The 46,063-nt window shown below is 55.6% G+C and carries 39 protein-coding genes and 1 tRNA gene; 29 read left to right on the forward strand and 11 right to left on the reverse strand.

All coding sequences use genetic code 11. The features are described from left to right. The first annotated feature begins 121 nt into the window (after nucleotides 1-121). The 16 genes from ACESTR_RS03175 to ACESTR_RS03250 all read left to right on the forward strand — a co-directional run bounded on the left by ACESTR_RS03175 (nucleotide 122) and on the right by ACESTR_RS03250 (nucleotide 16,118). Nucleotides 122-511 carry a DUF6908 domain-containing protein gene (locus ACESTR_RS03175; protein WP_373178805.1) on the forward strand — a complete coding sequence of 130 codons (390 nt, stop codon included), beginning with the start codon at nucleotides 122-124 and terminating at the stop codon, nucleotides 509-511. Beyond that, nucleotides 508-786 carry a hypothetical protein gene (locus tag ACESTR_RS03180; protein WP_373178806.1) on the forward strand — a complete coding sequence of 93 codons (279 nt, stop codon included), beginning with the start codon at nucleotides 508-510 and terminating at the stop codon, nucleotides 784-786. Before ACESTR_RS03175 ends, ACESTR_RS03180 begins: the two co-directional genes overlap by 4 nt. A 387-nt stretch (nucleotides 787-1,173) precedes the next feature. Further along, nucleotides 1,174-1,656 (forward strand): hypothetical protein, encoded by a 483-nt coding sequence (locus ACESTR_RS03185; protein WP_014776108.1) that lies wholly within the window; start codon nucleotides 1,174-1,176, stop codon nucleotides 1,654-1,656. Between the two features lie 35 nt (nucleotides 1,657-1,691). Further along, nucleotides 1,692-2,714: a TonB family protein gene (locus ACESTR_RS03190; protein ID WP_178062197.1), complete on the forward strand. Its 1,023-nt coding sequence runs from the start codon at nucleotides 1,692-1,694 to the stop codon at nucleotides 2,712-2,714. 4 nt (nucleotides 2,715-2,718) lie between these two features. Then, nucleotides 2,719-4,356: a trypsin-like peptidase domain-containing protein gene (locus tag ACESTR_RS03195; protein ID WP_014776106.1), complete on the forward strand. Its 1,638-nt coding sequence runs from the start codon at nucleotides 2,719-2,721 to the stop codon at nucleotides 4,354-4,356. A gap of 87 nt (nucleotides 4,357-4,443) precedes the next feature. Beyond that, nucleotides 4,444-4,929, forward strand: coding sequence for a hypothetical protein (locus ACESTR_RS03200; protein WP_373178808.1), 486 nt, complete (start codon nucleotides 4,444-4,446; stop codon nucleotides 4,927-4,929). 77 nt (nucleotides 4,930-5,006) lie between these two features. After that, the gene (locus ACESTR_RS03205; protein WP_373178809.1) at nucleotides 5,007-5,519 is read left to right on the forward strand and encodes a tetratricopeptide repeat protein; all 513 of its coding nucleotides are present in this window, start codon (nucleotides 5,007-5,009) and stop codon (nucleotides 5,517-5,519) included. Nucleotides 5,520-5,591: 72 nt separating this feature from the next. Then, on the forward strand, nucleotides 5,592-6,425 hold the full coding sequence (locus ACESTR_RS03210) for a hypothetical protein (protein ID WP_373178810.1): 834 nt from the start codon (nucleotides 5,592-5,594) through the stop codon (nucleotides 6,423-6,425). A 777-nt stretch (nucleotides 6,426-7,202) separates the two neighbouring features. Next, nucleotides 7,203-7,304 (forward strand) — tRNA-Gly (locus ACESTR_RS03215). A gap of 1,167 nt (nucleotides 7,305-8,471) precedes the next feature. Then, nucleotides 8,472-9,047 (forward strand): hypothetical protein, encoded by a 576-nt coding sequence (locus tag ACESTR_RS03220; RefSeq protein ID WP_014776545.1) that lies wholly within the window; start codon nucleotides 8,472-8,474, stop codon nucleotides 9,045-9,047. A gap of 331 nt (nucleotides 9,048-9,378) precedes the next feature. After that, nucleotides 9,379-10,533, forward strand: a complete 1,155-nt coding sequence (locus tag ACESTR_RS03225; protein WP_009598319.1) for an acyltransferase family protein — start codon at nucleotides 9,379-9,381, stop codon at nucleotides 10,531-10,533. A gap of 22 nt (nucleotides 10,534-10,555) precedes the next feature. Further along, the gene (locus tag ACESTR_RS03230; RefSeq protein ID WP_373178811.1) at nucleotides 10,556-12,169 is read left to right on the forward strand and encodes a hypothetical protein; all 1,614 of its coding nucleotides are present in this window, start codon (nucleotides 10,556-10,558) and stop codon (nucleotides 12,167-12,169) included. 215 nt (nucleotides 12,170-12,384) lie between these two features. Then, nucleotides 12,385-12,840, forward strand: coding sequence for a hypothetical protein (locus tag ACESTR_RS03235; protein ID WP_009598148.1), 456 nt, complete (start codon nucleotides 12,385-12,387; stop codon nucleotides 12,838-12,840). A 100-nt stretch (nucleotides 12,841-12,940) separates the two neighbouring features. Further along, nucleotides 12,941-13,585, forward strand: a complete 645-nt coding sequence (locus ACESTR_RS03240) for a hypothetical protein (RefSeq protein WP_349095554.1) — start codon at nucleotides 12,941-12,943, stop codon at nucleotides 13,583-13,585. Nucleotides 13,586-13,676: 91 nt separating this feature from the next. Then, nucleotides 13,677-15,008, forward strand: a complete 1,332-nt coding sequence (locus tag ACESTR_RS03245; protein WP_009598128.1) for a hypothetical protein — start codon at nucleotides 13,677-13,679, stop codon at nucleotides 15,006-15,008. A gap of 21 nt (nucleotides 15,009-15,029) precedes the next feature. Continuing rightward, nucleotides 15,030-16,118 carry a serine protease gene (locus ACESTR_RS03250; protein WP_022044721.1) on the forward strand — a complete coding sequence of 363 codons (1,089 nt, stop codon included), beginning with the start codon at nucleotides 15,030-15,032 and terminating at the stop codon, nucleotides 16,116-16,118. A 103-nt stretch (nucleotides 16,119-16,221) separates the two neighbouring features. Here the strand turns inward: ACESTR_RS03250 and ACESTR_RS03255 are convergent, their stop codons facing one another. After that, nucleotides 16,222-17,532 (reverse strand): hypothetical protein, encoded by a 1,311-nt coding sequence (locus ACESTR_RS03255; protein WP_279063508.1) that lies wholly within the window; start codon nucleotides 17,530-17,532, stop codon nucleotides 16,222-16,224. Between the two features lie 230 nt (nucleotides 17,533-17,762). Between ACESTR_RS03255 and ACESTR_RS03260 the strand changes: the two genes are divergently transcribed. From ACESTR_RS03260 to ACESTR_RS03295, 8 genes are all read left to right on the forward strand, one after another. Beyond that, a complete protein-coding gene (locus ACESTR_RS03260; RefSeq protein WP_373178814.1) occupies nucleotides 17,763-19,103 on the forward strand; it encodes a sigma-54-dependent transcriptional regulator in 1,341 nt (446 codons plus the stop codon). A gap of 385 nt (nucleotides 19,104-19,488) precedes the next feature. Further along, on the forward strand, nucleotides 19,489-19,569 hold the full coding sequence (kdpF, locus tag ACESTR_RS03265; RefSeq protein WP_278973635.1) for a K(+)-transporting ATPase subunit F: 81 nt from the start codon (nucleotides 19,489-19,491) through the stop codon (nucleotides 19,567-19,569). 27 nt (nucleotides 19,570-19,596) lie between these two features. Beyond that, complete coding sequence (gene kdpA / locus ACESTR_RS03270; RefSeq protein ID WP_302267453.1) at nucleotides 19,597-21,288, forward strand: potassium-transporting ATPase subunit KdpA; 1,692 nt, start codon at nucleotides 19,597-19,599, stop codon at nucleotides 21,286-21,288. A 13-nt stretch (nucleotides 21,289-21,301) separates the two neighbouring features. Continuing rightward, nucleotides 21,302-23,344 (forward strand): potassium-transporting ATPase subunit KdpB, encoded by a 2,043-nt coding sequence (gene kdpB / locus ACESTR_RS03275; RefSeq protein WP_244076710.1) that lies wholly within the window; start codon nucleotides 21,302-21,304, stop codon nucleotides 23,342-23,344. Nucleotides 23,345-23,359: 15 nt separating this feature from the next. Next, nucleotides 23,360-24,004: a potassium-transporting ATPase subunit KdpC gene (gene kdpC / locus ACESTR_RS03280; RefSeq protein WP_279063504.1), complete on the forward strand. Its 645-nt coding sequence runs from the start codon at nucleotides 23,360-23,362 to the stop codon at nucleotides 24,002-24,004. A 9-nt stretch (nucleotides 24,005-24,013) separates the two neighbouring features. Next, entirely contained in the window at nucleotides 24,014-24,787 is a 774-nt protein-coding gene (locus ACESTR_RS03285; RefSeq protein WP_302267449.1) for a hypothetical protein, read from the forward strand. A 1-nt stretch (nucleotide 24,788) separates the two neighbouring features. Beyond that, nucleotides 24,789-25,910 (forward strand): sensor protein KdpD, encoded by a 1,122-nt coding sequence (locus ACESTR_RS03290; RefSeq protein ID WP_195290860.1) that lies wholly within the window; start codon nucleotides 24,789-24,791, stop codon nucleotides 25,908-25,910. Between the two features lie 3 nt (nucleotides 25,911-25,913). Further along, a complete protein-coding gene (locus tag ACESTR_RS03295; RefSeq protein ID WP_279063500.1) occupies nucleotides 25,914-27,629 on the forward strand; it encodes a sensor histidine kinase in 1,716 nt (571 codons plus the stop codon). A 253-nt stretch (nucleotides 27,630-27,882) separates the two neighbouring features. Here ACESTR_RS03295 and ACESTR_RS03300 read toward each other — a convergent pair whose 3' ends face one another. Genes ACESTR_RS03300 through ACESTR_RS03325 form a run of 6 tightly spaced genes read right to left on the reverse strand, consistent with a single transcriptional unit; the run spans nucleotide 27,883 to nucleotide 34,428 of the window. Further along, nucleotides 27,883-29,277, reverse strand: a complete 1,395-nt coding sequence (locus ACESTR_RS03300) for an aldo/keto reductase (RefSeq protein ID WP_270389300.1) — start codon at nucleotides 29,275-29,277, stop codon at nucleotides 27,883-27,885. 11 nt (nucleotides 29,278-29,288) lie between these two features. Then, a complete protein-coding gene (locus ACESTR_RS03305; protein WP_279063497.1) occupies nucleotides 29,289-30,896 on the reverse strand; it encodes a 4Fe-4S binding protein in 1,608 nt (535 codons plus the stop codon). Nucleotides 30,897-30,906: 10 nt separating this feature from the next. Beyond that, on the reverse strand, nucleotides 30,907-31,464 hold the full coding sequence (locus tag ACESTR_RS03310; protein WP_009598160.1) for a flavodoxin: 558 nt from the start codon (nucleotides 31,462-31,464) through the stop codon (nucleotides 30,907-30,909). A gap of 19 nt (nucleotides 31,465-31,483) precedes the next feature. Then, nucleotides 31,484-32,023, reverse strand: a complete 540-nt coding sequence (locus ACESTR_RS03315; RefSeq protein ID WP_009598263.1) for a flavodoxin family protein — start codon at nucleotides 32,021-32,023, stop codon at nucleotides 31,484-31,486. Nucleotides 32,024-32,039: 16 nt separating this feature from the next. After that, a complete protein-coding gene (locus tag ACESTR_RS03320; RefSeq protein WP_373178816.1) occupies nucleotides 32,040-33,542 on the reverse strand; it encodes a cupin domain-containing carboxymuconolactone decarboxylase family protein in 1,503 nt (500 codons plus the stop codon). Between the two features lie 34 nt (nucleotides 33,543-33,576). Next, the gene (locus ACESTR_RS03325; RefSeq protein ID WP_130062647.1) at nucleotides 33,577-34,428 is read right to left on the reverse strand and encodes an aldo/keto reductase; all 852 of its coding nucleotides are present in this window, start codon (nucleotides 34,426-34,428) and stop codon (nucleotides 33,577-33,579) included. Nucleotides 34,429-34,660: 232 nt separating this feature from the next. Here ACESTR_RS03325 and ACESTR_RS03330 point away from each other — a divergent pair, with 232 nt between their 5' ends. Continuing rightward, on the forward strand, nucleotides 34,661-35,557 hold the full coding sequence (locus ACESTR_RS03330) for a helix-turn-helix domain-containing protein (RefSeq protein ID WP_009598129.1): 897 nt from the start codon (nucleotides 34,661-34,663) through the stop codon (nucleotides 35,555-35,557). A gap of 158 nt (nucleotides 35,558-35,715) precedes the next feature. Here ACESTR_RS03330 and gpmA read toward each other — a convergent pair whose 3' ends face one another. The 4 genes from gpmA to ACESTR_RS03350 all read right to left on the reverse strand — a co-directional run bounded on the left by gpmA (nucleotide 35,716) and on the right by ACESTR_RS03350 (nucleotide 39,528). Further along, the gene (gene gpmA / locus ACESTR_RS03335) at nucleotides 35,716-36,459 is read right to left on the reverse strand and encodes a 2,3-diphosphoglycerate-dependent phosphoglycerate mutase (RefSeq protein WP_009598232.1); all 744 of its coding nucleotides are present in this window, start codon (nucleotides 36,457-36,459) and stop codon (nucleotides 35,716-35,718) included. Nucleotides 36,460-36,462: 3 nt separating this feature from the next. Beyond that, nucleotides 36,463-37,479: a 2-hydroxyacid dehydrogenase gene (locus tag ACESTR_RS03340; RefSeq protein ID WP_195559739.1), complete on the reverse strand. Its 1,017-nt coding sequence runs from the start codon at nucleotides 37,477-37,479 to the stop codon at nucleotides 36,463-36,465. A 57-nt stretch (nucleotides 37,480-37,536) separates the two neighbouring features. Continuing rightward, complete coding sequence (locus tag ACESTR_RS03345) at nucleotides 37,537-38,589, reverse strand: class I fructose-bisphosphate aldolase (RefSeq protein ID WP_009598180.1); 1,053 nt, start codon at nucleotides 38,587-38,589, stop codon at nucleotides 37,537-37,539. A gap of 90 nt (nucleotides 38,590-38,679) precedes the next feature. Then, entirely contained in the window at nucleotides 38,680-39,528 is an 849-nt protein-coding gene (locus ACESTR_RS03350; protein ID WP_009598196.1) for an AraC family transcriptional regulator, read from the reverse strand. A 162-nt stretch (nucleotides 39,529-39,690) separates the two neighbouring features. Between ACESTR_RS03350 and ACESTR_RS03355 the strand changes: the two genes are divergently transcribed. The 4 genes from ACESTR_RS03355 to ACESTR_RS03370 are packed head-to-tail and all read left to right on the forward strand — an operon-like array spanning nucleotide 39,691 to nucleotide 45,990. Beyond that, nucleotides 39,691-40,848, forward strand: coding sequence for an efflux RND transporter periplasmic adaptor subunit (locus tag ACESTR_RS03355; protein ID WP_022044728.1), 1,158 nt, complete (start codon nucleotides 39,691-39,693; stop codon nucleotides 40,846-40,848). Between the two features lie 3 nt (nucleotides 40,849-40,851). Then, nucleotides 40,852-44,031 carry an efflux RND transporter permease subunit gene (locus tag ACESTR_RS03360; RefSeq protein WP_373178820.1) on the forward strand — a complete coding sequence of 1,060 codons (3,180 nt, stop codon included), beginning with the start codon at nucleotides 40,852-40,854 and terminating at the stop codon, nucleotides 44,029-44,031. A gap of 4 nt (nucleotides 44,032-44,035) precedes the next feature. Next, nucleotides 44,036-45,409, forward strand: coding sequence for a TolC family protein (locus ACESTR_RS03365; RefSeq protein ID WP_009598125.1), 1,374 nt, complete (start codon nucleotides 44,036-44,038; stop codon nucleotides 45,407-45,409). Beyond that, nucleotides 45,409-45,990 carry a TetR/AcrR family transcriptional regulator gene (locus tag ACESTR_RS03370; RefSeq protein WP_195290882.1) on the forward strand — a complete coding sequence of 194 codons (582 nt, stop codon included), beginning with the start codon at nucleotides 45,409-45,411 and terminating at the stop codon, nucleotides 45,988-45,990. The genes ACESTR_RS03365 and ACESTR_RS03370 overlap by 1 nt, the downstream gene beginning before the upstream one ends. Nucleotides 45,991-46,063 lie beyond the last annotated feature (73 nt).

A 46,063-nucleotide genomic window follows, 5' to 3' on the forward strand; every position in this document is an offset into this window, starting at 1 on the left:
ATCGGAATTATATAGAATCGGAAAGCTATTCTTACATGGAGATATGCCGCCCTGTTTAGTTGGTTATGAATGGAGTTATCTTTTTACAAGTAATGGGGAATAACTCTAAACTTTACAGACCATGAAAACATTAAATGAAAGGGCGACAGAAATTCTTCAAGCCTTGTTAGCCGTGCGGGCTTACAGAATCGACCACAGAAACGGAGTTTACACACGCTTACGTGCCGCAATGATTGGGCGCAATGGAAAGTACAACCTTATTTCGCTGGTAGAATACTACGAATCTAAAGGTAAACTTGCGCAGAATACAGAAATGAATTTTGCATTTGACACAAGTACAAAGCAGTTTATCCCGTACTATTACTGCAACAAAACTCTCCGCATTGAATCGCATAGTGCGTACCCGACAGAAAACGGAATGGAGAATTGCGCCGAGGAACGACAGGCTGACCACACAAATTTTGCAAACCGATGGCTAATACGCATGAACTCACAACAACCGATTATATGAATGCGCAACGAATAGTACAGAATTGTGTTTTGAAGAATCAAAGCACGGTTATCGAGGAAATGATACGGGCAAACCTTATTTCCGAAGAATATCTTTATCCGTTCGCGGATGATGTCATGGAATGGTGGCTGATTGATTCATGGCTGGCCGAACGACTGAAAGCGCAAGGCGAGGTTATCATCGAGGAATACGGTTGCTACTGGTGGGGCAGACAATCCAGCGGACAGGCTATTTACATGGATGGCGTAATACAAGAAATCTGCGGGAACGATTAACCCAACCTACAACTAACAAAGTTTCGATTCCATACTCCCCACTATTGGATAGAAACTTTGTTTTTCAGAAATTTGATACGGCAACAATCCCGAAAAGCGGGATAAGGTCATTGCGATTTCAGAATATGTTTTTTACCTTTGTGGATGACATATTGAAATTTACGGAAGCGTAAGTTTATTCTCGGATAGTGAACGTAGGAAATTCATTGAACATGAGAATAGGCAGACCTTATCTCCCGTCATATCCTTTACGGATACGGCGCGGGGTTGTTGCTTATTTGAATGTTCGGGCAATCCTACGGCCTACTATCCTCAAATGAGCTTTCAGCCCTGCGCTTTCTCTTTTAATTATTGCCGTTACGGGGGCTGGAACGGCGGGAAATTATAATGGAAACGCCTGTTAGCACCCAATGGATTGATCAATATTTGGGAATTTCGGATATTGATAATCCGAGTTTCGAGGAAGTTCGTAATTTCATGATCTTATGGAATCTATTCGAATCCTTATTATTTCAAGGGTCATATTCCAATCTAAAAGCGATTCACAAAAGCCAATCACTACAATTGGATAAACAGTTGATTACTGACACTATTACATATTTTAGAAATCGCTACATAGCCAATAATGCAACAACTCCTTACTATGCCAATTTACGATTGAGACACAATGATAATGAACCTTTGATTAAAGATGTACTATTGGGCAAAATAAATAATGAAAGTGAAACGGTTTTAGCTATCATTATTATTATTTATCGATACCGTAATAATTTGTTTCATGGGAACAAAGCAGTTGTTTCATGGATAGCTCAAAAAGATAATTTCATTCATGCAAATAGATTTCTTATAGCTTGTTTAGAATCAAAATAAAAGCACTAATAGCAACTAACATAAAACTACTTATCATGAAAAAGCTACTGACACTTTTATGGCTTGGCATTTTTTCTCATCTTGCAGCGTTTACTCAAATTCCTGATGACTTGGGAATATTCGATGGAAATAAGGCGTCCCTTGATGTTATGCCTTCTTTTCAAGGCGGAGATTTAGACACTTTCCGCAAATGGGTAAATGCCAATGTTGTCTATCCTCAATTAGCTTTAGAGAATGGCATATCGGGACGCGTAGTCACATCTTTTGTTATTGAGAAAGATGGCAGTCTAAGTAATATCGAGATTATTCAATCTCCAGATAAGATATTGTCGGCAGAAGTTATGCGAGTTTTGCTATTGGCGCCAGCGTGGACTCCTGGCACACAAAAAGGCAAAGTTGTACGAGTTAGATACACACTCCCATGTGATTTCTCTTTCTCCGATGATGCACCTTCAACCGAGAATGAACAAAAGACCCCAAAGACCCCAAACTTTGATAAAGGAATTGAAAACTACAAACAAGAAAAATATTCCGAAGCGATTGAATATTTCTTACATTCATTGGGGACTGAAAAACATGAAATAGGGCTTGTTTACATATATTTATCTTTTTCATATTATCATTTGAGCAAAATGGATGATGCTTATGGATTTGCGAATAGAGCAGTAAAATATTTCACCCCTATCTCCGAATATTTAGCAAATTATAAAGATGCGATATTAGACGCTCTTTATCTTAAAGCTAATTTTGATTTCGATTACAGCCAGCAACGGGAAAATTGGAAACCTTACGCTTTGTCAGCAGTAAATAATTATCAACTAATTATAGCAAATTTTACAGATAGTCTGGATGCCAAAGTTTTTCAAGAAATTAATATGCGTTGTGGTGGGCTCAAATACATACTTGGGCAATCTGACTATAGGAAATATCTTCAAAATGGCGGAGCCGAAGGCCAAGAAATGTTGCAGAAAATAATAAAAACACAACAAAATCCGACAAGTACCAACGCTAAAAAATCAACACAGCTCATTAAAGATAAAAGTTTTAAAATAGAATAAAACCATGAAGATTACAAAATATTTTGCAGTAATTGGATGCATCCTAATATTATCTTCCTGCTCGATAAAGAATACAATTCAAGATGCAGAGAAAGCCGTTTTTACCGTCTATACATACGATAAGTTCGGGGCTCCAAGCGGTACAGGAACAGGCTTTTTTATTGATGATGAAGGTACGGCTTTTACTAATTATCATGTTTTGGACGGGGCGGTAAAGGCATATATCGAAACAATAGACGGGCACTCTTATGAAATTAAAGATATTTTAATGTCCGATAAAAATAAAGATATTGTCAAATTTACGATAAACAACCCCGACAATGTAGATTTGCCTAATTTGTCCTTACATCGGGGCAATTACGAAAAAGGAGATGAAATTATTGTGATAGGTAGCCCTCTTGATTTAACTAATTCAGTAACGACGGGCATTATATCCGCATTACGAACCGACAGGTCTCATGGAGATGTTATCCAAATTTCAGCACCTATTTCGCCAGGAAATAGCGGAAGTCCTGTCCTTACAAAGAACGGTAAAGTTATTGGCATTGCAACTTTTAATCGAGTTGGAGGACAGAACTTGAATTTTGCTGTTGCCACAAAAAATGTAGATGAACTTTCATCTAATGACTTTGAAAAAGAAAACAGAAAATTCAATTTAAAAGACGATTTTGTTATCCTTAATCTTCCAAGTGACAATGGGTCTGACATTATCTTAAATGCTATCGAATTTGGTAAAAACCAAACAACGGCCTATTTTACATTTATCAACATGAACCTTATGTACGGAGACGCAGTAACAATATGGAATGAATTATATAAGGATGAAAACGACCACGGATTCTGCATTAAAGATCAAGCTGGCGATAAAAAATATTATATCGTTTCATCATCAATAGGAGCGAATAAAGCCAATGGAGCGGATGTCCCTCTTTGTGACTCTTATCAATTCCAAGTCTATTTTCCTACTATAAAGAATAAACTCGAAAGAATAGACATTTTCAATGGAGACGATTCTCGCTCTTGGAGATTTACAGATATAGATTTGAATTACTATCGAAATAATCTATCTGTAGATATGAATCTATACAAAAAATTATATGCAATGTCCCAAATGAAAGAAGGCGAATTGGGTGGTGCATATCAAATGTTCCAAGAAATACTGAATGATAATCCAACAGACGTTGATTGCTTGAACGGATTAGGACTTATCTCATATATTGCGAATAATCAAATGGATGCTATGTCCTATTTTGATACAGCCATAGAAGAAAATCCTTTAAATGTACTTTCTTATTTGAATCGTTTTGCTATCTCGGAAGCAAAAAAAGATTATCAATCTGCATTGACAGATATTTCTAAAGCCATTGAAATAGATCCTGCTCAACCCGATTATTACTATCATCGAGCTATGACATATTGCAAACTAAATAATTATATATCGGCATTAACTGATATGGATCAACTTATATCATCTAATGATTTCAAAAAAGACGCTTACGTTTATTATCTTCGAGCTATGATTTACATTGAAATGGATGATAAGAAAGCGGCAAGCAAAGATATTTATACCAGTTTTCAGTTAACAGATGATGAAGAGTTGGAAAAGGAGTTAAAGGAAATGTGGAAATATTGCGGAAACTAAAATCCGCATAAAGCAATGAAGTGACAGACTTTGTGAAAAGGTTAATCTATAAGACCCTTTTGCAGAGTTTGTCACAAAAATTCTACCATGAAAAACTACTTACTTTCAACATTCATTTTACTGATTGCAGGGTGTGGCATATATCTTTGGGCTAACTCCATATCGAAAAAAGAGCGATTGGAATTGCTCAATGGAGAATACGAATTAGTCGATTGGCAGATTCGCCCGAAATCTGCTATTCATGCGGATTCTCTTACGGTGCATGATGTTCCCCAGCGTGGCGAACACTTAACCCTACAAACGAACGATAACGGAGATTTCCGCTTAACGGCTGAATCATCATTACCAGTCCTGCAACAGTTAGCTGATTTGGAATGGCAACTACTCTATGTTCAACGCACGTGGTTTGCATGGCGGCATCGTGTCATGGGGCTATATCATGCAGGCGAACATTCGGCAGATGTTTACTGGCATCGGGCACTTATCAATCAAAAGGATGTAGGCATTGCTTTACAACTACCTGACCCGACGAATGAAAAGATCGGCTGGTTTCTGATTTTACAGAAAAAATAATTTAGGACCGACTTTGTCAGAGGGTCTTAATATAGACCTTTTGAAAAAGTTGGTCAGATTTTCCACTCGATAATAATATGAAAAACTACCTAATATCCTTACTTGCTCTACTGATTATGTCGTGTGGAGATTCCCGACCAGAACCGACCTATGATGAAATGCTGAATGATGTCGTTCTGAATTTTAACATTGGAACAGTAGGCGGCGATAGTGTGCTGAAAAACTTTGTAAAGAAAGCGCAGGCAGATTCAGTCGCTCGGCAATATTCCAATCCTACAATGAAAGAAGAAATGATGTTCACTCTAATTTCTGATTATATAGATGCAGGACAAGTAGACAATGCACAGCACCTATACGATAATATGCTGAAATATGCAGAACAGGAATATGGAAAGGTCTGCCAAATGACAGCAATGACCTATAAGGAAAAAGCGCATTTATACGAACGTGTAGGAGATTTGGAGAATGCTATTCAGATGATGCAAAAGTCCGCAGTGGTGTTTAAGAAATTGCCCAAGAATGACATCAATTATTATAAGGATGCAGAGGAGTTCATAAGGAGATGGGAAGAACAGAAGCAGATTAGGTGACATAATTTTTACAGGCTATATAATAGCGATTTTTACAAAATGCGTCACATCAACTATTAACACAATAACATTATGACACGAGAAGAACGAGTAAAAATATGCGAAACCTGCAAACATTGCCAGAAGGACATAGAGCGAGGAATTATGTGTGGCCTTACCAATGAATATGCAGATTTTGAGGGTGAATGCAATTTGTTTGAACCGAGCGAGCAACAACAAGAAGAAATACGAGCTAATCGAGTTGTTGCCAGAATGAAAGCAATGACACGCATAGGGTTGTCATCGTATCCATATGCTTTTGGCATAGGTGTTTATTTTTTTATAGTAGCTTGTTTGGGCTTTACAATAAGCGAAGATTATGGTCCAATCATTACTTGTCTTTTTTTATTATCAACAGGCTTTGTTTTGGCAATGGTAATTGGTGCGGATTACTATTTTCTTCGATACAAACGAAAGAAAAAGATATTTGGCGAATTAACGAGGAAAGGGATTGAAGAAGTCCTTAAATTCGAAGGTTTTTATCCACAAAAAGGAGAAAAGAATGGAGAATATGAAAGCATGACGTTCAAATCAAACGGAATAATCTATGAAATCTATTATAATACGCCTCAATTTATCATTCGTGGTTGCTGTGGCATTGACAATGGTAATTATCAATTAGCTCAATCTATTGCCTCCAAAATAACAACAGAACGATTAGTGATAAAAGTCCATATTATAGAGTTGGCCGAGCGACAAGGAATAGGTGTAAATTTTATGATAGAGACATTAATTCATTACACAGACGAGTTGAAGATAGGTTTTGCTAACTATTTAGATATAATAAATAATGCGATCTCTAATTTTTATGAAGAATATGAACAGTTACAACGGAATTATGCAATGAAAGAAAAAGAGAAACTGTAAACTGACATGAAATCCTACTTACTCCCCCATATTCGCCTTACTGATTGTTGAGTGAAGAAATAGACATATAAAAGGACCGACTTTGACAAGGGGGCTTATAATAGACCCTTTGAAAAAGTTGGTCCGATTTTACCAAACAATGACAGAAACAGAAATAAAACAAATGCAGGAGAAAATCAATGTAGGGATTCTACTGCCCGAAAGCGTCTGATTGAGAAAACCAAGACAGAGGACGGTAGTAACGGAACAGACGCACGTATTAGAGGCAATGAATATTACTCCACAAAAAATGGAGTTATATATACTATATATCTTAAAAGGTTAAGGGCAGGCCGAAAAAATGCGGTTTTCCTTTGACTTCAAAATTAGGACCGACTTTGCAGGATGGTCTATTTTAAGACCCCCTGCACAAGTTGGTCCGATTTTATCAAACGATGAATGAGATAAAATTAAAAATAAATAGCAATTAGTTTGGAGTTAAATTGCGTCGTATCTTAAAGAATAGGGAAAGAGGGCCGAAAAAATGCGGCGTTTTCTTTTGCTTTCAGTAGACAGACACAAATTCTCGGCTTAACGGTCGGGAATTTTTATTTGAAAACTATAAATTCACTATGCCAATGAATAACAAGAAAGAACGTGTTACAGAACTTATTTAGCCCATTAAACAATTCTTTAATTAACAATCATTTACAAACCAGTAGACAGACGCAAATGTTTAACCATCCGTTTAACCAATGCGAAAAACATGGTAAAACACATTCGAGAAAATCGTCGTAAAAGGAAATAGATCAGTTGGTTACCCCTAAACGCGCAGCGTTTTGGGGGCTTGAGAGCGCAACCTTGCCAAGGTTGAGGTCGCGGGTCCGAGTCCCGTTTTCCGCTCTCGTAAATGGTTGATAATCAGTCGATTATCAACCATTTTCTTTTTTTCGAAAAATACGGAAGACGGGCAGAATGTTTGCCATAACAAGCAAAACGGCGGATAAAACAAGCCGGGCATCAGAGTTATAAACTGCTCCGATGCCCGGTTATTATTTTTGCAATCACATTATTTCTTTTGTCCTTTTGGATAGGTCATTCCCGCAAAAAAATCTTCCAAAGAAATATCGTAAAATTCGCAGAATTTAGAAATCGATCCTAATGAGGGGAATTTTTGTTCACTTTCATAATCCCATATCTTTAAGTGAGTATTATTGGATAAATACTCTTGTGTATGGTCATGCTGTTCCCGAATTTCACGCATTCGTTGAGCGACCAAATTTACTAATATGGGATTTGTCGGTTTCAGTTCGCTGAATTTTTTACAAAAAAATCACCATTTCAATCTTTTTCATTACCCCATAAAGGGGAAATTCGTTTTTTTGTTTATATTTGTAGACCAAACTTTAATGTATGCAGAAATTATGCTAACTTTGCAATTGTATAATTCGGCATAGCCGACGGACATAACATATAGAGAGCAGCAACTCTTTATGCCTTACTGAAAAATTAGGAACTTTTCGAGAATGAGGTATAAATGTTGCCAGCCCTTGTTTTGTTCCGTCCGTAAGGACGGGACTTGCAAGGGCGCGGTACATTTCTCATTCGGGGTCTCCTAATACCTTCAGTAAGGAATGTTATCGCGTCCCTTGCTTTTTTTATGCCTTTGCGGGGCGCGGATTCACACCAACGAAAACCGAAGAAAATGTCCCGCCGCATCCGATTCCGGAATTACCCGAAGGCCCAAAATCCCCATTATATTTTACTGCTCTGGCACAATACGGGCCGGACGTTCCTGCCGCAAGGTTCTGCGCGGCAGGACGTCCGTTTTTGGGCCGGGGAGCGGGGGAACGCCCTCACGCCGCACGATCCGGCGCGGCGGGCGTCATAAGGTTCTCTGAGCGACACATACAATCCCGCATTCCGGATGCAGCCGGCAGGCATTGCGCCGGAAGCGGTCCCTGAAATCTGGCAGCCGGGGCGGTCTCCGCATTGAATTCTTCCTAAAGTGAAGTTGCGTCACTTGTTCGGTCGGAACCGCCCCTTTTTCAAACCCAAAACCACGCGATGAACGAAGAGGACCCCGAATTCGAGAAGACCCTGCGGGCCATCAACCATTATTACATAACGCAGGTGGGCATCTGCACCGCGGCGCTGAGCAAACTGCGGTCGGCGGAGCTAAGCGACAAGAACATCATCATCCGGGCGATCATGTGCGACATGCCCGACTGCGGCGTCGAGACCGAAGCGTCGGCCGACGATTGCGGCGTCGATCTATGGGCCGACCGGGCGGAGTATGTGAACGAGACGTCGTTCAATCTCTACGTCACGCAGGCCGAGGAAAACGTGCTCTGGAACGCCGGGGAGAAAGGCCGGAAACCGGGGCGTCTGGCGGTTCCGCAGCAGCGGATCACGGTGCGGAGCGACGGGATGGGCACGGCGCCGGTCATTCCGCTCATCTACCTGACACTGCTGAGCGCCAAACTGCTGGCGATGGCGTTTCCCGACGGGTGCACGGACGCGGAATTGTCCGGCTACAACGACGAGCGGACGATGGCGGCCCTGACGGACCGTGTGATGACGGTACTGGAGCAGCTGGCCCTGCGGGACGGGGAGGAGGAGACCCGAAGCCCGGCAAGCTGAGCGGGGACGGGCAGGGTAGAGTGCGGAGCAGGCGACGGGGAAACGGGCCGGGCCGGAACGCAGGGCAGGGACGCAGAGCAGGGACGCGAAGCGGGCGGCCGGGAAACAGGCGCCGGGGCCGCGGATGCAAACGGGAGGGGCGCAAGAGGGCGGGCGGAGACGGACGACGGAAGCGGGCAGCAAAGCGGGCGGCGAAAGCGGGCGGCGAAGCCGGCGAAATACGGCAGAAGAGATGAAAAGTGGGGTTCATGACCGATTTGAACCGCACTTTTCGTATATTTGCATCCTGTAAAAGCCAATTCACCCCAAACAACAGCAAAAACAACCACCCATGTCGGAAACAAAAGTCTCTGCGGCGGCATTTGCAGATACGAAACCCCACTACAACATACTCGACGGATTGCGCGGCGTAGCGGCGCTGATGGTCGTCTGGTTTCACGTGTTCGAAGCCTTTGCGACAAGTCACGTCGATCAGAGAATCAACCACGGCTATCTGGCCGTCGATTTCTTCTTCATTCTGTCGGGGTTCGTGATCGGCTACGCCTACGACGACCGGTGGAAACGAATGACGGTAAGGGAGTTTGTCACGCGACGGTTCATCCGTCTGCATCCGATGGTGGTAATCGGCGCGGTGATCGGAGCCGTCATGTTCTACTTTCAGGGCTGCTCCGTATGGGACGTCTCGAAAGTCTCGGTGACGATGCTGCTGGCAGCGACCCTGATGAACGCCTGCATGATTCCGGCCACGCCCGGCATGGAGATCCGGGGCGTGACCGAAATGTTCCCGCTGAACGGTCCGAGCTGGTCGCTGTTTTACGAGTATATCGGCAACATCCTCTATGCGCTGTTCATCCGCAGGCTGCCGACCAAGGTGCTCGCGGCGCTGGTGCTGCTCGCCGGATGCGGACTGGCGGCGTTTGCCGTATGGGGTCCCTACGGCGACATATGCGCGGGGTTCTCGCTGACGGGCGACAACATAGCCGGAGGGTCTCTGAGGCTGTTGTTCTCGTTCTCGGCGGGACTGCTGATGTCGCGCGTATTCAGGCCCGTGAAGGTAAAGGGGGCGTTCTGGATATGCAGTCTGGGCGTCGTCGTCCTGCTGGCCGTGCCGCGAATCGGCGGAGAGGAAAACTACTGGATGAACGGGCTGTACGACACATTGTGCTTTGCGCTGGCCTTTCCGCTGCTCGTCTACCTCGGAGCGTCGGGCAAGACGACGGACAGGACGACCGCAAGGATATGCAAATTCATGGGAGACATATCGTATCCGCTCTACATGGTGCACTATCCGTTCATCTATCTGTACTATGCGTGGGTGAAAAACGGGAACCTGACCTTCGCGCAATCGCTGCCCGGCGCAGCGGCGCTGGTCATCGGGTCCGTGCTGCTGGCATACCTGTGCCTGAAACTGTACGACGAACCGGTGCGCAGGTTCCTGACGAAGCATCTCCTGCGCACGCAAAAGCCGGTACGGCAGACACCCTGAGCCACATAACACGAAACAGACCATGCACCGCATCCGCCTCGCCATCCTCCTGTTCCTGTGCGTCTCAGCCGCAGGCTGCCAGCCCGTTCCCGGCGTTCTGCTCGACGCCGAAGCGATCGTCATGGAGCACCCTGACAGCGCCGCACGGCTGCTGGAGGGCGTTCCGGCTCCGGAGAAAAGACTCTCCCGACGCAACTATGCGCATTATGCGCTGGTGCTGACCCAAGCCCGGTGGCTCGCGGGGGAGAACATGATCGACGACACGCTTTCGGACGTAGCCCTCGACTATTACCGCACCCACACCGACGATTTCGCCGCAGCGCACAAGGCCTATTATTATGCGGCCAAGATCGCCCATCAGCGCCGGCAGCCGGAGGTGGCGATGACGCTGCTGCTCAAAAGCCGCGACATGCTGCCCCCGAAAGGGGAGTGGAGGCGGCATTACGTCGTGGAGACATGGCTCGGCGTATTCTGCGGCCAGCAGCATCTCTTCGAGGAGAAGATACGTCACGCGCAGCAGGCGTACGCCTACGCCGACAGCATGGAGCGTTACGACTGGATGTGCATATCGCTCGGCGACATGGCGCACGCCTATATGGGGCTGGACAATTATGACAGCATGGAATACTATGCGATCAAGGCGCTCAGGCTCGCCGAAGAGAAGGGCATAACCGAAAACACCTCCCCGAAGTGGGCCATGCTGATCGAAAGCGCCCTGAAACGGAAAGAGTACCGCAAGGCCGAAGAGTATTGGGAAAAGGGGTTCGGGCACGCCCCGGCATGGACCCGGTATTCATGGCTGAGCACCAAGGCCGACATCTGCAACCGCACGGGCCGCTACGACACGGCGCTGGAGCTGACAGACAGTTCCCGCCGCATGTGCGCCGACACGACGCACCTCACCTCGCGGGCGTTATGGGCGCTCAACACCTCGAACGCATGGGAGGGGAAAGGCGACGCGGCAAGAAGTCTCGAAGCCCTGAAGCAGTACATCCGGCTCAAGGACTCGATCGACGAGAAGGTGCACAGCGCCGAAGTGCTCAATATCCGCAAACTCTGGCGTTACGAACAGCTCAAAACCCAGAACGCCGCCCTTCAAAGCCAGAAACAGCACCGCGAACGCATCGTCTACGAGACGATTCTGATTTGCGCGGCGCTCATGCTGCTCGGCGCATGGTTGGGACTGCGCATGTGGCACCGCGCCAAATTGCGGGAATTCGCCCAGCAAAAGCGCATCCTGCGGCAGGAAAACGAACTCGACGCCATGCGGCGCAAGGAGGAACACCTGCGCACGACCTTTTTCCGCCAGCTCAACAGCCGTTTCATCGCGCAGGTCCGGCAGGGCGGGGAGAGCAGGAAATGCCGCATGTCGGACGAAGACTGGAAGACGATCTTCACCCATGCCGACGTCGTATTCGACAATTTCACGGTCCGTCTCCGCGGGCAATTCCCGGCGCTGAACGAGGAGGACATCCGCTATTGCTGTATGGTGCGCATGCACCTGTCGCAGGCCGAAATCGCGAGCGTCGTCTGTCTGGAAAAGGATTCGGTGAAAAAACGGCTGAAGCGCATCCGCACCGAGAAGCTGGCTTCCGCGAAGGGTTCGACGCTGGAGGAGATCCTCTCGCGGCTGTAAAATATACCCCCGGCTGCCGCCCCCGACGAATGGAAACAGCAGGCGGTCAGTCTGTTGAAAAACGCCCCGTACATTGCGATATCCCCCTGCAAACCTCCGGAAATAGCCGCGGGGCGTTTAACTTTGCACACGAAACAAGCCCTGCAATCCGGCTCCCGCAGCAGACCCGGAGAGACATACGGCAAGATTTACTAATCCCAAATTCATAGAAAAAAATGCAGAAATTCAACTACACCCCCAGCAACCCGTTCAGCGGCTCGGTCTCCTCGCTGGCCATCGGAGCAGGCATGGTCGTCGTACCTTTGGTCTATCCCTTCGGCATCCGCATCGGCCGCATGCGCATCCTCGGCCCGACGGCCGTCACGATCATCTTCGTGATCGGCGGTCTCGCGCTGCTGGCATTCACGGTCCGCGAAATCATGCAGGCCCGCAAACTCATCGCCCAAGGCGGCGAGATCACCGTGGAGGGCGGCAAGGTGACGATTCCCGTCGTCCGGAAAAAAGAGGTCGTCAACGAGTCGTTCCTGCTTTCAGAGGTGGAATACACCAAATTCGACGAGGAGGAAAACGAATTCAAAATTTCGCTGCCCGCCGATCATCACGTCATCCGCGGCGCGTTTTTCGAAAACGCGGAGGCGTTCGATGCGTTCAAGTCCATTTTCGACAAATAGCATTGCCGGCCAGCAATTCCGGACGGTCCGCAAGCACGACGTACGGAAGCCTGCGCCGCTGAAACTTACCGTATAAAACAAAACTCAAACGAATATGACAATGCGCCCAATTATCAGACTCCTCGCCGCAGCCGTCGCCGCGGCCGCAACGATCCCGTCCTGTTCCACCCTGACCGGTTATCCGACCGACGCCGAAGCCAGCTACGCCAAAGCCATCGAACTGACGAAAAAGAGCGTAGACACCGACAAATTCAAAATCTACTCGCTTTCGATCATGGAGGGAGAAACGCTCTCCGACAACCTGTTCCTCGTGACGGTGAAACTGGTGAACAAGGACGATCAGGCATTCAGCCAGAGCTACTACATGAACGGTCTGGAGCCTACCGACCTGCGCGACGTACAGAGCACGTTCGAAGCTCCCGAATACGAAACGACCGTCGGCATCGACCTGTCGAAACTCGATCCCGCCCGGATCGCCGCCCAGATCGCCCAAGCCAAAACGATGCTTCCCGAAGGACACTCCTACAAATCGGTAGGCCGCTACGAAATCGAGGAGGAGGTTCCGGCCGGCAATTCCGCATTCAACCGCAACCGCAAACCGGGCCAACAGCACACCTCGTTCATCGTCCGCTTCACCGAGGACGGCAAGGAAACGGAGAGCAGCGCCGGCAAAACCTCGTACATTTATTACGAAGCCAAAGTGACCGTGGGGCCGGACGGCACGCTCACGATCGAAGAAAATTGAGATTTCGATCCGAAAAAACGGGAAGTTTCCCGTTTTTTTTCTAATTTTATATCCCGATGCCCCGCTGGGACATTCCGATAATACCAAAACTATGAAAACTACACACTCATTCGTCGCTCCGGTACTGAACTCCACGCAGAGCAAAGTCAATACGGAGGCCTATGAGCAGGCTATCGACAACTATAACGAGGGCAAACACCTCGAAGCGTTCCGATTGCTGCTCGATCACCTGAACCCGGAATTCCGCACGAAATACGGCAACGCCGAAGGTACGGAATTCCATATTCCCCACGGTTCGATTCTGGTAAACATCCGCATCGGGGAGGGGAAGCTGCACATAAGCGCGGACTTTCTGGAGCTGCCCGAAAAGGGCCGCGTCGCCATGCTGCGTCAGGTCGCCGACCTGAACATCAACCGGCTGATGCTGCCGCGCTTCCGCAAGGAGGGCGACAAGCTGAAGATGGAATACGTGTGCCCGCTCTCGCAGAGCCATCCGCACAAGCTCTATTTCATCCTGCGCAACATCTGCCATATCGGCGACCGCTACGACGATGAATTCTGCGCCAAATTCGGTGCCAAGCGCAGTTACGAACCGCAGGTGACGCCTTATTCCGAGGAAGAGGTGACGCGAATCCACGAGGCGGTGCGGCAGACCTGCCGCGAGACGCTCGAAGCCGTGAAGGAGTATGAGGCGGAACGCAAATACGGCTACTCATGGAACGTGATCGACATCGCGCTCTACAAGATTTCCTATTTCGCCCAGCCGCAGGGCCAGCTGATGAACGACCTCGACAAGGCCGTCGACGACATGGACAAGGAGCTGCCCGTAGCCGAGCTGGTGACCAAAGGCAAGGCGTTCCTCGAACGCCTGCTGGCGATGCCCCGCGAAGAGCTGGCGCGCGACCTCTATTTCGTCGATACGCTGGTTTCGGCCAAACGCCGCTCGTCGCTGAACAACGTGCAGGAGAATTTCAAGGAGGTTTACAAGGAGGCCGCGGATGCCATCGAAGCGGAGAACTATGAACGGAGCGCGGTGCGCATACTCTACAAGTTCTATGAGATGTACTTCTACAACGACGTGCAGGACGACCTGAACGCCGTGATCGCCAATGCGCTGCGCAAATCGGCCGGAAAGTCGATGGAGGAGGCGTCGGAGATTCTGTTCGAAGCGCTCGAAAAGGTGATGGACGACGATCTGACGACGGACGACGACGACGACGAGGAGACCGGAGAGCTGGGAGCCGCCGCGGCCGCAGCCGTAGAACAGGTACAGCAGATGGCCGCCGCCATGCAGGGCGAGATCGTTCAGATGCAGGCTGCGATGCAGCAGGCGCTGATGAAGGGCGACATGGCCGAATACATGCGTCTGGCGCAGGAATTCCAGCAGAAAATGATGGAACAGGCACTCGGACAACAAAAATAACAGCTCAAAATCCGTATATCCATGGAACATAACAATATCTACAGGTCGGTATTCAAAGTAACCCACTCAGGCGGCTCCGGCAGTTGTTTCTACCTGAAAAACTACGATCTTTTCGTAACGAATTACCATGTGGTCGAAGGGTACCGCACCGTCGCCGTACACGACAACGACCGCAATCCCTATCTGGCGAAGGTCGTGCTGGTCAATCCGGCGCTGGACATCGCCCTGCTGGCCGCCGAAGGCGACTTCTCGGCGCTGCCCGAAATGACGCTCGCAGCGGACGACTCGCTTACCATCGGTCGCAAGGTATACGTCGCGGGATACCCCTACGGCATGCCCTTCACGATCACCGAAGGTTCGGTATCGTCGCCCAAACAGCTGATGGACGGCAAATACTACATCCAGACCGATGCCGCGGTGAACCCCGGCAACTCAGGCGGTCCGATCCTGAACGACGCGGAAGAGGTGGTAGGCGTGACGGTCAGCAAATTCACGCAGGCCGACAACATGGGCTTCGGCATCCGCGTCGAAACGCTCCACGGCCTGCTCGAATCGCTCGGCGAGCTGGACCGCACGGCATTCCAAGTGCAGTGCGGCAGCTGCGAGGAGCTGATCTGCGAGGAAGAGGAGTTCTGCCCCTCGTGCGGCGACAAGCTGCCCGAAGGCGTTTTCGACGAGCGCGAGCTTTCGCCGCTGGGCGGATTCGTCGAAGGCGCGATTCGGGAGATGGGCGTCAATCCGGTGCTTGCACGCGACGGATACGACTCATGGCTCTTCCATAAAGGCAGTTCCGAAATCCGCATCTTCGTATACGACGGCAACTACCTCTTCTCGACCTCGCCGATCAACCTGCTGCCGAAGAAGGAGGTGGAGAACGTACTGGACTATATGCTCAGCGAGGACTTCGGCCCCTACAAGCTGGGAATCGAAGGCCGGCAAATTTACATCGCCTACCGCATCCATCTGGCCGACATCACGGACGAATCGGAAGACGAAATCCGCAAAAACATCGTCGGACTCGCACTGCGGGCCGACGAGATGGACAACATGCTCGTAGAGCGTTTCGGCTGCGAATTCTCGGAATATTCGAAAACCGACGCCGAATCCTGACCCTCGACGGCGAACGGAAAAGCCGGACCTTTTTGAAAAGGTCCGGCTTTTTCGTATCCGCGTCCCGGCCGGGTGCGCAGGGTCTACCGCGGCGCAAGTCCGCTCAGCGGAAAATCTCCTTCATTTCGAGCCAGAAATTCATCGGCCGGCGGCCCTTGTAAACGCAGTGCTCCGACAACGCTTCGGAGATCTCCCTATAATTTTTGAGGTAAAACGAAGAGACGCGGACGACGCGCCTGCCTGCCTTCATCAGATAGCGGTATTCGTACGCGCCGCCCCGGCTGACGAGTATCGTCGAAGTGACGGCATCGAAACTTTTCAGATCGTATCTGCGCGTAAAACCCAGCCCCGCAAAGGGTGTAACGACAAGGACGCCGCCGTCGATACGCAATCTCACGGCCGAGCGTCTCAGCTCCCCGAACACCAGCCAGCAGACACAAAACAGCATCAGGAGCGTCACGCCGTAAACCGGCAGCCGGGATGCTCCCTCCGCCCGGACGGCACCGCAGATGAACAGGCCGCAAAACCCGATAAAGAGCAGGGCGGCCGCCACGACGAAATACACCTGCCACGAGAAGCGGGAAACGACGGCGTTACGGCCTGCGGCGGGTGCATGATCGCGCACGAAAATCGCCGTCCACAAAAAAAGAAGCACGCCCGCAAAAGCATATACGATCCGCCTCCGGCCGGGCGTCGCAGACTCAGTACCTTCGGGACCGGCTTCGCCTTTCAGCCAGACGACGTAAGAGGGCGCTTCGAACGGTTTTCCGCCGAACGACAGCCGCGGCGTAAGGATATGTTTTCCGGGGGTGTCCACGTCGATCCGGTATCGGTAAATACACTCTTCCCGCCCGTTCCTGCTGGAATAAGCGGTCGAAAACGGGGTGCAGGTCTCCGTATCGTCCAGCACCAGCACCGGATCGGCCTTGTCGGGTTTGCGATCGCAGACCAGCCGGACGATACAGCCGCCCATGGCCGCCATAGCCGCCGAATCCGGTTCCAGCCGGCACTGCGGCTCGCAATGCGCCGAATCGGGAAGCACCGTAATCCTTTTCCGCTCAAAACAACATTCGCGACCGCCGACGACGGCCGTCGTTCCCGGCACGAAGACCTCGCCGCTCACGCGCGAACGGACCCGGTAGCGGTAAGAGAAGAGTTCGGAGTCGGTCCGGACGCCGTTCACGATCGACAGCTGCGAGCCGTGCGACTGTCCCAGTTCGCGGACCAGCGTCAGAGCACCCCAGCGCGGCGGCGCGATCGACTCGATCTCACGGTCCGCCGTGTATGCCACCTCGAACTCCTGAAATACCGTCGGACACGCAGGCGTGACCTCGACGCCGAGCCGCTGCGCCCTCAGGGCGACACTCCAAGACAACGCCGGCAGGAGCATGAACAGAAAATAAAGCTTCCTCATTGCGGGATTTCGTAATTGCACCCCAAAGATACGAATAACCGCCTGAAATTGCGCAATTTCACGCCGCTTTCCTGCAACATTATCCACCCGGAACGCCACACTCCGGCAATCCGCGCCGCATTCGTCCGTCCGACAAAATAAATCCGGTCCGGTCTCGAAAAAAACGATAAATGCGTATATTTGCCCCGAATGCGGTCCCTCTCATCCCGTGACCGCACCGAAAAAAACATATGGCGAAGATTCTGATTATCGACGACGAACAACAGTTGCGCGGACTTCTGGCCCGGATCATCGGGCTTGAAGGTTACGAGGTCGCACAAGCCCCCGACTGCGCCGCAGGTCTCAAAATGCTCCGGCAGTACGATCCCGACGTGGTTTTGTGCGACGTCAAGCTGCCCGACGGCAACGGCGTGGAGATGGTCGGGAAGATCAAGGAGACGGCGCCGTCGGCCGAGGTGATTCTGCTGACGGCCTACGGCAACATCCCCGACGGCGTGCAGGCCATCAAGAACGGAGCGTTCGACTACATCACCAAAGGCGACGACAACAACAAGATACTCCCGCTGCTGAGCCGGGCCGCGGAGAAAGCCCAGATGCAGCGCCGGCTGGCCCGCTTCGAGGAGAAACTCTCCGACGAACATTCGTTCGACCGCATCATCGGTTCGTCGGAAGCTCTCCGGCAGGCCGTCGCACTGGCGCGCAAGGTCGCCGCGACGAACACCTCGGTCCTGCTCACCGGCGAAACCGGAACCGGCAAGGAGGTCTTCGCGCAGGCGATACACCATGCCGGTCCCCGCGCCAAGGAGTCGTTCGTGGCGGTCAACTGTTCGGCCTTCTCCAAGGAGCTGCTCGAAAGCGAACTGTTCGGGCACCGCGCCGGGAGTTTCACGGGCGCCTCGAAAGACAAGAAAGGGCTTTTTGAGGAGGCTGACAGGGAAACGCTGTTTCTCGACGAAATCGGCGAAATGCCCGTCGAGCTGCAGGCCAAGCTGCTGCGCGTACTCGAAAGCGGCGAATTCATCAAAATCGGCGAAACCCGTCCGACGAAGGTCGATCTGCGGATCATCGCCGCCACCAACCGCGATCTCGAAAAGGAGATCGCCGCCGGCAATTTCCGCGAAGACCTCTTTTTCCGGCTTTCGGTGTTCCGCATTCAGCTGCCGTCGCTCAACGGACGCAAAAAGGACATCGCGGAGTACGCCCGCCATTTCGCGGAACAGTTCGCGGCCAAGATGGGGAAGCGGATCGAGAAAATCGACGACACCTATATCGCCGCGCTGGAACGCCACACGTGGCGCGGCAACGTCCGCGAACTGCGCAACATCGTGGAACGGAGCATGATCATGGCCGAGGGCGGCACGCTGACGGCCGATACGCTTCCGCCCGAATTCCAAACCAGAGCCGGACGGAACGAAGCCCCCGATTCGATGGCCCTCGACGCCCTCGAACGGCACCATATCCTCAAGGTACTCGAATACGCCGCAGGCAACAAGGCCGAAGCGGCCCGCCTGCTGGGCATCGGCATCGCCACGCTCTACCGCAAACTCGAAAGTTACGGCCTGAAGTCCTGACGCTCCCGCACAAGCCTATCATTCTGAAACGGCCGCCTTATCATTTTGATAGGGCGGCCGTTGTTTTCGGCACACGTTCCCGACCGACATTCCATTCGCTATCAACACAATAGGTCCGAAACCGAGGTTTTGGCATCCCCTTCGTATGCTATCCGGCAAAACCCAAATAAACCGATATGGCAATCGTGATCCTGATACTGATATTCTGCGGCGCAATGGCTCTGCTATGCCGGATGATTTGCGGTTTTGCGAAATTGTTGTCTAACTCAAAAAAGAAAATGAGATGAACGGAATCGTACTATTCCTCGCGCTCTGCGCCTTGGGGGCGCTCTGCTACTGGTTCTACTACAAATGTGTCGATTGGTTTGAAAAAATTTGATGGAAAATGTTTACAGGACTGCTTATTCTGAGCGTCGCCGGATTCGTCTATCTGATGTACGTGCTCGTAAAACCCGAAAAATTCTGATTGTCGGACTCTGAAAACCCATAATAAATGAATAGCGAAATTTTAGGCGTCATACTGCAATGGGCCGCCCTCGTGATACTCTGCTATCCGCTGGGACGCTACATTGCCAAAGTATACAAAGGGGAGCGCACATGGCTCGACTTCATGGCTCCCGTCGAACGGTTCGTCTACCGCATCTGCGGCATCGACCCCACGCAGGAGATGAACTGGAAACAATTTCTCAAGGCCCTGCTGACCGTCAACCTCTTCTGGTTCTTCTGGGGCATGCTCCTGCTGGTATGTCAGGGCTGGCTGCCGCTCAATCCCGACGGCAACCCCGGACAGTCGCCCGATCTGGCGTTCAACACCTGCATCTCGTTCATGGTGAACTGCAACCTGCAGCATTACAGCGGCGAATCGGGACTGAGCTATTTCACCCAGCTGTTCGTCATCATGCTGTTCCAGTTCGTCACCGCCGCCTGCGGCATGGCCGCCATGGCGGGCGTCATGAAGGCGCTGGCCGCCAAAACCATGAAAACGATCGGCAACTTCTGGGTCTTCCTCACCAAGAGCGTAACCCGCATCCTGATGCCGCTGTCGCTCGCGGTCGGCATCCTGCTGATCATCAACGGGACGCCGATGTCGTTCGACGGCAGGCAGACGCTCACGACGCTCGAAGGCGGCGAACAGGTCATCTCGCAGGGTCCTGCGGCGGCCATCGTCCCCATCAAACAACTGGGCACCAACGGCGGCGGTTACTTCGGCACCAATTCGGCGCACCCGCTCGAAAACCCCAACGCATTCACCAACATACTGGAGTGCTGGTCGATCCTGATTCTCCCGATGGCGATGGTGTGGGCCTTCGGTTTCTACATCCGACGCCGCAGGCTCGCGGCATGGATCTTCGGCGTGATGCTCTTCGCCTACACCGCCGGCGTGATCTTCTCGGTATGGCAGGAGACGGGCGGCAGTCGGCAGATCGAGCAGATGGGCATTTCGCAGGAGCTCGGCTCGATGGAGGGCAAGGAGATCCGCATCGGCTCGGCGGCATCGGCCATGTGGGGCATGACGACGACCGTCACGTCGAACGGCTCGGTAAACTCGATGCACGACTCGCAGACCCCGCTGAGCGGCATGATGCAGATGCTCAACATGCAGATCAACTGTTGGTTCGGCGGCGTCGGAGTGGGGTGGATGAACTACTTCGCATTCCTCGTCATCGCCGTCTTCATCAGCGGACTGATGGTCGGCCGCACGCCCGAATTCCTCGGGCACAAGGTCGAGGCGCGCGAAATGAAAATCGCAACGCTGGTCGTGCTGATGCACCCCTTCCTGATTCTGGTCGGCACCGGAATCTCCGCGGCCATAGCCGCTGCAAATCCCGAAATCGGATGGCTGAACAACCCGTCGTTCCACGGCCTGAGCGAAATGCTCTACGAATACACCTCCTCGGCGGCCAACAACGGTTCGGGCTTCGAAGGACTGGCCGACAATACGCCGTTCTGGAACATTTCGACCGGCATCGCACTGATCATGGGCCGTTATTTCCCGATCGTGGGACAGGTGGCCGTCGCCGGACTGCTGGCTTCGAAGAAGTTCATTCCCGAAAGCGCCGGTACGCTCAAGACCGACACGGGAACCTTCTCGCTGATGACCTTCGCCGTCATCATCATCGTCGCCGCACTCTCGTTTTTCCCGTCGCTGGCGCTCGGACCGATCGCCGATTACCTGACCTTCTAAAAACGCAATGACCATGAAACGAAACAGAAATAATTCCTTGCTCGACCGCGCGCTGCTGCGCCGGAGCCTCCGCGAATCGTTCATCAAACTCGACCCGCGCAAAATGGTCCGCAACCCGATCATGTTTACCGTCGAGGCCGTCACTTTCGTCATGCTGGCGCTGCTGATCTACATCGCCGTCACGGGCGACGCTTCGCAGGGTTCGCTGCTGTACAACTTCATCGTCTTCGTCGTCCTGCTGGCTACGCTCCTCTTCGCCAACTTCGCCGAAGCCATCGCCGAAGCCCGCGGCAGGGCGCAGGCCGACAGCCTGCGCAAGACCCGCGAGGAGACGCCCGCAAAACGCATCGAGCCGGACGGCCAGTCGCACATCGTCAGCAGCTCGGACCTCCGGCAGGGCGACCTCTTCGAGTGCGTCGCAGGCGACACGATCGCCGCCGACGGCGAGATCGTCGAGGGACTCGCCTCGATCGACGAAAGCGCCGTCACGGGCGAATCGGCCCCGGTGATCCGCGAGGCGGGCGGTGACAAAAGCTCCGTCACGGGCGGCACGAAAGTCCTCTCGGACCGCATACTGGTAAAGGTTACGGCGCGGCCGGGCGAGAGTTTCCTCGACAAGATGATCGCGCTGGTCGAAGGTTCATCGCGTCAGAAAACGCCGAACGAAATCGCGCTGACGATCCTGCTGGCCGGATTTACCATCGTCTTCGTCATCGTCTGCGCGACGCTGAAGCCCTTTGCCGATTACGTCGGGGCGAACATCACCATAGCGGCCTTCATCTCGCTGTTCGTCTGCCTGATTCCGACCACCATCGGCGGACTGCTGTCGGCCATCGGCATCGCGGGCATGGACCGCGCCCTGCGGGCCAACGTCATCACCAAGTCGGGCAAAGCCGTCGAGACCGCAGGCGACATCGACACGCTGCTGCTGGACAAGACGGGCACGATCACCATCGGCAACCGCAAAGCGACGGCATTCCACCCGGCACAAGGATACGGTGTCAAAGAGTTCACCCGCCTGTGCGTGCTTTCGTCGGTCTCAGACCAGACGCCCGAAGGCAAATCCGTCGTCGAGCTGGGCGCCGAAATGGGCATGAAGGTCGATCCCCTGCAGCTGATCGGCGTGCAGATGGTGCAGTTCACCGCCGAGACCAAATGTTCGGGCGTCGATATGCCCGACGGACGCCGCATCCGCAAGGGCGCATCGGAAGCGATCCTCCGCATCGCCGCCCAAGCCGGCAACAAATGCCCGGCGGGTATCGAAGAGACGGTGCGCCGCATCTCGGAGAACGGCGGCACGCCACTCATCGTCAGCGAGAACGAGCAGATACGGGGCGTGATCGAACTGCAGGACATCATCAAGACAGGTATCCGCGAACGCTTCGAACGTCTGCGCAAAATGGGCGTGAAGACCGTGATGGTAACTGGCGACAATCCGCTGACGGCGAAGTACATCGCCGAAAAAGCCGGCGTGGACGACTTCATCGCCGAAGCCAGACCCGAAGACAAGCTCGAATACATACGCCGCGAACAGCGGTCGGGCAAGCTGGTGGCCATGATGGGCGACGGCACCAACGACGCCCCGGCGCTGGCGCAGGCCGACGTGGGCGTGGCGATGAACAGCGGCACGCAGGCGGCCAAGGAGGCCGGCAACATGGTCGATCTGGACAACGACCCGACGAAGCTGATCGAAATCGTCGAAATCGGCAAACAGCTCCTGATGACGCGCGGCACGCTCACGACCTTCTCGATCGCCAACGACGTAGCCAAGTATTTCGCCATCGTACCGGCGCTGTTCATCGCTTCGATTCCGTCGCTGCAGGCCCTGAACATCATGCACCTGCACTCGCCCGAAAGCGCCATCCTGTCGGCCGTGATCTTCAACGCCGTCATCATCCCGCTGCTGATTCCGCTGGCGCTGCGCGGCGTGACCTACAAACCGATCGGCGCATCGGCCCTGCTGCGCCGCAACCTCTTCATCTACGGACTTGGAGGAATCGTCGTGCCGTTCATCGGCATCAAACTGATAGACATGTTTATAAGTATGTTCTTTTAAAGTATCGCTACAATTATGAAAAACTTCTGGATTTCAATCAGGATAACGCTGGCAATGTGCCTGTTGCTCGGCGTGGGATACGTACTCGTACTGCGCGGCGTCTCGGCCGTGGCAGGACCCGGCGGCGGCCAAGCCGAAACCCTCACATTCGACGGCCGGACCGTCGGCGCGGCGAACGTGGGCCAGCAGTTCACCGACACCCGTTACTTCTGGGGCCGTCCTTCGGCCGTGGATTACAACGGCGGCGGTTCGGGCGGCAGCAACAAGGCCGCGACCAACCCGGAATATCTGGCCGAAGTGGAGCGGCGCGTGCAGGATTTCCTTGCGGCGCATCCCTATCTCACCCGTGAGGAGGTGCCCTCCGAAATGGTGACGGCAAGCGGTTCGGGACTCGATCCCGACATCTCGCCGCGCGGCGCGCAGGTGCAGGTGCGCCGCGTAGCCGAAGCCCGCGGACTCGACGCGGCCGCAGTCCGGCATCTGGTCGATTCGCTGACCCAAAGGCCGTGGCTGGGACTCTTCGGCACCGAGAAGGTCAACGTGCTCCGGCTCAACATCGCACTGGAGACAATGCAGCCGAACGTCACGGCGGCGGTCCCGGCAAAATCGGCCGACAACGACGACAACCGCTCAGCAGGCGCAATGCCGGAGCAGAAATAATATACGGCGATGAAAAAACTCAAAGAAATGGACAAACACATGAAACGCTGGATCGTAATTCTGATTACCGCACTGGCGGCAATGCTTGCCGTGGACGTATGCGCACAGGAGCCGCAGCGCGGCGTGAAAATTTCGGGCGGCGCAGACATCGTCAGCGGCTATGTCTGGCGCGGCGTCTGGGAATCCGGAGCCTGCATACAACCCGTAATGACCCTGTCGGCCGGAAATTTCTCGGCGACGGCATGGGGTTCGGTCGATTTCGCGGCCACCTCCTACAAGGAGATGGACCTGACGCTGGCCTATGCGCTCGGTCCCGTGACCTTCTCGCTGGCGGACCTCTACTGGGAAGGCGGCGCGGGCGACCGGAGCACGATCAGCCGCAACTATTTCCGCTTCGGGGCGGACTCTCCGCACCGCGTCGAGGCGGGCGTCGTGTGGTGCATATCGCCCGAAGCGCCGGTCACGCTGGCTTGGAACACCGTGCTGTTCGGAGCCGCCGACGTAAATGCCGAAGGGAAACGGGCCTATGCGACCTACATCGAGGCGTCGTATCCCTTCACCGTGAAAACCGTCGGCATGAAAGCCGGCGTCGGCGTCGTTCCGTGGAATGCCGTCGGCACGTACGGCATAGACCGCGACTTCTACGTACAGAACGTTTTCGTCAGCGCAGCGAAGAGCTGGGAGATATTGAAGTCCATGCAGTTGGGAATCTTCACCTCCCTGAGCTGGAACCCGGCGGCGGAGGACGTCAATTTCACGGGCGGCATATCATTGAGGATGTAGTATGGACAAGGAAGGCAGCGTTCAACGGTTTCTGGAGCTGATCCGCCGCTCGCACCGGGGAAAGTTCAAGGTATACATCGGCATGAGCGCCGGGGTAGGCAAGACCTACCGCATGCTGCAGGAGGCGCATCAGCTGCTCGACGCAGGCGTGGACGTCTGCATCGGTTACATCGAAACGCACGGCCGCGCCGAAACGGAAGCCCTCGCCGAAGGGCTTCCGTTCGTGCCGCGCCGCAGGCTCTTCTACAAGGGCAAGGAGCTGGAAGAGATGGACACGCAGGCCATCCTGAACCTCCATCCCGAAATCGTGGTCGTGGACGAGCTGGCCCACACCAACATCGAAGGCAGCGGCAATCCCAAACGGTGGCAGGACGTGATGCAGCTGCTCGACGCCGGAATCAGCGTCATCACGGCGGTCAACATCCAGCATATCGAAGGCCTGAACGAATCCGTGCAGGAGATCACCGGGATCGAGGTCCGCGAGCGCGTGCCGGACAGCGTGCTGGCCACGGCCGACGAGGTGGTGAACATCGACCTCACGGCCGACGAGCTGATAGAGCGGCTGAAAGCGGGGAAAATCTACCGCCCCGACAAGGTCGCAGCGGCGCTCAACAACTTCTTCACGCAGGACAATATCCTGCAGCTGCGCGAACTGGCACTCAAGGAGGTGGCCCTGCGCGTGGAGAAAAAGGTCGAGAACGAGATCGCCGCGGGCGACAAGTTCCGTCACGACAAACTGCTGGCCGTCATCGACTCCTCGGAGAAACGTTCGCGCCGCGTGATCCGCAAGACGGCCCGCATGGCGACCCACCTCAACACGTCGTTCGTCGTGCTTTACGTGCAAAGCGACCGGGAAGCCGCCGACCGCATTCCGCTGGCCAACCAGCGTTACCTGATCAACAACCTGAACCTCGCCACCGAACTGGGCGGCGAAATACGCCAGATACACTCCAACCGGCCGGTCGAAACCATCGTGGAGCTGTGCCGGGAGCAAAAAATCAGTATCGTCTGCACCGGACGGCCCGAATTTTCGCTATTTTCGCTGCTGAAAAGCATCGTCGCGCTGCGCCGCCTGATCGGCAGGCTGTCGCGCATGAACATCGATCTTTACATTATGTCGTAAACCATGAAAATACAAAGAAGGCTCACCTTGGGAATCGGCGCGCTGTTCGCCATGATCCTGCTGCTCGGAATCCAGTCGGTCAGTTACGTCCGGCAGCTTTCGCACGCCACGGGGACCATATTGGCCGACAACTACAATTCGCTGCAGTACGCCGGGGACATGCTGCGGTCGCTGAACGACATCGGACACGATTCGGTGTCGCGGCACGTCCTGCGGCAGAGTCTCGCCCTGCAGCAGCAGAACATCACCGAGATCAGCGAAAAGGAGATGACCACGGCGCTCGAACGGCATATCGCGTCGCTGAGCGACCCCGTCACCGAAGCCGAAATACAGACCGTGCGCGAGGATCTCTTCCGGATCATGGAGCTGAACATGGCCGCCATCCGGAGCAAAAGCTCCGGGGTGGAGCAGCGCGCCGACTACGTGATGTGGTGGCTGATCGTCGTGGCCGCACTGTGCGTCCTGAGCGCAGGGGCCATCCTGATCTGGTTTCCGCAGACGGTGCTCCGGCCGATCGACACCCTGAAGCGGGGTATCAAGGAGATCGCCAACCACAACTACCGGCAGCGGCTCGACTTTACGGGCAACCGCGAATTCGAATCCGTCGCCGAGTCGTTCAACGACATGGCCGCCAAACTCGACGAGTACCGCCGCAGTTCGCTCGACGACCTGATGACGGCGAAAAAACGCATCGAAGCGATCGTAAACACGCTCCACGAGCCGATCATCGGACTCGATCCCGAAAAGACCATCCTTTTCATGAACCGCGAAGCGCTTTCGGTGCTGAATCTTCCGGAAGACGTCATCGGGCGGAACGCGACCGAGGTAGCCCTGTCCAACGACCTGCTGCGCCGTCTACTGCGCGAACTCTGCGACGAAAGGAAAGACGCCGAGAAGGAGCCGCTGAAGATATACGCCGACAACAAGGAGAGCTATTTCCAGATGGACAACACACCGCTCTACATCACGCCCGTGGGTGGACGCGAACAGCAGTTCGTGGGTAACCTGATCATCCTCAACAACATCACCAAATTCAAGGAGCTGGACTCCGCTAAAACCAACTTCATATCGACCGTTTCGCACGAGATGAAGACCCCGATTTCGTCGATCCTGATGAGCCTGCAGCTGCTGGGCGACGACCGGCTGGGAAAGCTCAACGACGAGCAGAAACAGCTGGTGGGCAGTATCAGGGAGAGCAGCGACCGCCTGCTTTCGATCACGGGCGAACTGCTGAACATGACGCAGATCGAGACCGGGAAACTTAAACTGATGCCTAAGATAACAAAACCTATCGAGTTGATAGACTATGCAGTAAAGGCAACGCAGGTATTAGCCGACCGGTTCTGCTGTTTCGTGGAGATAGACTATCCCGAAAAGATCTCGAAACTGTTCGTCGACAACGAGAAGATCGCATGGGTTATCACGAATCTGCTGTCGAACGCCATCCACCATTCGCCCGAAAAGTCGCGCATCGTCATCGGGGCCGTACAGCACGACAAAGCGGTCGAAATCTACGTGCAGGACTTCGGCCGGGGCATCGACCCGCGCTACCATAAGAGCATTTTCGAACGTTATTTCCGGGTACCGGGCACGAAAGTGCAGGGCAGCGGGCTGGGACTGGCCATTTCGAAGGAGTTCGTCGAAGCGCACGGCGGCACAATTTCGGTCGAAAGCGAGATCGGCAAGGGCAGCCGGTTCTCGATCCTGCTGCCGGTGTAGATACGGCAGACTGGCTCCGGGAAGGTATCGGGACGGGCTGAGTGAGTGGGAGCAGACGGCTGCGACCCGATGCAGGCAGGAGCAGGCAGGAACAAACGGATGCAGCTCGCTGCAGGCAGGAGCGGAGAGACGCAGATAGATACGAACAGAACGAGAAACGGACGCAAAGCAGGCACCAATGCGCAGCGGATTCCAATGCGCCGATGCCGCCAAATACGAAGCCGCCGCAGAATCGGTCTGCGGCGGCTTCGCATTACAGATTTTCCTGTTTCAAATGCTCGACATAGCGGTCGATGCGGTGCAGTTCGTGCGGAATCTTGATGTTCTGGGGACAGTGCGGCACGCATTGGTTGCAGCCGATGCAGCGGCTCGCCTGTCGGAGACGTGGCACGCTGCGGTCGTAGCCCACCAGAAACGCCCGCCGGGCCTTCCGGTAATTTTCGTCCTGCGACGAAGCGGCCACGTTGCCTTCGTTGACGCATTTGTTGTAATGCAGCAGAATGGCCGGAATATCGAGTCCGTAAGGACACGGCATGCAGTATTTGCAGTCGTTGCAGGGAATCGTGGGGTAGCGCAGCATCAGCTGCGCCGTCTCCTCCAGAAATTCCCGGTCGGCGTCGGTCAGTTCGTCGAGCGGCGAATAGGTGCGCAGGTTGTCCTGCAGGTGTTCCATGTAGCTCATGCCGCTCAGCACGGTCAGCACGCCGGGGAACGACCCCGCGAAACGGAACGCCCACGAAGCCACGCTCGACGAGGGCCGCCGCTGTTTGAGGTGGGCGACGATATGGTCGGGAACGTTCGAAAGGCGGCCGCCCAGCAGCGGCTCCATGATGACGGCCGGAATGCCGCGCTTCTCCAGTTCGCCGTAGAGATACTCGGCGTCGGTATTGCGCGTATTAAGCTCCTTGGCATGTTTCCAGTCCATATAGTTGAGCTGAATCTGCACGAAATCCCACTTTATCTCCTCATGACGCGAAAGCAGGTAGTCGTACACCTCGACGTCGCCGTGATAGGAGAATCCCAGATTGCGGATGCGTCCCGCTTCGCGCTCGGCGAGCAGGAAATCGAGCATCCCGTTGTCGAGGTAACGGCTGCGGAGCGACTCCATGCCGCCCATGCCGATTCCGTGCAGCAGGTAATAGTCGATATAATCCACCTGCAAGGCCCGGAAAGAGTTGCGGTACATCTCCATCGAGGCCGCGCGGCTATGGGTCGAAGGGTCGAAATTGGAAAGTTTCGTGGCAACGAAGAATTTTTCGCGCGGATGCCGTTTGAGGGCGATTCCCGTCGCGGTCTCCGACCAGCCGCGCACATAGGCCGGCGAGGTGTCGAAGTAGTTGACGCCGTGCGCAATGGCGTAGTCGACCAGTTCGTTGACGGCCTGCTGGTCGATCTCATCGCCCGAACCGTCGCTCTTCGCACGCGTCGGCCAGCGCATGCAGCCGTAGCCCAGCAGCGACACGCGGTCGCCCGTGGAAGGTGTTGTGCGATAAGTCATCTTGTCGGTCGGGACTTCTCCCACGGCGGCGGTGTCGCCCGCCGCACCGCCTTTGGGTTTGCAGCCGTACAACGCGGCGGTCGTGGCGGCGGCTCCTACGCCGAGCACCTTCAGGAATTCCCGGCGGTCTATCTTTTTCTTCTCTTTCATACTCCTGACTGTTAAACGGTTCTGTGACGCAGATGCCCTTCGACGTAAATCGCGCTGAACGGGCGGCTCGGACAAAGATTCTCGCATGCTCCGCAGCCGATGCAGCGCTCCTCGTTCACGGCGGGGATAAGCGGCGAATCAGGGTTATCCGGATCCTTATGCACCATGTGAATGGCTCCCGTGGGACAGTGGCGTGCGCAGTTGCCGCAGTCCACGCCGTCGGTATTGACGACGCAGTTGTCGGCGATCCACACGGCATGGCCGATCTGCGTCGCCGACTTCTCGGCCGCCGTGATCGGACGGATAGCCCCCGTGGGACACACTTCGGAACACTTCGTACATTCGGGCCGGCAGTAGCCGCGCTCGTACGACATTTCGGGCTGCATCAGGGTCATCAGCTTGCCGGAGGGGCGCAGCACCTGATTGGGGCACGCCACCACACACAGCTGACACCCGGTACAGTGCGCCGTCAAGTTGCGGGCCGCCAGCGATCCCGGCGGCGTGATCGGCACGGCGCGGTCCGGGACTTTCTTATCCTCGATCAGCGCCAGTCCGCCGTCCACCTTCTTCTCCTGCGCCTTCACGGTAGCCGTGTAGGCCAAAACGCCGGCAATCGTGAGGAATTTGCGGCGCGAAGGGTCGGCGGGCCTGTCCGCGGCGACGACACGCTCCGCCTTTGACGAAGATTCCGCGGCGACGTCACGGTCCGCCTTTGACGAAGATTCCGCTGCAACGCCGCGGTCCGTCTTTGCCGGAGTCTCCGCCGCTGCGGACGCGGAGGTCTCCGAAGCGGGTTTTGCGGCCGGTTTGCGCGAAAAGGCGATGGCGTGCTGACGGCATTTGCCGATACAGTCCATGCAGGCCACACAACGGCTGTAGTCGATTTCGTGCGACTTGGCGTCGATGCACGAGGCCTTGCAGTTGCGCGCGCAAAGCCCGCAGCCGTTGCACTTCGAGGTGTCGATGCGGGGCTTAAAGACCGCAAAACGCGACACGAAGCCCAATATCGTGCCGACCGGACAAACCGTATTGCAGTAGGTGCGGCCGTTGCGCCACGCCAGCACGGCCAGAACCGCGAACGTCGCGGCGGCCACGGCGAACGTCACGCCGCTCTTCACCCAAACGTCCACCGTATAGAACGCATAGCTGTCGATCCGCTCTGCCGCATAGGCCAGCAGGTTGTTGCCCCACCGGTAGAGCGGCGCAAAGAGGTTCGACGCGATACGCCCGTAAGCACTGTAAGGCGCCAGCAGTTCGGCGACGGGCTTGATATGGGCCACCATCGCCGCAACGAACAGCGCCAGCATACCGTAACGCAGCCACGGCAAGGCACGGGAATAGGTGAAACGGTTTTTGCGCCGTTTGCCGCCCGCCCACGAAGCGACGTCCTGAAAGACGCCCAGCGGGCAGATCACCGAACAGTAGACCCGTCCGAACAACAGCGTCAGCACCAAGAGCGCCGCAACGACGGCGACATTGACCGCCAAAACAGCGGGCAGCAACTGCACTCTGGCCATCCAGCCGAACCACGCATGCAGCGTCCCCGTGAAATCGAGGAAGAGCAGCGTAATCATCGTAAAGAAAACGGCCGCGGCCGCGATTCTGATTTTTCGCAACATCTGGTATAGTTTATTTTGTCAGATTCAATCCCTGAACCCACTTCCGCACGACGTCCCGCGAGTCTTTCACGGCCCCGCCGCGTAGGGGAAGCCCGCCGAGCAGGGTAGCGCCCGCACAAAGTTTCCGAATATCCTCTTCGCTGCGGCCCATGCGGCTGCCTTCGTGGGTCATAAACGGCACGACGGTCTTGCCCGCCCAGTCGCAGTCCGCGAGGAACGTCGCCACCGGCGGCGCGACCGTGGACCACCAGCAGGGCGAACCGACGAAAATCACGTCGTACGCCCCGACGTCGGGCAGCCTGCCTTTCAGCGCAGGGCGGACGCCGCCGCCGATCTCTTTCTTGGCCTGATCCACGACGGCTCCGTATTCGGCGGGGTAGGCCGCGGCCGGAACGATCTCGAAAAGATCGCCGCCCGTCGCTTCGGCGATCTGCCGCGCCATGGCGCGCGTATTGCCGCTGTGGGAGAAATAGGCCACCAGCACCTTCGTGCCGGATGCGGTCTGCGCCTGTGTATTCATATCGGGTAAGAACATCGTCATAATCGCTATCAAAACAATCCGTTTCATTTTGTTCTCTATTTTAGGTTTACACCCGGCGGCCCAGCTCATAGACTTCGTCCATCGCAGGCATTCCTTCGATTTCACCCGCCTGCCAAGCTCCGACGCCGTAAACGACACCCCGCTCTTCGGGGTCGTCGAGACAGTCGAGAAATCCGCGGAAACACTCCACGGTGCGCTCCATCATCTCAACGCTCTCTTCGGCGGCCGTCAGGATGAAGTAAAACTCCTTGCCGCCCATCTCCGTATAGCGGGCGCAGGTGCGGTCGATCAGGGTCTTCATCTGCGCGCAGAGCGTATAGAAGTAAACCGGCGTAGCCATCACGATCACCTCCGCGCCGATCATCTTGCCGACCACCTCGGCCGCATCGTCCCGCTGCGGACAGGGCTTCGCCCCGCCGTAACATACGCCGCAGCCCGTGCAGTAATTTATCTTCTTATCCCGGAGGAAAATCTTCTCCACGTCGTGTCCGGCCTGCTGCGCCCCGGCCATGAACCGGTCGCACAACAAATCCGAGTTACCCCCGCGCCGCGGGCTGGAGGAGAGGATCAATACTTTCTTCGCCATATCTATTTCTTCTTTTTTATTCGTTTTCGGGTATCGCTTCGTTCAGGCAGGCGATCGCATTCAGCGTACGCGGATAGCCTGCATAGGGCAGCAGCTGGGTCACCACAGCCAACAACGTCCGCTTGTCGTTGCCGACATTCAGGTTGCCCTGAATATGTCCCCTGAGCTGGGGTTCGCAGCCGCCCAGCGTGAGCAGCATCGAGAAAGTCAGCAGCTCGCGCACCTTCGCATCCAGCCCGCCGCGGGAGACGTAATCGCCGAAACAGTTGGCCGACAGGTAGTCCTGTATATGTTGCTGGTTCTCCGGCGCGGCGGCGCGCATCGCATCGATCCGCTCCCCGAAAATAGCCTTCTGCACCGCCAGTCCCTTTTCGAAGCGGGTTTCGGGCGAAGTCGCCGACTGGCCTTCGAGCGGAAGCGCAACGCCCCGCGCCGTCAGCACCCCGTTGACGATATGCACGAAATCGACCGTCCGCGCCATGCCGACGTAGGGAACCGCCTGATAGACCACCTCTTTCGCTTCGACGGGCGTCACACCCACGTTCAGCGCGCCTTCGAGCATCGTCCGAAACTCGGTCTGCGCGGCTCCGGCAATGCACGACGCGAGGATGCACATCATCCGCGTCTTAACGTCGAGATCGCCGTAGCCGAGTACTTCAGCGAACGTAAAGTTATCAAAAATTTCGATTAATTCGGGATCGGTCGCCGCAAGTTCCGATTCGCACCCGGAAAACAGCTGCGCACGGGTCTCTACGGCCGCGGCGCGCAGGCGCGGAGCCGCGCTCTTGGCCGAGGACAGGGGCGCTGTTGCGGACATGGACATTGCCGCAGGAATGGGCGCTGCGGAGGACATGGACATTGCCGCAGGAATGGGCGCTGCGGAGGACATGGACATTGCCGCAGGAATGGGCGCTGCGGAAGACATGGACATTGCTGCGGAAACGGCCGCGACCGAAGATTCGGCAGTCACAGCAATCCCGGCGGCGGGAGCGGTCGCAGAGGCGGGTGTGGAGGCGATTGCGGCAGCCCCGGCGGTCGCAGCGGAATAGTGCGCGTCGTCCACCGGTCCGAGCCACGTATTGCGGTTGGTCTGCGGATTGGTTTCGATCGCCAGATGCGAGAACCAACTGTCAGGAGCCGCGCCGTGCCAGTGCACCGCGTCGGGAGCGATCTCGACCACGTCGCCCGGCAGCAGCTCGCGGGCCGGCTCGCCCTCGGCCTGATAATATCCCCGGCCGCCCACGGCGACGAGAATCTGGCCGCCCGTATGGCTATGCCAGTTGTTGCGGCATCCGGGTTCGAACGTGACGTTCGAAATCGGGCAGTTGAGCGCCCCGTTCCGCGTCAGCCGGGCCAGATAAGCCTGACCGACAAAATATTTCGAGAATGTTTCGGGCAGTTTATCCCCGACGGGGAACACGCTGATTTTCTTCGGTTTTTCCATATTCCGAGCATTTATCCGGTTACACGTTCCGGCCGCAAGCAGTGCGGCCGCAATTATAAAAAGAAGTTGCTTCATCGTTTCGCGTTTTCATCATATCCTCAGTTGCCGATCAGTCCATCTCGTATTTCATCGTCCCCAGCCACTTCACGGTCTCAGGATCGCGGTGTGACAGAAAACAGCTCCGCCGGGTGTCGAGCGTTGCGATCAGATCCATGTCTTCCGGCGCGAGGTGAAAATCGAAGACGGCGATATTTTCGGCCATGCGCTCCGGACGCACCGACTTCGGGATCACGACCACGCCGCGCTGGATCAGCCAGCGCAGGACGACCTGAGCGACCGATTTCCGGTATTTCGCGGCCAGCGACACCAGCGTCCCGTTGCCGAACAGATTGTTGCGCCCCTCGGCGAACGGCGCCCACGATTCGATCTGCACGCCCTCAGAGGCCATCACCGCGGCCGCTTCGGTCTGCTGGCAGAAGGGATGCGTCTCGACCTGATTGACGGCGGGGACCACCTCGTTATGAAGGATCAGGTCCACCAGCCGGTCCGGCTGGAAATTGCTCACCCCGATGGCCCGGACGGCCCCTTCGCGGTAAAGCTCCTCCATCGCCCGCCACGAACCGTAGACGTCGCCGAACGGCTGATGGATCAGGTAGAGGTCGAGATAATCGAGCTGCAGGCGTTCGAGCGACTTGGCGAAAGCCCGCTTCGTGCTCTCGTACCCGGCATCCTGCACCCAGAGTTTCGTCGTGATGAAAAGTTCCTCGCGGGGTACGCCGCTCCGCCGGATCGCCCGGCCCACGGCCCGCTCATTGAGATAGGCCGAAGCGGTGTCGATCGAACGGTAACCCGCCGCAATCGCATCGCATACACACTGTTCGCAGACCGTCTCTTCGACCTGATAGACACCGAAACCCAGAACCGGCATTTCGACGCCGTTGTTCAAAATTCTATGCTCCATTTTTTCTCCTTTTATTGATTTCAAACCCGTTTTCCGACCGACGAAACCACCTTTCGTTTTCCCGGTTTATCGGGTTCGGGTCCGTTTTACACTGCAAAAGTAGGGCGATTCCGGCGGCGTGTCATTACCCGAATTACGGTTCGTCATACCATTATTACCGATTCGGCCGCGAAGGTGCGGCGGGCATGGAAAAAAGCATTAACTTTGTGACAGACAACAATAATCGAAGCATATGGACGAGATCGTAAAAATGGAGCACGTCTACCAGTACAACGAAATGATGGGGCAGGAGACGCTCCATCCGCTGGTCAGCGTCATCGACTTTTCGAAATGCCCGAAGGCCCGGCACGCCCGGCGCATGTACGGATTCTACTGCGTCTTCCTGAAAGACGTCAAATGCGGCGACATGCGCTACGGACGCCACTATTACGACTATCAGGAGGGAACGCTCGTATTCATCGCACCGGGGCAGGTGGTCGGCATCGAGGACAACGGCGAGGTGTTTCAGCCCAAAGGCTGGGCGCTGCTGTTCCACCCCGACCTGATCCGGGGCACGTCGCTCGGACGCAGCATGGACGAATACACCTTCTTTTCGTACGAAGCCAACGAGGCCCTGCATCTCTCGGAGCAGGAGCGGCTCGTGGTGCTCGAATGCCTACAGAACATAACGGGCGAATTGAACCACGCAATCGACAAGCACAGCAGACGGCTGATCGTCTCGAACATCGAACTGCTGCTCAACTACAGCATACGCTTCTACGAACGGCAGTTCATCACGCGCAGCGAGGTCAACAAAGACGCGCTGTCCCGATTCGAACGGCTGCTGAACGACTATTTCAAAGGCGACACGCCCCAGCGCGACGGGGTGCCTTCGGTACGCTGGTGCGCGGAACAGCTGCACCTGTCGGCCAACTATTTCGGCGACCTGATAAAGAAGGAGACCGGCAAATCGGCGCAGGAGTACATTCAGCTGAAGGTGATCGACATCGCCAAGGAACGGATATTCGACGCAACGAAGTCGATCAGCGAAATCGCCTACGAGCTCGGTTTCCGCTATCCCCAGCACTTCACCCGGTTGTTCAAGAAGTGCGTCGGCATGTCGCCCAACGAATACCGGACGACAAACTGACGCCGCAACGAAGCATCATCGCATTCAGGCGGCGGCAACCGGAGCCACCCCAGAGAATCGCATCACCCGCGCCGAAAAAAAGCCCCCGCTCGCAATGAGCGGGGGCTAAAACATGAAGGCCGGGAATTCTACCTTCCCGCGCCGGAATTCGCGCCGTGCTATTTCCGACCCTGATCGGCGACGGCGGCCATCAGCGCGGCGATCTCTTCGGGGTCGCCGAGGAAATAGTCCCTGACGTAATTCAGCCCGTCGTCGAATTCGAAGACATAAGGCACGGCGGTCGGGAGATTGAACTCCGAAATGGCTTCGTCGGAGATGCCTTTCAGGTGCTTGATAATGCCGCGCAGGCTGTTGCCGTGGGCCACGACCAGCAGGGAGTCGTGGCGGGCGAGCGCCGGCAGGATTTCGCATTTCCAGTAGGGCATGATGCGGCCGACGGTGTCGAGCAGCGACTCGGTGCGGGGCAGTTCCGCTTCGGGTACGTCGCGGTAGCGGGGATCGAAGCGCGGGTTGCGCGGGTCCTCTTCGCCGAGCGGCGCCGGAGCCACATCATAACTGCGGCGCCAGATATGCACCTGCTCGTCGCCGTATTTCTCTGCCGTCTCCTTTTTGTTAAGCCCCTGCAAAGAGCCGTAATGCTTCTCGTTGAGCCGCCAGCTCTTCGAAACCGGCACCCAATCCTGATCCAGCTTGTCGAGTACGACGCCGAGCGTCTTCACGGCCCGTTTCAGGTAGGAGGTATAGGCATGCCCGAACAGAAAGCCCTCCTCGCGCAACAGCAGGCCGGCCTTTTCGGCCTCGGCGACGCCTTTTTCGCTCAGATCGACGTCCGTCCATCCCGTGAACCGGTTTTCCCGGTTCCATGTGCTCTCGCCGTGGCGGAGCAAAACAACTTTTTTCATCGTTCAGTTCATCGTTTTTTCCGATTCGGCGCGCACCTCGTTCCGCAACTCCCGGTGCACAGCGAAATCGTTGATATTCTGCAAAGTGGTGTGCGCTATATTATCCAGCGCTTCACGTGTAAAGAACCCCTGATGGGAGGTCATGACGACATTGTTGAACGAGAGCAGGCGCGCCAGCACGTCGTCGTCCATGATCCGGTCCGACGTGTCCTCGTAGAAATAGGCGGCCTCCTCTTCGTACACGTCCAGTCCGGCCGCACCGATCTTCTTCTCTTTCAGCCCCTCGATCAGCGCTTCGGTGTGGATCAGCTGACCGCGGCCCGTATTGATGAGCATGACGCCGGGTTTCATCCTGCCGATGGCGGCGCCGTCGATCATGTAGCGGGTTGCGTCGGTCAGCGGGCAGTGCAGCGAGATGATGTCGGAGCGGCGGTAAAGTTCGTCCAGCGACACGTATTCTATCTGCGCCCGCACGGCATATTCCGGGTCGGGGTAGATGTCGTACGCGAGGACCTCCATGCCGAATCCCTTGAGGATGCGGATCAGTTCGCGGGCGATCTTTCCGGTGCCGACGATACCCGCCGTCTTGCCGTACATGTCGAATCCCAGCAGGCCGTGCAGCGAGAAGTTGCCGTCGCGCGTGCGCCAATAGGCGCGGTGGACCTTGCGGTTGAGCGTCAGCATCAGCATCACGGCGTATTCCGCCACGGCATGCGGCGAATAAGCGGGAACACGCACGACGGGAATGCCGTATTCCGCCGCGGCTTTCAGGTCCACGTTGTTGAATCCCGCGCAGCGCAGGGCGATCAGCTTCACGTCCATCGCCGCCAAAGAGCGTATCGTGGCGGCATCGGCCGTATCGTTCACGAAGATACAGACCGCATCGGCCCCCTGCGCCAGCGAAGTGTTGTTGCCGTTCAGGTGGCTGCGGTGGTAATTGAATTCGAATCCGTAACGCTCGTTGGCGCGGTCGAACGACTCCCGGTCATAGGGCTGCGTGCCGAAGAAGGTTATTTTCATAATGCACGATTTTATCTTTTTCTTACTTATATAGAAACGGTATACGCCGGGCCGTTATTACGCGATCGTCACTTCGGGATCGAGATATACGTCCTGAATGGCGTTGAGCAGGGCTATGCCTTCGTCCATGGGCCGCTGGAAAGCCTTGCGGCCGCTGATGAGACCCATGCCGCCGGCGCGTTTGTTCACCACGGCCGTCATGACGGCCTCCTGCAGATCGGACGCGCCGTGCGACTCGCCGCCCGAATTAATCAGCCCCACGCGGCCCATATAGCCGTTGGCCACCTGATAGCGGCAAAGGTCGATGGGGTGGTCGGTGGTCAGCTTCGTGTAAACCTCGTCGCGGGTCTTGCCGAAACCGATGGCGCGGAAACCGCCGTTGTTCTCCGGAAGCTTCTGCTTCACGATGTCGGCCTTGATGGTCACGCCCAAGTGATTCGCCTGCCCCGTGAGGTCGGCCGAAGCGTGGTAATCGACGCCGTCCTTCCTGAAGCTCCCGTTGCGCAGGTAACACCACAGGATCGTCGCCATGCCCAGCTCGTGGGCATAATCGAACGCCTCGGCGATCTCGACCAACTGGCGGCGGCTCTCCTCCGAGCCGAAATAGATCGTGGCGCCGACGGCGGCGGCGCCCATGTTCCAAGCGTCGCGCACGGTGCCGAACATCACCTGATCGTAGGAATTGGGGTAGGAGAGCAGTTCGTTGTGGTTGAGTTTCACGATGAACGGAATCCTGTGCGCGTATTTGCGCGCCACGGCGCCCAGCACGCCGAAGGTCGAAGCCACGGCGTTGCAGCCGCCCTCGACAGCCAGCTTCACGATATTCTCCGGATCGAAATAGGCCGGATTCGGAGCGAACGACGCGCCGGCCGCATGTTCGATGCCCTGATCCACGGGCAGGATCGACACATAGCCCGTACCGGCCAGACGGCCGTGGGAGAGTATCCACTGCAGGCTGCCGAGAGTGCGGATATTGCGGTCGGACTCCATCCAGACCCGGTCGACGGTGTCGGGCGCGGGAAGATACAGCAGTTTCTTGTCGATGGTCCGGCACACATGGGAAAGGTAGTATTCGGCCTTTTCCCCAAGAATTTCAATCGTCTTGCTCATAATCTTTCGTATTTTACGACATGCCCTGCAATTCAGGGTCCAAACACGACAGACGGCGCGAAACAAAAACTGCCCCGGTATCGGGGCTGCTTATTTTTTCGTGTTGCGGTACTCGGTGGGAGACTCGCCCGTATGCTTCTTGAAATAACGCCCCAGATAGGACTGGTCGGGAAAATGCAGGCGGTAGGCGATCTCCTGCACCGACAGATCCGTCGACTGCAGGAGCATCTTGATCTCCAGCAGCACCGAGCGGTCGATGAACTCCTTGGCCGAGCTATGCGCGATATTGCGCACGATGGTCGAGAGATAACGTGTCGAAATGCAGAGTTTGTCGGCATAGAACGACACCTCGCGCTGCTGCGAACTGTGTTCGTGCACCAGCGCGACGAAACGGTGGAAAAGCTCCGTCTGGCGCGTCGTCGTTTCGGGCGTCTGCTGCTGCATGTTGGCGTAACGCTGCAATTTGTCGTAAATCTCCAGCAGCACGTTCTGCAGGCGGTTGCGGATGATCGTATTGCGGAACACATTGTTGCGGTCGCGGTAGGTGTATGCGGCCATCTGAAACCAAGTACTGGCGCCTTCCACGATGCGGGCGGGCGGATAGGTGATCGGATTTTCGCGCAGGATTCTGAAAAACGACGGTTCGAGACGGAAACCGGCTTCGGCGAAAAGGTCGCGCGAGAAGGCGCAGAAGGTCATCCGGAAATCCTCCGTGCGGTTGGTCAGCATCAGCAGCGAGCCGGGCAGCACCAGAATCAGCGTGTTGCGCCGCACCTGACCGCAATATTGGTTCACGGTGGCGTCGGCGCTGCCCTTGCGGCAGTAGAGGATCGCCCCGCCTTCGCAGCGGCTCGCATAATTGCCGAAAAAGGCGAAATCGGACTCTCCGACGACGAACTGTTCTTCCGGTGTGGTTATTATGGGGTTAGTCGCTGACATAACAATTCTTTTTTCGAACAAATTTAACGCTTTTTTCATTAATTTCCTAAATTTTGTTCCGAAAAACACCAACACTGTTCGCAATATAATGGCACATCGTCGGCCTTTTTACGGTACTTTTGCACCGTAAAAAGTTTTTTTAGTTTAAAAAAGAGGAGAATTATGAAGCAAACATTTGTGAAAGCAGCCGTCATGGCCTGCTTCATGGCAGCCGTTTCGTGCGGACAGGCACCGACGGCAATGGGCCCCGCGGAATACGCCGTGATGACCATAGCCACTACCGACCGCGAAATCCCGATCAACTACTCGGCGACCATCCGCGGACGTCAGGACATCGCCATCTATCCGCAGGTTTCGGGAACCATCTTCGAACTCTGCGTAAACGAGGGTCAGACCGTTTCGAAAGGCCAGCCCCTTTTCATCATAGATCAGGTGCCGTACAAAGCGGCGCTGCAGACCGCAGAAGCCAACGTGGCGGCTGCCAAAGCCGGCGTAGCCACGGCGCAGCTCACCTACGACAGCAAAAAGGAGCTTTACGCCAAGAACGTGGTTTCGCAGTACGACCTGCTGACGGCCGAAAACACGCTGCTGACTGCCAAGGCCCAACTCGCGCAGGCCGAAGCGCAGCGCGTAAACGCCGCCAACAACCTCTCCTATACGGTCGTGAAGGCTCCGGCCAACGGCGTGGTGGGGACCCTGCCGTACCGTGTCGGCGCGCTGGTAAGCGCATCGATTTCGAAGCCGCTGACGACCGTATCGGACAACTCGGACGTATACGTCTACTTCTCGATGACCGAGAACCAGCTGCTCAACCTGACCCGTCAGTACGGTTCGATCGCCAACACGCTCAAGAACATGCCCGACGTACGGCTGGTGCTCAACGACGGTTCGGTCTATGACCGGACGGGCCGCATCGAGTCGATCAGCGGCGTCATCGACACCTCGACGGGCAGCGTACAGCTGCGCGCCGTGTTCCCCAATGCGGACGGCCTGCTCCATAGCGGCGGCGCCGGCAGCGTGATCGTGCCCAACATCCACAAAGACTGCGTAGTCGTACCGCAGGTTGCGACCTTCGAACTGCAGAACAAGGTATACGTATATAAGGTAGAGGACGGCAAAGCCACATCGTCGATGATCGACGTGGAGAAGATCAACAACGGCAGAGAGTATATCGTCAAGTCCGGACTTACGCCGGGCGACGTGATCGTTGCCGAAGGCGTAGGTCTGCTGCGTGAAGGTACGCCCATTGTCGTCAAGGGGCAGGGCGCCGCAGCACAGACAGCTCCTGAGGCCGCAACCCAAACCGAAAAGGAGGAATAACCTATGACACTGAAACATTTTATCGAACGACCCGTACTGGCGTCGGTCATATCCATCGTAATCGTAATCGCCGGTCTTATCGGTCTCGCGACGCTGCCCGTCGAGCAGTATCCCGACATCGCTCCCCCGACGGTGATGGTGCACGCCTCCTATCCGGGAGCCAGCGCAGAGACCATCCAGAAATCGGTCATCGTACCGCTCGAACAAGCTATCAACGGGGTGGAGGACATGACCTATATGACCTCCAGCGCCGCAGTCGGCAGCGCATCCGTAACGGTTTACTTCCGTCAGGGAATCAATGCCGACATGGCCGCCGTCAACGTGCAGAACCGAATATCGCGCGCTACCGGACAGCTGCCCTCGGAGGTGACGCAGATCGGTGTGACCACCATGAAGCGCCAAACCTCCATGGTGAAAATATTCTCGCTTTACAGCCCCGACGACTCCTACGACGAGACGTTCCTGTCGAACTATCTGAAGATCAACATCGAGCCGCGCGTTCTCCGTATCACGGGCGTCGGCGAAGCCTTCACGCTGGGAGCCGACTACTCGATGCGTATCTGGCTCAAGCCCGACGTGATGGCCCAGTACAAGCTCATCCCGTCGGACGTAACGGCGGCCCTCGCCGAGCAGAACATCGAGTCGGCAACCGGTACGCTGGGTGAAAACTCGCAGAACACGTTCCAGTATACGATGAAGTACCGCGGACGTCTGATGACTCCGGAGGAATTCGGGGAAATCGTACTCCTCGCACAACCCGACGGTACGATCCTGCACCTGAAAGACGTCGCCGACATCGAACTGGGCAGCGAATCCTATGCCTACAAGGGCTACACCAACGGCCATCCGGGCGTCAGCACGATGGTCTTCCAGACCGCCGGTTCGAACGCCACGCAGGTCGTCAACGAGATCAATGCACTGCTCAAAGAGGTCGAAAGCGAACTGCCCAAAGGCGTCGCCATCGCACACCTGCAGAGCGTGAACGACTTCCTCTACGCCTCGATCAACGAAGTGATCAAGACGCTGATCGAAGCCATCCTGCTCGTTATCCTCGTGGTATACGTCTTCCTGCAGGACATTCGTTCGACGCTGATCCCCACGATCTCGATCCTCGTGGCGCTGGTCGGAACCTTCGCGTTCCTCTCGGTGGCCGGATTCTCGATCAACCTGCTGACGCTCTTCGCGCTCGTCCTTGCCATCGGTACGGTCGTCGACGACGCCATTATCGTGGTGGAGGCTGTCCAAGCGCGTTTCGACGTGGGATATAAGTCCTCCTATATGGCAACCATCGACGCCATGTCGGGTATCACCTCGGCGATCATCACCTCGACGCTGGTCTTCATGGCCGTGTTCATTCCCGTAGCCATGATGGGCGGAACGTCGGGCGTATTCTACACGCAGTTCGGTATCACGATGGCCGTGGCCGTCGGTATCTCGGCGATCAACGCCCTTACGCTCTCCCCGGCCCTCTGCGCACTGCTCCTCAAACCGTATCTCGACGAGAACGGCGAAATGCGCGACAACTTCGCGGCACGCTTCCGCAAGGCTTTCAACAGCGGATTCAGCGCCATGATCAACAAATACAAGCACGGCGTACTGCTCTTCATCAAGCACAAATGGCTGATGTGGTCCACGCTCGGACTGGCGTTCGCCGCCCTTGTCTTACTGATGAACACCACGAAGACGGGTCTGGTGCCCGACGAGGACCAAGGTACGATCATGGTCAACGTCACGACGGCTCCGGGCACTTCGCTCGCCGAAACGCATCAGGTCATGGAAGAGGTCTCCGCCCGCATCAAGGCCATTCCCCAGATCAGGGACTTCATGCAGGTGGCCGGCTACGGTATGATCGCCGGTCAGGGCTCGTCCTACGGTATGTGTATCATCAAGCTGAAGGATTGGGAGGAACGTCCCGAAAAAACGGATGCGGTAAACGCGGTCATCGGTCAGATCTACGGACGCACGGCCGATATCAAGAACGCGCAGATCTTCGCCGTGGCGCCGCCGATGATTTCGGGTTACGGCACCTCGACCGGCTTCTCCATGCACCTGCAGGATAAGTCGGACGGCAGCCTGACCGACTTCTACAACATCTACCTGCGGTTCATCGGAGCGCTGAACCAGCGTCCGGAGATCGCAATGGCCTACTCGACCTTCAACATCAACTTCCCGCAGTACGTCGTAAGCATCGACGCGGCGAAGGCCAAACGCGCCGGCGTATCGCCCAACGCGATTCTCTCGACGCTTTCGGGTTACTACGGCGGCCAGTACGTTTCGAACGTCAACCGCTTCTCGAAGATGTACTATGTGACGATTCAGTCCGACCCGAAATACCGTCTCAACACCGAGTCGCTCAATAACGTCTTCGTGCGTACGAACAACGGGGAGATGGCTCCGCTGGGACAGTTCGTGGACCTGACGAGGGTTTACAGCTCCGAAGTGCTCAACCGCTTCAACATGTACAGCTCGATCGCCGTGAACGGCACCGCCGCCGACGGATATTCGTCGGGCGACGCCATCCGCGCCATTCAGGAAGTCGCGGCGCAGGTGCTCCCGAAAGGCTACGGTTACGACTTCGACGGCATCACCCGCGAGGAGGCGCAGACAGGCAGCAACACGACGATCATCTTCGGCATCTGTCTCCTGCTGATCTACCTCATCCTGAGCGCTCTGTACGAGAGCTTCCTGATTCCGTTCGCCGTCATTCTCTCCGTGCCGTGCGGTCTGCTGGGTTCGTTCCTCTTCGCCAAGATGATGGGGCTGGAGAACAATATCTACCTGCAGACGGGTATCATCATGCTGATCGGTCTGCTTTCGAAGACCGCCATCCTGATTACGGAGTACGCCGCCGACCGACGCGCCGCGGGCATGAGCCTCACGCAGGCCGCCGTATCCGCCGCCAAGGCCCGTCTCCGTCCTATCCTGATGACCGTCCTCACCTGCGTATTCGGTATGATTCCGCTGGTGTTCTCGCACGGTGTGGGCGCCAACGGCAACTCCACCCTCGGTTCGGGTGTCGTGGGAGGTATGATCGTCGGAACGCTGGCGCTGCTGTTCCTCGTACCGACGCTGTTCATCGTCTTCCAGACCCTGCAGGAGAAGGTCAAGCCGCTGGAGTTCGATCCCGATCCGCAGTGGGCCGTGCGCGCCGAGCTGGAGGAGTGTAAAAACGAGAAAGAGTAACAAGATGAAAAAGCTTATTATCATACTGGCCGCAGCGGCCATGACCGGCTGCGGCATCTACAAGCCTTATACGCGTCCCGAAGTGAAAACCGACGGACTCTACGGCACGGCCGAAACCGCCGATACGATGACGATCGGCAATATCGGCTGGGAAGAGATGTTTTCCGATCCCTACCTGCAGACGCTTATCCGGCAGGGACTGGAGAACAACACCGACCTGCAGTCGGCGCAGTGGCGGGTAAAGGAGGCCGAGGCGACGCTTAAATCGGCGCGTCTGGCTTACCTGCCGTCGTTCAACTTCGCACCGCAGGGCAACCTGAGCAGTTTCGACTGGGCGACGCCGTCGAAAACCTACAACATTCCCGTGACGGCAAGCTGGCAGATCGACATTTTCAACGGTCTGACCAATGCCAAGCGCAAAGCCAAAGCGCTCTACGCCCAGAGCCGGGAGTACGAGCAGGCCGTGAAGACGCAGCTGATCTCAGGCATTGCAAACCTCTATTACACGCTGCTGATGCTCGACGGGCAATATGAGGTAACCGAGCAGACCGCCGTGAAATGGCGCGAGAGCGTGCGCACGATGCGGGCGATGAAGGAGGCCGGCATGGCCAACGAAGCCGCCGTCGCCCAGTACGAAGGCACCTGTCTTTCGATCGAAGCGTCGCTGCACGATCTGCAATACCAGATCCGTATGGCCGAGAACAGTCTCTGCACGCTGCTGGCCGAAGGCCCGCATCAGATCGAGCGCGGCCGGCTCGAAGGACAGCGGCTGCCCGACGACCTGACGGTGGGCGTGCCCGTACAGATGCTTTCGAACCGTCCCGACATCCGCAGCGCCGAGTATTCGCTCATGCAGTCTTACTACGCCACCAGCGAAGCACGTTCGGCCCTTTATCCCACGATCACGCTGAGCGGCACGCTCGGTTGGACCAACAACAGCGGCATGGGGATCAAGGATCCCGGCAAGATACTGTGGTCGGCAGCGGCATCGCTTCTGCAGCCGATCTTTAACGCCAATGCCAACCGCGCCCGCGTGAAGATCGCCAAGGCGCAGCAGGAGGAGACCAAGCTGGCGTTCCAGCAGGCGCTGCTCAACGCCGGCGCAGAGGTGAACAACGCCCTTACGCAGTGCCAGTCGGCCCGCGCGAAGGCCGATCTGCGGGTACAGCAGATCGAAGCGCTGGAGCGCGCCGTGGAGAGCACGGAACTGCTGATGAAGCATAGCAGCACGACCTATCTGGAAGTGCTGACCGCCCAGCAGTCACTGCTTTCGGCCCAGTTGTCTCAGATAGCCGACCGCTTCGACGAAATACAAGGCGTCGTGAACCTCTATCAGGCTCTCGGCGGCGGTCGTGACATGGCTGAGGAGGCGAAATAATGAAGCGGGGAGCGACCAAGGAGGAGATCATCCGCATTACGCAGACTCTCATCGCCCGGAACGGCATCCGTGCCGTCCGGGTGGATGAGATCGTCCAGACGCTGGGTATCTCCAAGCGCACCCTGTATGAAATGTTCGCAGATAAAGACGAGTTGATAAGCTCCTGTCTCGACTCTATGAGCAGCCAGCAGCGCGCACGCATTGCAACGTACCGGAAACGGCGCAGCGGCAGTGCCTTGCAGCGGACTTTCAAGCTGGCGTACGAATATATCGCCAACCTCTACATGGTCGAAAGCAGTTTCTTGTCGGACCTGCGCCATAAAATAATTTATGCGGACCATTTCGACGAACACCGCGAGTTCTGGCGCCGCGAACTGGCACACCACCTCGAAGCCAGCAAGGAGGAGGGGTTGCTGCTTCCCGAAATCGAAGCCGCAGGTTTTGCGGACCGCATACTGGAGACGATTCTGGAACTGCGGCTCAACAACGCCACGCGAGAGGAGGTTTACCTCTTTTGCCGAACGATTCTGCGCGGCGCGGCGACCCGGCAGGGCATTGAACTCATCGACAAAAAACGATAATTCGTATTTTCCAATATCAAAACACTCCGCAACTATTCGTTGCGGAGTGTTTTTTTCGGCGGTTCAATAGCGG

Source organism: Alistipes sp. DJF_B185 (genome assembly GCF_964250025.1).
Lineage (GTDB): Bacteria > Bacteroidota > Bacteroidia > Bacteroidales > Rikenellaceae > Alistipes > Alistipes finegoldii.

Coding starts and splice junctions, on each gene's coding strand:
- ACESTR_RS03255 (WP_279063508.1), bottom strand. CDS start 17,532: ATGAGGAAGCTTTATTTTCTGTTCATGCTCCTGCCGGCGTTGTCTTGG.
- kdpB (WP_244076710.1), top strand. CDS start 21,302: ATGAAACGAAACAGAAATAATTCCTTGCTCGACCGCGCGCTGCTGCGC.
- ACESTR_RS03315 (WP_009598263.1), bottom strand. CDS start 32,023: ATGGCGAAGAAAGTATTGATCCTCTCCTCCAGCCCGCGGCGCGGGGGT.
- ACESTR_RS03305 (WP_279063497.1), bottom strand. CDS start 30,896: ATGTTGCGAAAAATCAGAATCGCGGCCGCGGCCGTTTTCTTTACGATG.
- ACESTR_RS03190 (WP_178062197.1), top strand. CDS start 1,692: ATGAAAAAGCTACTGACACTTTTATGGCTTGGCATTTTTTCTCATCTT.
- ACESTR_RS03365 (WP_009598125.1), top strand. CDS start 44,036: ATGAAAAAGCTTATTATCATACTGGCCGCAGCGGCCATGACCGGCTGC.
- ACESTR_RS03260 (WP_373178814.1), top strand. CDS start 17,763: ATGGCGAAGATTCTGATTATCGACGACGAACAACAGTTGCGCGGACTT.
- ACESTR_RS03185 (WP_014776108.1), top strand. CDS start 1,174: ATGGAAACGCCTGTTAGCACCCAATGGATTGATCAATATTTGGGAATT.
- ACESTR_RS03300 (WP_270389300.1), bottom strand. CDS start 29,277: ATGAAAGAGAAGAAAAAGATAGACCGCCGGGAATTCCTGAAGGTGCTC.
- ACESTR_RS03245 (WP_009598128.1), top strand. CDS start 13,677: ATGAAAACTACACACTCATTCGTCGCTCCGGTACTGAACTCCACGCAG.
- ACESTR_RS03295 (WP_279063500.1), top strand. CDS start 25,914: ATGAAAATACAAAGAAGGCTCACCTTGGGAATCGGCGCGCTGTTCGCC.
- ACESTR_RS03180 (WP_373178806.1), top strand. CDS start 508: ATGAATGCGCAACGAATAGTACAGAATTGTGTTTTGAAGAATCAAAGC.
- ACESTR_RS03235 (WP_009598148.1), top strand. CDS start 12,385: ATGCAGAAATTCAACTACACCCCCAGCAACCCGTTCAGCGGCTCGGTC.
- kdpA (WP_302267453.1), top strand. CDS start 19,597: ATGAATAGCGAAATTTTAGGCGTCATACTGCAATGGGCCGCCCTCGTG.
- ACESTR_RS03310 (WP_009598160.1), bottom strand. CDS start 31,464: ATGAAACGGATTGTTTTGATAGCGATTATGACGATGTTCTTACCCGAT.
- ACESTR_RS03230 (WP_373178811.1), top strand. CDS start 10,556: ATGCACCGCATCCGCCTCGCCATCCTCCTGTTCCTGTGCGTCTCAGCC.
- ACESTR_RS03200 (WP_373178808.1), top strand. CDS start 4,444: ATGAAAAACTACTTACTTTCAACATTCATTTTACTGATTGCAGGGTGT.
- kdpC (WP_279063504.1), top strand. CDS start 23,360: ATGAAAAACTTCTGGATTTCAATCAGGATAACGCTGGCAATGTGCCTG.
- ACESTR_RS03290 (WP_195290860.1), top strand. CDS start 24,789: ATGGACAAGGAAGGCAGCGTTCAACGGTTTCTGGAGCTGATCCGCCGC.
- gpmA (WP_009598232.1), bottom strand. CDS start 36,459: ATGAAAAAAGTTGTTTTGCTCCGCCACGGCGAGAGCACATGGAACCGG.
- ACESTR_RS03350 (WP_009598196.1), bottom strand. CDS start 39,528: ATGTCAGCGACTAACCCCATAATAACCACACCGGAAGAACAGTTCGTC.
- ACESTR_RS03370 (WP_195290882.1), top strand. CDS start 45,409: ATGAAGCGGGGAGCGACCAAGGAGGAGATCATCCGCATTACGCAGACT.
- ACESTR_RS03210 (WP_373178810.1), top strand. CDS start 5,592: ATGACACGAGAAGAACGAGTAAAAATATGCGAAACCTGCAAACATTGC.
- ACESTR_RS03225 (WP_009598319.1), top strand. CDS start 9,379: ATGTCGGAAACAAAAGTCTCTGCGGCGGCATTTGCAGATACGAAACCC.
- ACESTR_RS03195 (WP_014776106.1), top strand. CDS start 2,719: ATGAAGATTACAAAATATTTTGCAGTAATTGGATGCATCCTAATATTA.
- ACESTR_RS03330 (WP_009598129.1), top strand. CDS start 34,661: ATGGACGAGATCGTAAAAATGGAGCACGTCTACCAGTACAACGAAATG.
- ACESTR_RS03345 (WP_009598180.1), bottom strand. CDS start 38,589: ATGAGCAAGACGATTGAAATTCTTGGGGAAAAGGCCGAATACTACCTT.
- ACESTR_RS03175 (WP_373178805.1), top strand. CDS start 122: ATGAAAACATTAAATGAAAGGGCGACAGAAATTCTTCAAGCCTTGTTA.
- ACESTR_RS03240 (WP_349095554.1), top strand. CDS start 12,941: ATGCGCCCAATTATCAGACTCCTCGCCGCAGCCGTCGCCGCGGCCGCA.
- ACESTR_RS03320 (WP_373178816.1), bottom strand. CDS start 33,542: ATGAAGCAACTTCTTTTTATAATTGCGGCCGCACTGCTTGCGGCCGGA.
- ACESTR_RS03285 (WP_302267449.1), top strand. CDS start 24,014: ATGAAAAAACTCAAAGAAATGGACAAACACATGAAACGCTGGATCGTA.
- ACESTR_RS03355 (WP_022044728.1), top strand. CDS start 39,691: ATGAAGCAAACATTTGTGAAAGCAGCCGTCATGGCCTGCTTCATGGCA.
- ACESTR_RS03340 (WP_195559739.1), bottom strand. CDS start 37,479: ATGAAAATAACCTTCTTCGGCACGCAGCCCTATGACCGGGAGTCGTTC.
- kdpF (WP_278973635.1), top strand. CDS start 19,489: ATGTTTACAGGACTGCTTATTCTGAGCGTCGCCGGATTCGTCTATCTG.
- ACESTR_RS03360 (WP_373178820.1), top strand. CDS start 40,852: ATGACACTGAAACATTTTATCGAACGACCCGTACTGGCGTCGGTCATA.
- ACESTR_RS03250 (WP_022044721.1), top strand. CDS start 15,030: ATGGAACATAACAATATCTACAGGTCGGTATTCAAAGTAACCCACTCA.
- ACESTR_RS03220 (WP_014776545.1), top strand. CDS start 8,472: ATGAACGAAGAGGACCCCGAATTCGAGAAGACCCTGCGGGCCATCAAC.
- ACESTR_RS03205 (WP_373178809.1), top strand. CDS start 5,007: ATGAAAAACTACCTAATATCCTTACTTGCTCTACTGATTATGTCGTGT.
- ACESTR_RS03325 (WP_130062647.1), bottom strand. CDS start 34,428: ATGGAGCATAGAATTTTGAACAACGGCGTCGAAATGCCGGTTCTGGGT.